This window comes from Variovorax sp. GW821-FHT10C12 (assembly GCF_059415405.1).
In genome coordinates, this window is record NZ_JBWKNE010000011.1 from 1 (window position 1) to 56,092 (window position 56,092).

At 69.5% G+C, this 56,092-nt stretch carries 49 protein-coding genes and 1 pseudogene (1 of these 50 cut by a window edge); 27 read left to right on the forward strand and 23 right to left on the reverse strand.

Features of this window, described 5'->3' with window-relative positions; genetic code table 11:
• Window positions 1-293 precede the first annotated feature (293 nt).
• Both AC07OH_RS29110 and AC07OH_RS29115 read left to right on the forward strand, forming a co-directional pair.
• Window positions 294-2,201 carry an ATP-binding cassette domain-containing protein gene (locus AC07OH_RS29110; protein WP_495303013.1) on the forward strand — a complete coding sequence of 636 codons (1,908 nt, stop codon included), beginning with the start codon at window positions 294-296 and terminating at the stop codon, window positions 2,199-2,201.
• 106 nt (window positions 2,202-2,307) lie between these two features.
• The gene (locus AC07OH_RS29115) at window positions 2,308-4,029 is read left to right on the forward strand and encodes a phospholipase D family protein (RefSeq protein ID WP_495303014.1); all 1,722 of its coding nucleotides are present in this window, start codon (window positions 2,308-2,310) and stop codon (window positions 4,027-4,029) included.
• Window positions 4,030-4,047: 18 nt separating this feature from the next.
• On the opposite strand, the gene AC07OH_RS29120 is transcribed toward AC07OH_RS29115, so the two are convergent.
• The 4 genes from AC07OH_RS29120 to AC07OH_RS29135 form a co-directional block, all read right to left on the reverse strand.
• The gene (locus AC07OH_RS29120) at window positions 4,048-4,974 is read right to left on the reverse strand and encodes a copper chaperone PCu(A)C domain-containing protein (protein WP_495303015.1); all 927 of its coding nucleotides are present in this window, start codon (window positions 4,972-4,974) and stop codon (window positions 4,048-4,050) included.
• Between the two features lie 32 nt (window positions 4,975-5,006).
• Window positions 5,007-7,295: a TonB-dependent receptor gene (locus AC07OH_RS29125; RefSeq protein ID WP_495303016.1), complete on the reverse strand. Its 2,289-nt coding sequence runs from the start codon at window positions 7,293-7,295 to the stop codon at window positions 5,007-5,009.
• Between the two features lie 119 nt (window positions 7,296-7,414).
• Window positions 7,415-7,786, reverse strand: a complete 372-nt coding sequence (locus AC07OH_RS29130; RefSeq protein WP_495303017.1) for a DUF2946 family protein — start codon at window positions 7,784-7,786, stop codon at window positions 7,415-7,417.
• A gap of 11 nt (window positions 7,787-7,797) precedes the next feature.
• Entirely contained in the window at window positions 7,798-9,054 is a 1,257-nt protein-coding gene (locus AC07OH_RS29135; protein ID WP_495303018.1) for a TraB/GumN family protein, read from the reverse strand.
• Window positions 9,055-9,119: 65 nt separating this feature from the next.
• Between AC07OH_RS29135 and AC07OH_RS29140 the strand changes: the two genes are divergently transcribed.
• Window positions 9,120-9,533 carry a VOC family protein gene (locus tag AC07OH_RS29140; protein WP_062482861.1) on the forward strand — a complete coding sequence of 138 codons (414 nt, stop codon included), beginning with the start codon at window positions 9,120-9,122 and terminating at the stop codon, window positions 9,531-9,533.
• Between the two features lie 2 nt (window positions 9,534-9,535).
• On the forward strand, window positions 9,536-10,735 hold the full coding sequence (locus AC07OH_RS29145; RefSeq protein WP_495303099.1) for a toxin-antitoxin system YwqK family antitoxin: 1,200 nt from the start codon (window positions 9,536-9,538) through the stop codon (window positions 10,733-10,735).
• 22 nt (window positions 10,736-10,757) lie between these two features.
• Here AC07OH_RS29145 and AC07OH_RS29150 read toward each other — a convergent pair whose 3' ends face one another.
• From AC07OH_RS29150 to AC07OH_RS29160, 3 genes are read right to left on the reverse strand one after another with little or no spacing between them, the layout of a single operon-like run.
• Window positions 10,758-11,732 carry a Bug family tripartite tricarboxylate transporter substrate binding protein gene (locus AC07OH_RS29150; RefSeq protein ID WP_495303019.1) on the reverse strand — a complete coding sequence of 325 codons (975 nt, stop codon included), beginning with the start codon at window positions 11,730-11,732 and terminating at the stop codon, window positions 10,758-10,760.
• A 4-nt stretch (window positions 11,733-11,736) separates the two neighbouring features.
• A complete protein-coding gene (locus AC07OH_RS29155) occupies window positions 11,737-11,973 on the reverse strand; it encodes a hypothetical protein (RefSeq protein WP_495303020.1) in 237 nt (78 codons plus the stop codon).
• On the reverse strand, window positions 11,970-13,730 hold the full coding sequence (locus AC07OH_RS29160) for an FAD-dependent monooxygenase (RefSeq protein WP_495303021.1): 1,761 nt from the start codon (window positions 13,728-13,730) through the stop codon (window positions 11,970-11,972). The genes AC07OH_RS29155 and AC07OH_RS29160 overlap by 4 nt, the downstream gene beginning before the upstream one ends.
• Before the next feature lie 86 nt (window positions 13,731-13,816).
• On the opposite strand from AC07OH_RS29160, the gene AC07OH_RS29165 reads away from it, so the two are divergent.
• Window positions 13,817-14,614, forward strand: a complete 798-nt coding sequence (locus tag AC07OH_RS29165; protein ID WP_369630286.1) for a helix-turn-helix transcriptional regulator — start codon at window positions 13,817-13,819, stop codon at window positions 14,612-14,614.
• On the opposite strand, the gene AC07OH_RS29170 is transcribed toward AC07OH_RS29165, so the two are convergent.
• The 3 genes from AC07OH_RS29170 to AC07OH_RS29180 all read right to left on the reverse strand — a co-directional run bounded on the left by AC07OH_RS29170 (window position 14,601) and on the right by AC07OH_RS29180 (window position 18,201).
• Window positions 14,601-15,728, reverse strand: coding sequence for a zinc-dependent alcohol dehydrogenase family protein (locus AC07OH_RS29170; RefSeq protein WP_495303022.1), 1,128 nt, complete (start codon window positions 15,726-15,728; stop codon window positions 14,601-14,603). The genes AC07OH_RS29165 and AC07OH_RS29170 overlap by 14 nt on opposite strands.
• Before the next feature lie 27 nt (window positions 15,729-15,755).
• A complete protein-coding gene (locus AC07OH_RS29175) occupies window positions 15,756-16,976 on the reverse strand; it encodes an ABC transporter substrate-binding protein (protein WP_495303100.1) in 1,221 nt (406 codons plus the stop codon).
• A 130-nt stretch (window positions 16,977-17,106) separates the two neighbouring features.
• Window positions 17,107-18,201, reverse strand: a complete 1,095-nt coding sequence (locus AC07OH_RS29180) for a fumarylacetoacetate hydrolase family protein (RefSeq protein ID WP_447747451.1) — start codon at window positions 18,199-18,201, stop codon at window positions 17,107-17,109.
• A gap of 118 nt (window positions 18,202-18,319) precedes the next feature.
• Between AC07OH_RS29180 and AC07OH_RS29185 the strand changes: the two genes are divergently transcribed.
• Window positions 18,320-19,492, forward strand: a complete 1,173-nt coding sequence (locus AC07OH_RS29185) for a DUF3108 domain-containing protein (RefSeq protein WP_495303023.1) — start codon at window positions 18,320-18,322, stop codon at window positions 19,490-19,492.
• Between the two features lie 109 nt (window positions 19,493-19,601).
• A complete protein-coding gene (locus AC07OH_RS29190; RefSeq protein WP_062478455.1) occupies window positions 19,602-19,883 on the forward strand; it encodes a BTH_I0359 family protein in 282 nt (93 codons plus the stop codon).
• A 69-nt stretch (window positions 19,884-19,952) separates the two neighbouring features.
• Here the strand turns inward: AC07OH_RS29190 and AC07OH_RS29195 are convergent, their stop codons facing one another.
• Window positions 19,953-21,008, reverse strand: coding sequence for an AbrB family transcriptional regulator (locus AC07OH_RS29195; RefSeq protein ID WP_495303024.1), 1,056 nt, complete (start codon window positions 21,006-21,008; stop codon window positions 19,953-19,955).
• Window positions 21,009-21,072: 64 nt separating this feature from the next.
• Here AC07OH_RS29195 and AC07OH_RS29200 point away from each other — a divergent pair, with 64 nt between their 5' ends.
• Together AC07OH_RS29200 and AC07OH_RS29205 are read left to right on the forward strand one after the other, a co-directional pair.
• Entirely contained in the window at window positions 21,073-21,900 is an 828-nt protein-coding gene (locus AC07OH_RS29200) for a ChaN family lipoprotein (RefSeq protein ID WP_495303025.1), read from the forward strand.
• A 1-nt stretch (window position 21,901) separates the two neighbouring features.
• Window positions 21,902-22,270: a VOC family protein gene (locus AC07OH_RS29205; RefSeq protein ID WP_495303026.1), complete on the forward strand. Its 369-nt coding sequence runs from the start codon at window positions 21,902-21,904 to the stop codon at window positions 22,268-22,270.
• A gap of 22 nt (window positions 22,271-22,292) precedes the next feature.
• Here AC07OH_RS29205 and aptA read toward each other — a convergent pair whose 3' ends face one another.
• Complete coding sequence (gene aptA, locus AC07OH_RS29210; RefSeq protein ID WP_495303027.1) at window positions 22,293-23,627, reverse strand: omega-aminotransferase AptA; 1,335 nt, start codon at window positions 23,625-23,627, stop codon at window positions 22,293-22,295.
• A 70-nt stretch (window positions 23,628-23,697) separates the two neighbouring features.
• Between aptA and purU the strand changes: the two genes are divergently transcribed.
• From purU to AC07OH_RS29225, 3 genes and pseudogenes are all read left to right on the forward strand, one after another.
• The gene (gene purU / locus AC07OH_RS29215; RefSeq protein WP_495303028.1) at window positions 23,698-24,555 is read left to right on the forward strand and encodes a formyltetrahydrofolate deformylase; all 858 of its coding nucleotides are present in this window, start codon (window positions 23,698-23,700) and stop codon (window positions 24,553-24,555) included.
• A gap of 29 nt (window positions 24,556-24,584) precedes the next feature.
• A pseudogene (locus AC07OH_RS29220) lies at window positions 24,585-25,139 on the forward strand (S1 family peptidase); the annotation flags it as partial.
• A gap of 393 nt (window positions 25,140-25,532) precedes the next feature.
• Window positions 25,533-25,826: a hypothetical protein gene (locus tag AC07OH_RS29225; RefSeq protein ID WP_495303029.1), complete on the forward strand. Its 294-nt coding sequence runs from the start codon at window positions 25,533-25,535 to the stop codon at window positions 25,824-25,826.
• 9 nt (window positions 25,827-25,835) lie between these two features.
• On the opposite strand, the gene AC07OH_RS29230 is transcribed toward AC07OH_RS29225, so the two are convergent.
• The 4 genes from AC07OH_RS29230 to AC07OH_RS29245 form a co-directional block, all read right to left on the reverse strand.
• The gene (locus AC07OH_RS29230; RefSeq protein ID WP_159279682.1) at window positions 25,836-26,210 is read right to left on the reverse strand and encodes a YXWGXW repeat-containing protein; all 375 of its coding nucleotides are present in this window, start codon (window positions 26,208-26,210) and stop codon (window positions 25,836-25,838) included.
• Between the two features lie 112 nt (window positions 26,211-26,322).
• Window positions 26,323-27,585 (reverse strand): GDSL-type esterase/lipase family protein, encoded by a 1,263-nt coding sequence (locus AC07OH_RS29235; protein ID WP_495303030.1) that lies wholly within the window; start codon window positions 27,583-27,585, stop codon window positions 26,323-26,325.
• Window positions 27,586-27,713: 128 nt separating this feature from the next.
• Entirely contained in the window at window positions 27,714-31,010 is a 3,297-nt protein-coding gene (locus AC07OH_RS29240; protein ID WP_495303031.1) for a carboxyl transferase domain-containing protein, read from the reverse strand.
• Window positions 31,011-31,023: 13 nt separating this feature from the next.
• Window positions 31,024-32,667, reverse strand: a complete 1,644-nt coding sequence (locus AC07OH_RS29245; protein WP_495303032.1) for an AMP-binding protein — start codon at window positions 32,665-32,667, stop codon at window positions 31,024-31,026.
• Between the two features lie 85 nt (window positions 32,668-32,752).
• Here AC07OH_RS29245 and AC07OH_RS29250 point away from each other — a divergent pair, with 85 nt between their 5' ends.
• The 3 genes from AC07OH_RS29250 to AC07OH_RS29260 all read left to right on the forward strand — a co-directional run bounded on the left by AC07OH_RS29250 (window position 32,753) and on the right by AC07OH_RS29260 (window position 38,258).
• Window positions 32,753-33,442, forward strand: coding sequence for a TetR/AcrR family transcriptional regulator (locus AC07OH_RS29250; protein WP_489062128.1), 690 nt, complete (start codon window positions 32,753-32,755; stop codon window positions 33,440-33,442).
• A 32-nt stretch (window positions 33,443-33,474) separates the two neighbouring features.
• Window positions 33,475-34,734 carry a branched-chain amino acid ABC transporter substrate-binding protein gene (locus AC07OH_RS29255; protein ID WP_159274664.1) on the forward strand — a complete coding sequence of 420 codons (1,260 nt, stop codon included), beginning with the start codon at window positions 33,475-33,477 and terminating at the stop codon, window positions 34,732-34,734.
• A 305-nt stretch (window positions 34,735-35,039) separates the two neighbouring features.
• Window positions 35,040-38,258, forward strand: coding sequence for a bifunctional cytochrome P450/NADPH--P450 reductase (locus AC07OH_RS29260; protein ID WP_495303033.1), 3,219 nt, complete (start codon window positions 35,040-35,042; stop codon window positions 38,256-38,258).
• A gap of 75 nt (window positions 38,259-38,333) precedes the next feature.
• Here AC07OH_RS29260 and AC07OH_RS29265 read toward each other — a convergent pair whose 3' ends face one another.
• From AC07OH_RS29265 to AC07OH_RS29285, 5 genes are all read right to left on the reverse strand, one after another.
• A complete protein-coding gene (locus AC07OH_RS29265; RefSeq protein WP_095746971.1) occupies window positions 38,334-39,107 on the reverse strand; it encodes an esterase/lipase family protein in 774 nt (257 codons plus the stop codon).
• Between the two features lie 85 nt (window positions 39,108-39,192).
• Window positions 39,193-39,828: a TetR/AcrR family transcriptional regulator gene (locus AC07OH_RS29270; RefSeq protein ID WP_070063831.1), complete on the reverse strand. Its 636-nt coding sequence runs from the start codon at window positions 39,826-39,828 to the stop codon at window positions 39,193-39,195.
• Between the two features lie 30 nt (window positions 39,829-39,858).
• A complete protein-coding gene (locus AC07OH_RS29275) occupies window positions 39,859-40,371 on the reverse strand; it encodes a phasin family protein (protein WP_495303034.1) in 513 nt (170 codons plus the stop codon).
• Window positions 40,372-40,426: 55 nt separating this feature from the next.
• Window positions 40,427-40,978 (reverse strand): hypothetical protein, encoded by a 552-nt coding sequence (locus AC07OH_RS29280; protein WP_495303035.1) that lies wholly within the window; start codon window positions 40,976-40,978, stop codon window positions 40,427-40,429.
• Window positions 40,979-41,123: 145 nt separating this feature from the next.
• Window positions 41,124-42,830 carry a WS/DGAT/MGAT family O-acyltransferase gene (locus AC07OH_RS29285; protein ID WP_495303036.1) on the reverse strand — a complete coding sequence of 569 codons (1,707 nt, stop codon included), beginning with the start codon at window positions 42,828-42,830 and terminating at the stop codon, window positions 41,124-41,126.
• Between the two features lie 235 nt (window positions 42,831-43,065).
• Between AC07OH_RS29285 and AC07OH_RS29290 the strand changes: the two genes are divergently transcribed.
• Window positions 43,066-45,117: a prolyl oligopeptidase family serine peptidase gene (locus AC07OH_RS29290; protein WP_495303037.1), complete on the forward strand. Its 2,052-nt coding sequence runs from the start codon at window positions 43,066-43,068 to the stop codon at window positions 45,115-45,117.
• Window positions 45,114-46,043 carry an arginase gene (gene rocF, locus AC07OH_RS29295; protein WP_495303038.1) on the forward strand — a complete coding sequence of 310 codons (930 nt, stop codon included), beginning with the start codon at window positions 45,114-45,116 and terminating at the stop codon, window positions 46,041-46,043. Before AC07OH_RS29290 ends, rocF begins: the two co-directional genes overlap by 4 nt.
• A gap of 13 nt (window positions 46,044-46,056) precedes the next feature.
• On the opposite strand, the gene AC07OH_RS29300 is transcribed toward rocF, so the two are convergent.
• Both AC07OH_RS29300 and AC07OH_RS29305 read right to left on the reverse strand, forming a co-directional pair.
• On the reverse strand, window positions 46,057-46,743 hold the full coding sequence (locus AC07OH_RS29300) for a DUF2242 domain-containing protein (protein ID WP_495303039.1): 687 nt from the start codon (window positions 46,741-46,743) through the stop codon (window positions 46,057-46,059).
• A 104-nt stretch (window positions 46,744-46,847) separates the two neighbouring features.
• Window positions 46,848-48,122 (reverse strand): Glu/Leu/Phe/Val family dehydrogenase, encoded by a 1,275-nt coding sequence (locus AC07OH_RS29305; protein ID WP_062478443.1) that lies wholly within the window; start codon window positions 48,120-48,122, stop codon window positions 46,848-46,850.
• A gap of 252 nt (window positions 48,123-48,374) precedes the next feature.
• Here AC07OH_RS29305 and AC07OH_RS29310 point away from each other — a divergent pair, with 252 nt between their 5' ends.
• The 10 genes from AC07OH_RS29310 to dapA form a co-directional block, all read left to right on the forward strand.
• On the forward strand, window positions 48,375-48,830 hold the full coding sequence (locus AC07OH_RS29310; RefSeq protein ID WP_095746979.1) for a hypothetical protein: 456 nt from the start codon (window positions 48,375-48,377) through the stop codon (window positions 48,828-48,830).
• Window positions 48,831-48,973: 143 nt separating this feature from the next.
• Window positions 48,974-49,441 (forward strand): Lrp/AsnC ligand binding domain-containing protein, encoded by a 468-nt coding sequence (locus AC07OH_RS29315; protein ID WP_062478450.1) that lies wholly within the window; start codon window positions 48,974-48,976, stop codon window positions 49,439-49,441.
• A gap of 114 nt (window positions 49,442-49,555) precedes the next feature.
• Window positions 49,556-50,245, forward strand: a complete 690-nt coding sequence (locus tag AC07OH_RS29320; RefSeq protein WP_099793338.1) for a GntR family transcriptional regulator — start codon at window positions 49,556-49,558, stop codon at window positions 50,243-50,245.
• Between the two features lie 229 nt (window positions 50,246-50,474).
• Entirely contained in the window at window positions 50,475-51,413 is a 939-nt protein-coding gene (locus AC07OH_RS29325; RefSeq protein WP_495303040.1) for a fumarylacetoacetate hydrolase family protein, read from the forward strand.
• Window positions 51,414-51,477: 64 nt separating this feature from the next.
• Complete coding sequence (locus tag AC07OH_RS29330; RefSeq protein ID WP_489062108.1) at window positions 51,478-52,494, forward strand: ABC transporter substrate-binding protein; 1,017 nt, start codon at window positions 51,478-51,480, stop codon at window positions 52,492-52,494.
• A gap of 17 nt (window positions 52,495-52,511) precedes the next feature.
• Window positions 52,512-53,075 (forward strand): VOC family protein, encoded by a 564-nt coding sequence (locus AC07OH_RS29335; RefSeq protein ID WP_159274676.1) that lies wholly within the window; start codon window positions 52,512-52,514, stop codon window positions 53,073-53,075.
• Between the two features lie 59 nt (window positions 53,076-53,134).
• The gene (locus AC07OH_RS29340; protein ID WP_495303041.1) at window positions 53,135-53,905 is read left to right on the forward strand and encodes an ABC transporter permease; all 771 of its coding nucleotides are present in this window, start codon (window positions 53,135-53,137) and stop codon (window positions 53,903-53,905) included.
• Between the two features lie 56 nt (window positions 53,906-53,961).
• Complete coding sequence (locus AC07OH_RS29345; RefSeq protein ID WP_070063818.1) at window positions 53,962-54,363, forward strand: VOC family protein; 402 nt, start codon at window positions 53,962-53,964, stop codon at window positions 54,361-54,363.
• On the forward strand, window positions 54,360-55,175 hold the full coding sequence (locus AC07OH_RS29350) for an ABC transporter ATP-binding protein (RefSeq protein ID WP_495303042.1): 816 nt from the start codon (window positions 54,360-54,362) through the stop codon (window positions 55,173-55,175). Before AC07OH_RS29345 ends, AC07OH_RS29350 begins: the two co-directional genes overlap by 4 nt.
• Before the next feature lie 43 nt (window positions 55,176-55,218).
• Window positions 55,219-56,092, forward strand: partial view of a 4-hydroxy-tetrahydrodipicolinate synthase gene (gene dapA / locus AC07OH_RS29355; protein ID WP_083259398.1) — the 5' portion only. Its footprint extends 20 nt past the window's final position; the window shows 874 of its 894 coding nt (coding positions 1-874); the start codon lies at window positions 55,219-55,221; its stop codon lies off the right edge, out of view.

Here is a 56,092-nt window from a genome sequence, read left to right on the forward strand (position 1 = left end):
CTTTCTTCACCACTCACAACCAACACCCCTAAGAGCACCAGTCGCTTCGAAAACCAGAGGTATTCAGCAGCGAAGCCCACGAGTATATGACAGATTTCGGCTCGTGCAAGCCAAGCCGAAAGAAACTTGAAGAAGACCTTTGCCGCCCCGCTTGCCGCCCGCTTCAAGCCTCTTCCCTGGTTGCCGACGTCTCTCCCAGGGAACTCCAGCCCCTTCTATATAGAGAGCCATAAAGAAGCCTTCTCCCCCAGCCGCCAGGCGCCGTCACCCGCCCCTCCGATAATCCGTGCCACATGGCACTCATCACACTCCTCGACGCGCAGCTCGCGTTCGGTCACGTCCCGCTGCTGGATCATGCGGACTTTTCTCTTCTCGAATCGGAACGCATCGGCCTGATCGGCCGCAATGGCGCCGGCAAGTCGTCGATGCTCAAGATACTGGGCGGGCTGGAAAAGCCCGACGACGGCACGCTGCAGCTGCAGCAGAACCTGCGCGTGGCCTACGTGGCACAGGAACCCGCGCTCGACATGGATGCGGACGTGTTCACCGCCGCCAGCCAGGGCCTGGGCGAAGTCATTGCCATCCGTGACCTGTATCTCTCCGGCGCGGACGGGCTCGACCTGGACGCCCTGCAGTCCAAGATCGAAGCCTACGACGCCTGGAACTGGGAGCAGCGCGTCGAAGAGACGCTGCACCGCCTCCACCTCGACCCCACCGCGCGCGTCGGCTCGCTCTCGGGCGGCACGCGCAAGCGGGTCGCGCTGGCCCAGGCCCTGGTGGCCGCGCCGGACGTGCTCTTACTGGATGAACCCACCAACCACCTGGACCTCGACTCCATCGAGTGGCTGGAACAGCTGCTGATCGACTTCAAGGGCAGCGTCGTCACCATCACCCACGACCGCAGCTTCCTGAACCGCGTCGCCACCCGCATCGTGGAGCTCGACCGGGGCAAGCTGGGCTCCTACCCCGGCAACTTCGAGCAGTACCTCCTCCAGAAGGAAGAACAGCTCGCCCAGGAAGCGATCATCAGCGCCAAGGCCGACAAGCTGCTGGCGCAGGAAGAAATCTGGATCCGCAAGGGCGTCGAAGCACGCCGCACGCGCAGCCAGAGCCGCATCACGCGGTTGCAGGAACTGCGCGCCAGCCGCGCCGCGCGCCGCGAGGTGCAGGGCAGCGTCAACATGGACGTGGCCTCGGGCCAGTCCAGCGGCAAGATCGTGGCCGAGCTCACCGACGCCACCAAGTCCTTCGGCGAGAAGACCGTGATCCGCGGCTTCAGCGGCACCATCCTGCGCGGAGACAAGATCGGCCTGCTCGGCCCGAACGGTGCCGGCAAGACGACACTGCTCAAGCTGATCCTCGGCGAACTCGAGCCCGACAGCGGCAAGATCCGCCGCGGCACCAACCAGCAGGTGGCGTACTTCGACCAGATGCGCGACAAGCTCGACCTCGACGCCACGCTCGAAGACTTCATCAGCCCCGGCAGCGAGTGGATCGAAATCGGCAGCCAGAAGAAGCACGTCAAGAGCTACCTGTCGGACTTCCTGTTCTCGCCCGCGCGCGCCAACTCCCCCGTGCGCTCGCTCAGCGGCGGCGAACGCAACCGCCTGCTGCTGGCGCGCCTGTTCGCGCGCCCGGCCAACGTGCTGGTGCTCGACGAGCCGACCAACGACCTGGACATCGACACACTCGAGTTGCTCGAAGGCCTGCTGCAGGACTACGACGGCACCGTGTTCCTCGTGAGCCACGACCGCACCTTCCTGGACAACGTGGTGACCAGCACGATCGCCTTCGAAGGCGACGGCCGCTGGCGCGAGTACGAAGGCAGCGTGGAGGACTGGCTGATCCAGTCCAAGCGCGCGCGCGAGATCGCCGAGCAGCGCCTCGCATCGGCGCCACCGCCGCCTCCAGCCGCCGCACCGGCCCCGGCCCCCGCGGCCGCACCCGCCGCCGCCCCCACCGGCGGGCCCCGCAAGAAGCTCTCTTACAAGGAGCAGCGCGAACTCGAAGCCCTGCCCGCGCAGATCGAAGCCCTCGAAGCCGAACAGAAGCGCATCAGCGAAATGCTCGAGCTCGACGGTGGCGCCATCTATGCGAGCGACGCCTCGCGCGCGGTCGAGCTGAGCGAGCGCCACGCCAAGATCGACGACGAGCTGCTCGCCGCGCTGGAGCGCCAGGAAGAACTCGGCGCCGGGCGCTGAGCGTCGCCTTCCTGCGCCGATTGGCCGCCCGTCCCACCCACGGCGGGCGCCAACTCGGCTATACATGCGGCACCGCCTTCCCCAGCCCCCGGAAAGACCCCGCCGCATGCTTTCTTCTTCCTTCCACGCGTTGGTCCGCCGCAGCGTCGCGCTGCTGGCGATCCTGGTGCTCGGCGCCTGCGCGCAGCTGCCGAAGGAGGTGGACCGCCCCGTCTCGACCGCGCTCGCCTCGCCCGACGGCACGGCGCTGGCCACGCTGCTGCAAGAGCGGCGGCAGGCCGACAAGGCGCGCTTCGACTCGGGCTTCGTCTTGCTCGGCGGCCCGCAGGCCGCCTACGGCAGCCGGCTGGCGCTGATCGAGAACGCGCAGAAAACGCTGGACCTGCAGTACTACGCCATCCACGCCGACGCCAGCACCGGCCGGCTGGTGCGCGGGCTGCAGGCGGCGGCCGAGCGCGGCGTGCGGGTGCGCATCCTGCTGGACGACTTCCACACCATCGGCCGCGACGCGCTGGTGCTCGGCCTGGCCTTCATTCCGAACATCGAGATGCGCCTGTTCAATCCGCTCGCGGGCTCGCGCGGCACCGGCTTCAACCGCATGCTCAACGCCATCGGCGAGGTCTCGCGCATCCAGCAGCGCATGCACAACAAGCTGTTCCTGGCCGACAACGTGATGGGCGTGACCGGCGGGCGCAACCTGGGCGACGCCTACTTCGGCAACGCCACCACCGGCAACTTCGTCGACGTCGACGTGCTGGCGGCCGGCCCGATCGTGCAGGACCTCTCGCGCAGCTTCGACAGCTACTGGAACAACGAGCGCGCCTACCCCGTGCAGTCGCTGGTCTCGCGCGAGGAGTTCCAGCACATCCGCGAACGCGCCCGCCGGGTCGACAAGGAACTCGACGACGAAGCGGCCGAAGCCCGCAACCGCTCGAAGCCGGCAGACGACAAGCCCCGCCCCGGCGCGGCGCCCACGGCCGAGCAGCGCGCCCGCGCCTGGGACGAGAAACCGCTCGACCTGCGCAGCGCCGCCTTCGTCTGGGCACCGGCCCTGATGCTGGCCGATGCGCCCGGCAAGATCCCGGCCGACAACGGCCCCGGCGCGATACGCAACCCCGACCTCGTGGTGAGCCGGCCCGACATGCCCTCGCGCAACGCCGCGGCCCTGGCCGACCTGGCCTCCAGCGCCGATACGGTGGTCGAGGGCCTGCTGCAGCTGATCGGCCAGGCGCGCAGCGACCTGCTGATCATCTCGCCCTACTTCGTGCCCGGCCCCGACATGCAGCAGGCCTTTGCCGCGGCGCGTGCGCGGGGCGTGCGCATCCGGGTGCTGACGAATTCACTGGCCTCGAACGACGCCCCCATCGCCCACGTGGGCTACGCGCGCCACCGCAAGGCGCTGCTCGCCGCGGGCGTGGAGCTGTACGAGCTGCGCAGCGAACAGACCAGCTTCGGCAATGTGTTCGGGTCTTCGGGCGGCAGCGGCGTGGGCGGCGAATCGCGCGCGATGCTGCACTCCAAGGTGCTGGTGATGGACGGCCGGCTGCTGGTGGTCGGCTCGATGAACCTGGACCTGCGTTCGCAGTTGCAGAACACCGAGATCGCGCTGCTGATCCGCAGCGGCGAACTCTCGCGCATGGCGGCCGAGCAGATCGAGCGCGGCATGCGCGAACGCTCGTGGCATGTCGAGCTGGTGAAGGGCGCGCTGGTGTGGCAGGCGCCCGAAGGCAGCGGCCTGCAGGACACAGACACCGAGCCCGACGCGAGCGCCACGCTGCGCTTCCTGCTGCGGCTGTTCGGACCCCTGGCGCCGGACCAGTTGCTCTGACGGTCCGGTTCAACCGGCTCAGTGCTTGTGCTGGTGCGCACCGCCCGCTGCGGGCGCAGCAGCAGCGGTGCCTTCCGGCGCACCGACCGGCAGCTTCAGCTCCAACGTCGTCTTCGCGCCCTTGGCGTCCTCGAACTTCAGGGTCATGGGCACGGTCGCGCCCTTGGTCATGGCGCCCTTCAGGTCCATCAGCATCACGTGGTAGCCGCCGGGCTTGAGCTCGACGGTCTTGCCGGCCGGCAGCTCGAGGCCGCCCGCGAGTTCGCGCATGCGCATGGTGTCGCCTTCCATCTTCATCTCGTGCACCTCGGCCACGCCGGCGGCGGGCGTCGAGATGCCGACCAGCTTCGTGCCCGTGGGCGCGGTGAGCTTCATGAAGGCGCCCGTGCCGCTCTGGCCCGGCACCGACTGGCGCACCCAGGCGTCGCGCACGTCGACCGTGGCCACGCCCTGCGCGACCACGTCGAGCTTCGCCGCGGGTGCCTTCAGGCCGGCCGTGGCGCTGCCCGACGCGGGCACTTCGGCCCAGTCGACGCTGCCGACGTCGCAGTCCTGGCGCACCTTGAACCACAGCGGGCCCGGCGTGGCGGGCACCTTGCCGCGCAGCACGAACTCGCCGCGCTCGCTGCCGGGCAGCGCGTTCTGCGGCGTCTCTGCCGTCCAGCGCACTTCACCTTCGGCGCTGCCGGCCTTCGGCGCGTCGAGCTTCCAGCCCTTGCGCGCCTGGGCGTCGGTGAGCACGAAGCCCTTGGGCAGGCGCACCGCGAGGCCGGTCGTGGCCTTGGCGCCTTCGCAGGCGTGGCCGACGCGGAAGGCGGCGTTGTACTCGCTGCCGACGGTGGCGCCGCCCGGGGGCAGGCTCACGTGGGCGCCGGCGGCGCCGGCACCGGCCAGCAGGGCGCAGGCGGCGAGGATGTGGAAAGTGGGGGTCGAAAGCTTCGTCATGGCGTGTGTCCTTGGGTAGGAAAAAGTGAGGGTCAAAGGTCGAACTTGAGTTCGGCCACGAAGGTGCGTTGCGGGTACGGGTGGAAGGCCCAGTAGGTGCGGTTGTTCAGGTTGTCGATGCCGACGGCGGCGCTCCATTGGCGGTCGATGCGGTAGCGGATGCGCGCATCGACCACGAAGAACTTCGAGAAGCCCATGAAGGCCATGCCGTTCGGGTCGCTGTTGTCGAGCGTGCCGTACTGCCGCCCGCTGTAGCGCACGCCGACGGTGTAGCTCCACTTCGCATCGGGCCGGTAGGTGGCGAGCAGCGAGGCGCGCACCTTGGGCACGCGCGGCTGGTCGCGCCCGACGCTGGCCGGGAAGCCGCGGTTGGCGGTGATCTTCGAATCGGTCAGCGTGAGGCTGCCGCCCAGGTCGAGCCCCTGGATGCCCGCGTCGACCGTGTTGATCGCCACCTCCAGCCCGCGCGTGCGGATGGCGTCGACGTTCTGCACGGTGCTCACGAGGTTGGTGAGCGCCTGGGTGTACAGCGCGTCCTTCGTGTGCTCGAAGAACAGCGTGGTGCGCAGCACGCCATCGACGCCCCAGCGCTTGAGGTCGCGCTCGGCGCTCAGCTCGGCGGTCCACGAACGCTCCGGGCGCAGCTCGGGGTTGGTGTTGACGATGCGGTTGCCCTCGATCGAGCCCTGGTAGAGCTCGCTCACAGTGGGCATGCGCACGGCGCGGCCGACCGAGGCCTTGAAGTGCCAGTCGGGCGTGGCCTGCCAGGCGAGCGCGGCCTTGGGCGAGACGAAGCTGTTCTTGCGCGGCGCGAAGTCGAGCAGCCGCGCCGCGTTGCCGAGCTGGCTGCCGTACGCCTCCCAGCGCTCGTGGCGCAGGCCCAGCGTGGTCTTCCAATCCTGCGCGAAGCGCCAGGTGTCCTGCACGTAGAGCGAGCGCAGCCGCGTGTTGCCGTTGAAGGCGGAGAACGGCGACACGGCCGGCCCGCCGATCCAGTCGCGCGTGTTGCCGATGGCGCTGCGCAGCCGCGCGGTGTCCTGCTGGACGCCGAAGTCGACCACGTGCGCTCCCACGCCTTCGGCCGAGCCGGTGGGCCGCCAGGTGCCCGCGGCCTTGAGGGTGTGCCAGCCGGAGCCGCCCATGTCGGTGGTGCGGCCAGGGCCGCCGTAGAAGGCGCCCGGCAGCGCCGTGGTCGGCGTGCGCGAGGTGTCCCTGGCGTAATCGAACAGGCTCGCCGCCACTTCCCAATCGAACACGCCGCCCGTGTGGCTCTTCACCGAGAGGCCGTGCATGTAGTGGGTGAGCGCCGTCTCGGTCGGCGCGAAGGCCGCCGCCGGTGCGTCGAGGGTGTAGGTGCGTCCGCCGAGGTTCACGCGCCCGCCGTACACCGGCTGGCCGAGCGCATCGCGCAGGTAGGTGTCGGTGCTGCCGTGCGTGGTGTTGTGCCAGGCGCCCAGCGTGTAGGTGGCGCGCACGGTGGGCGAGAAGTCGTAGGCCAGCTTGAGCTTGGCCTGCTCCTGGGTGGTGTCGTAGGCGGTGATGCCGCCCAGCAGCCACCACGGCTGGTTCGACGGGTTCAGCCCGAGCACCGCGCCCGTGACGGGCGTGCCCGCGCTGCCCACCGTGCCCGCGCTCACGAGCCGGTTGGCGAACGACAGCGACTGCCCCTTGCTGTGGGTGCGCGAGGCGCCGAGCCACCACGACCAGTCGCCGCTGCGGCTGCCCAGCGACAGGTCGAGCTGCTGGCCGCCCGGCGACGAATGGCTGTTGTACAGGTCGAAGTTCGAGGTGAAGCCGCTGAGCTTGACGTGCGCCTCGAGCTGCGTGGGCATGCGCGTCACGTAGTCGACCACGGCGCCCACCGAGTTGCCCGGGTAGGCGGCCGAGAACGGGCCGTAGAGCACGTCGACACGCTCGATCTCGTCGGGCGACACCATGCCCCAGCGCGGCGCGAAGGTGGCGCCGTTGCCCAGCGGGTTCGACAGCATGATGCCGTCGGCGTAGACCATCGCACGGGCGCTGTTGCCCGTGCCCGAGGCGCGCGTGGCGAGCACCGCGTGGTTGAAGTCGCCGATGTAGCGCTTGCGCACCAGCAGGCTCGGCAGGTACTTGAGCGCGTCTTCGGCGTCGGTCGCGTTGACCGTCTCGGCGATCTGCTCGGCGGTCACGCCTTCGATGGTGGTGGGGATCTGCGTCGGCAGCGAGGTCGGCCGGCCGCCGCTGATGGTGACGGTGCCCAGCGCGCGGCCTGGGGCGGCCGTGGCCTCAGGCGGCGGTGGCTGCTGCTGCGCCCAGACGGGCGCGCTGAGAGGAAATGCCATGGCGATTGCCAGGGCGTGGGAATGCTTTTTCAAGGGGAACCGACTCCACGAACTTCAAGCCAGGAGGACCGACTGTTGACACCCGGGGTGCGCAGACAGACAGCGATGGTATGGATCGCTCAGGCGAAGTTCGGGGGCCCGCGCGCCGGCAGCGGCGCGGCGGTGGCCGCGGCATGGCGCGCGGCGGGAATCGGTTGAAGCACGCGCCCCAGCGGCAGGGGCACATCGAAGGCGGTGGCCACGGGCGGCGGGGGCGGTGCGCCGGTCAGCACGCACAGCGGGCAGTCCATGTGCGTGGCGCCCATGTCCTGCACGCCGTCTTCGGTGTGCACCACCACCTTGATGGTGCCGGCGCCGGAACACACCAGCTCCATCGCCTGCGGATGCACCACCGGCGACGCCACCGCCACGCCCAACGACAGCACGAACCACAGCAGCACCCAGCGGCCGAGACGGCCGATCAGGCGGGGGTGGGGGCGCAGCGTGTGCATGGCGGTCGCGATTATCGGCGCACTTTGCTGTTCGCGGCCTTGGGGGCGGCACGGGGTGCGGCCTTGCCCTTGGGCGCGGCAGCGGCCTTGGACGCCGGCTTGGCCCCGCCCTTCGCGGCGGCCTTCTGGCCCGTGCCCTTGGCTGCCTTCTGCCCCTTCACGTTCTTGCCACCGCGCACCGCCTTGCGGGCTGGCGGCTCGGGCGCCGCGAGCGCCGGCATCGGCAGCGCCTGCTGCGCTTGCGCCTCGGTGAGCACCGGCGTCACGGTGAAGCCGCGCGCCGCCATCAGCGTGGGCAGCCCCTGCGCGCCGACCATGTGCAGCGCGCCGACCGCGGCGAACGCGCTGCGCCCGCCCGCATGCAGGCGCTCGATGCCGTCGGCCAGGCCGGGGTTGCGGTCCTCGAGCAGGCGCTTCATGAGGCGCTGCTCGGCCGGCGTGTTCAGGCACTCGCACCACTCGGGGTAGCGCGCCAGCCGGGCCGCGTCGCTGCGCGCCCAGATGTCGGCCAGCGTCTTGAGCTGGCCGCGCAACCGGCCCGACTCCAGCTCGTCGAGCATGGCGTCGATCTGCTCGGCCTCTTCCGCTTCGGAGCCACCCGTCAGCCAGCGCAGCTGGTCGGCCGCGTTCTCGAGCGCGACGATCGGCTTGTTGCTGTTGCGGGCCGAGACGGCCAGCGTCTCGTCGACGCCGAACTCCGCGTACAGGCCGTCGGCGCGCGCCGCCAGCGCGGTCAGCGCCGTGACCTGCAGGATGGGGGGCAACCGGGCGGTCGAGCCCGGCGGCACACAGGCCTCGGCGTTCTGGCGCTCGAGCCGGCGGGCGCGCTCGCCGCTGAGCACGCGCGCCACCGCGGCCGGGTCGGCCGGCTGGCTCAGGGCGCGCACCGTGGCGTCGTCGCGCGAGTCGAGCTCCAGCGCGAGCGTGTCGCTTTGCGCCAGCGCCTTCTGCACGGTGGGGCCGGGACGCACCCATTCGCCGCGCCCCAGGTGCAGGGTGCCGTAGAGCCACGAGGTGCGGCCGTCGCGCTCGATGCGCCACAGCAGGCCGCGGTCGATGCCGTTGCGCAGGCCGATGCCGGGCTTCTCCAGGCTGGCGATGGCCGAGGGCGGGCAGGCGGCGGCATGTGCGGCCACCGCGATGAAACAACCGCCGACAGCCGCGAAGGCCTGGCGGGTCAGACGTGCAAGAAGGCGCTGGGGCGCCGGCCGGTCGGTGCCGCGCGACAGCAGGCGCAGCGGTGCGACGAGGGCTCGGAGTATCCGCAAGGCGAGCTCCATGATTGAAAGAAAGTCCGGCATTCTCACAGCACCGCTGCCCATAATCCAAAACCATGCAAAGCATCTTTCACCTTGCCTTCCACGTGCGCGACCTGGACGGCGCCCGCCGCTTCTACGGCGACGTGCTCGGCTGCGCCGAAGGCCGCAGCACCGACACCTGGGTCGACTTCGACTTCTTCGGCCACCAGATCTCGCTGCATCTCGGTGAACCCTTCGCCACCACCCGCACCGGCCGCGTCGGCGATGCGATGGTGCCCATGCCGCACTTCGGCATCGTGCTCGCGCTGCCCGACTGGCAGGCACTGGCGGGGCGCCTCGAGGCCGCCGGCACCGAGTTCGTGCTGAAGCCGCAGGTGCGCTTCGAAGGCCAGCCGGGCGAGCAGTGGACGATGTTCTTCTGCGACCCCTTCGGCAACCCGATCGAGGTCAAGGGCTTCCGTTCGCTCGACACGCTTTACGACAAGTGACCCTGCGCCCGCCCGCTCCCGCTTTTCGGGCGCCCCGGGCGGCCGCGTCCCTCCTCGGCCCGGCCGCGATCGCACTGGCGGCGCTGCTGGGTACCCCGACGGTCCACGCGCAGCAGGAGTGCGAGCTCAACGGCCAGCGCGTGAGCCCGGCCGACGGCAACAGCACCGCCGGCAAGACCGGCCTGATGCGCTGCAAGGACCGCGGCACCGGCGAACTCCAGCGCGAGCAGCAGGTACAGAACGGTGTCTTCATGGGCCTGGTGCGCTTCTACGAAAAGGGCAAGCTCGCGCGCGAGCACACCGTCAACGCCAAGGGCAACATGCACGGCCGCGCGCGCGAGTTCGCGCCCGGCGGCCAGGTGCTGCGCGACGCCATGTACGACGACGGCCAGGAGCGCGGCCTGGTGCGCAGCTTCTACCCCGGCGGCCAGTTGCGGCGCGCCACCTTCTACCCCGACCGCGGCACCGAGCGCGCCATGGTCGAGTTCACCGAGCGCGGCCAGATGTCGATGCTGCGCTGCGCCGAGGCGCCCGTGCTGGCGCCGGTGGCCGACGATGCCAAGCTGTGCGGCTTCACGGGCGGGCCGTCGAACGTCGACCTGTTCGACGCGCGCGGCACCCTGCGCTCGAAGCTCTCGTACCAGGCGGGCAAGCGCGTGCGCACGCAGGAGTTCTACGACAACGGCAAGCCGTCGGTGGTCGACGAGACCACCGGCAACCGGCGCGTGGAGCGCAGTTTTTCGTCAGAAGGCGTGAAGCGGCGCGAAACCGTGTGGCTGCTGGTCGGTCGCTCGTCGATCCGCCAGCGCGAGCAGGAGTTTTCCGACCGCGGCTCGCTGGTGCGCGACCAGCGCTGGAACGCTGCGGGCGAGCCCGTGAGCGACGACAGCTTTCACCTCAACGGCCAGCCGCGCAGCAAGGCCGTCTACAGCGGCGCCGGCAGCGAGCGCACGGTCGACGTGACCGAGTTCTACGACAGCGGCCAGCGCGCCGCGCAGGGCCGCTACCTCGCGCCGGGGCGCGGCCGGCAGGTGCCCGTGGGCACGCACCAGCGCTTCAATGAAAAGGGCGAGCTGCTGGCCGAGTCGAGCTTCGACGACAAGGGCCGCGTGACGCGCGAACGCAGCTGGGACGAGAACGGCGAGCTGCAGCGCGACGACGAAGTCTTCGAAGACGGCTCGCGAAAAGCGTTCGCCCGCTAGGACGAACGCCCCCCCGGCGGCATCAGTCCAGCTTGATGCCCGCCTGCTTGATGATCGGGCCCCAGCGCTTCGATTCCGCGCGCGACAACGCCGCGAACTGCGCCGGCGTGCCGGGCATCGCTTCCATGCCGAAGTCGTCGAAGCGCTTTTGCACGGCCGGCGTGCTGAAGGCCTTGTTCAGGTCGCTGTTGAGCTTGTTCACCACGGCGGCGGGCAGGCCGGCCGGGCCGAGGATGCCCTGGAATGCGAACACCTCGGTGTTGGGCACGCCCACTTCGGCCAGCGTCGGCACGTCGGGCAGGCGCTTGCTTCGCGCGCCCGAGCCGATGGCCAGCACGCGCACCTTGTTGCCCTGCATGATCGGCAGGCCCGAGGCCAGGTCCAGGAACATGCACGGCACCTGGCCGCCCATCACGTCGGCCATGGCCGGCGCCGCGCCGCGGTACGGGATGTGGGTGATGAAGGTGCCGGTGCGCGCCTTGAACATTTCCATCGCCAGGTGGTGCGGCGAGCCGTTGCCGGGCGAGGCGTAGTTGACCTTGCCGGGGTTGGCCTTCACGTAGGCCAGGAACTCCTTGAAGGTCTTGGCCGGAAAGTCCGGGTGCACCACCAGCGCGAGCGGGAACTTGCCGATGGCGCCGACGTAGGTGAAGTCTTTCTCGGGGTTGAACGGCAGCTTGGTGAACAGGTGCTCGTTGAAGGCCAGCACGGCGTTGTCGGCCGACAGCACCGTGTAGCCGTCGGGCTTGCTCTTGGCGACCAGGTCGGCGCCGATGTTGGTCGACGCGCCGGGGCGGTTGTCGACCACGATCTGCTGGCCCAGCGTCTGGCGCATGGCCTCGGCCAGCACGCGCGCGATCACGTCGGTGCCGCCGCCTGCGGGGTACGGCACGACCCACTTGATGAGCTGCGCAGGGTAGTCCTGTGCGTGGGCGAAGGGGGCTGCGGCCACGGCGGCGCCGGAGGCGAGCGTGGCGAGAAGGGTGCGGCGATCCATGAGATCAATCTCCTGTTTTTTGTTCGGAAGCGGACAGCGATGGTACGGGCAGCGCGCGCAACGCGTCGGCCAGCGCGGCGTGGCAGCGCGCCTCGTCGCCGACCTGCTCGAACAGCAGCAGCGCGAGCCGCGCGAGGAACAGCGATTCGCGCTCGGCACCGGCCTCGGTGATGGCGCGTGCGCACTCGGCGTACAGGCGGTCGCGGGCGTCGGGGTGGAGCGAGGGGGCGGAGGTCGTCATGCGGGAATGTCCTGTGAAGTGGCGACAGCCGCGCGCGCCAGCGCGGCAGGCAGTGCGCCGGCCGGCAGGCGGTGCCAGCGCGCAGCCACGTGGCCGTCGGGGCGCAGCAGGTAGACGGCGCCATCGTCGGCGCCGAGCGCGGCGAAGACGGCGGGGGATGCCTGCGCATCGGTGCGGTCGTTGCTCCCCAGGTTGCCGATGGTGCGCACCTCGAACGGCAAGGCGCCTTGCCGGGCCTGCGCGATGTCGGCGTCGGGCAGCGGCGCCAGGTCCGGCTGCAGCACCAGCAGCGTGAACACGGGGCCGATCCAGTCGGTCAGATGGCCTTGCGCGAGCGGCTGCTCGGGCAGCGCATCGCCCGGCAGCGGCCCGGCGGGCAACGCATCGCCTGTGCTCGACAACGCCGAACCGGCGTAGCGCACGGCCTGCGTTTGGCGCGGGTTGATGAGCTGCGCGATGCCGCGATGGGCCTCGGACAGCGACAGCGCCGCCTCGCGCAGCAGGTCGAAGCCGCGCGAGGGCGGCGACATGAACTCGGTGCTGCGCATCGCGCTCTCGGCGTTGATGTGAAAGGCCGCGATGCGCTCCTGCGAGTACGAATCCAGCAGCGCCGGGCCCGACAGGCCCTGGGCCACGAAGGCCAGCTTCCAGGCCAGGTTGTCGGCGTCGTCGAAGCCCGAGTTGAGCCCGCGCACACCGAAGATCGGCATGGCGTGCGCCGCGTTGCCCGCGAACACGACGCGGCCGTGGCGGTAGCGCTCGAGCGTCATCGCGCCGGCGCGGTAGACCGAGGTCCACACCGTCTTCCACGGCAGGTGGCCTTCGCCGATGGCGTCGAGGTGGCGCTGCACGAACGCGGCCACGGCCGCGGGCTGCAGCGCGTCTTCGGTGCTCTGGCCGGCGCGCAGCTGGTAGTCGATGCGCCAGATGTCGTCGGGCTGGCGGTGCATCAGCACGGTCGAACCGGGGTTCCACGGCGGGTCGAACCAGGCGCGGCGCTCGGTCGGGTGGCCGCTGTGTAGCTCGATGTCGATGATCACGTAGCGGCCTTCGTAGCCCGTGCCCTCCAACACCAGCCCGAGCGACTTGCGCACGAAGCTCTGGCCGCCGTCGCAGGCCGCGAGCCACTGGCCGCGCAAGCGGTAGGCGCCCTCGGCGTTGCGCACGTCGAGCGTCACGCCCTCGCCGTCCTCGTCCTGCGCGAGCGCGGTGAGCTCGGTGCCCCAGCGGATATCGATGAGCCCCGGCGTCGCGGCGTTGCGGCGCTCGATCTCGTCCAGCAGGTACTGCTCGATGTAGTACTGCTCCAGGTTGATCATCGGCGGCAGCTTCTGTTGCGCGGCCTGCGGCATCTCGAAGCGGAACACCTCGGCCGTCTTGTAGAAGCTGCGCCCCACGCTCCACGGCAGGCCCTTGCCCATGAACGCCGGCAGCGCGCCCAGGCGCTCGACGATCTCCAGGCTGCGGCGCGAGATGCAGGCCGCGCGGCTGCCCACGCAGACCGTGTCGTCGGCCTCGAGCACCACGCAGCGCACGCCGTGGTTGGCGAGCCCCAGCGCGAGCGCCATGCCCACCGGGCCGCCGCCCGCGATCACGACGGGGTGGCGGCCGGGCTCCATGCCGTCGGCGCCGAGCGACGGCAGCCGGGGCGTGAAGCGCGTGTAGTGGAAGGCGCCGACCGAAGGCGGCAGCGCGGTCGCGGAGGGCGGCGGCGGCACGGGGCCGGTGGCGGCGTCGGCGGTACGGGTGGTGGTCATGGAACGGGATTGTCCCGATGCACCGCCCGCGCCAATGTCATAACTTCGTAGGAGGTATTTACCCTGATCTCGCTCTTTCGAAACCCATGAAACGCTGGCGCCTCCACCCTGCCGCCGACGCCCAGCTGTCGGCCGCCGTCGTCGGCGACGTGCTGGCGGGCATCGGCACGCCGCACCTGGCGGCCAGCTGCCTGGCGGCGATGCACCGCGTGATGCCCGTCACCTTCTGCACCGTGTTCGGCGTCGATGCCACCGGCCGCATCGAGACCGTGTCGGCTGCCAGCAGCTACGGCCACACGGCCGAGCGCACCGCCGAGCGCTACGTGGCGCAGCGCTTCGACCGGCTCGACCCCCACATGGCCTGGCTGGCCGCGCGCAAGCTGCCGAAGCGCGCCCAGCTGTGGATGGGCCACCAGCACGGCGACGAGGTGGCCGACCCCGCCTACCGCGCCGCCTGCTACGGCGACGTGGGCATCCGCGAGCGCAGCTCGGTGCTGCTGCTGCGCCCGAGCGGCCAGCGCGTGGCCGTGAGCTTCTACCGCAGCCTGGCGCAGCCCGAGTTCGGCGACACCGACTTCGGCGTCATCGCCGCCCACGCCACGTTGCTGGCCGACGCCGCCAGCGCCCACAGCCGCAGCGCGGCGGCCGTGCACGAAGCGGCCGCGCCCACCCTCGCCTCGCGGCTGCTGACGCTGAGCCTGCGCGAGCGCGAGGTGATCGGCCACCTGATGGCGGGCCGCACGGCGAAGGAAACGGCGCGCGTGCTGGGCGTGGAGCTCAGCACGGTGCGCACGCATCAGTACCGGGCGTTCCGGCGGTTGGGGATTCGGACGCAGAAGGAGTTGCTGCGGGGTGCGATGCCTGCGGCCGTCACGGCATCGTGACGATCTGCCGGATGGCCTCGCCGCGCTGCAGCCGGTCGAAGCCCTCGTTGATCTCCTCGAGCTTCAGCCGCCCGGTGAGCAGCCGGTCCACGGGCAGCTTGCCCTGGCGGTACAGCGCGATGAAGCGCCCCAGGTCGCGCCGCGGCACGCAGCTGCCGAGGTAGCTGCCCTTGAGCGTGCGCTCCTCGGCCACGAGGTGCCAGACCGGCGTGTTCAGCGTCTGGATGGCGGCGGGCAGGCCCACGGTCACGGTGGTGCCGCCGCGGCGCGTGACCTTGTAGGCGAACTCCAGCGCCTTGGCCGAACCCACCATCTCGAGCGCATGGTCGACACCGCCCTCAGTCATGTCGCGCAGCCGCTTGGCCGCATCGGGGTCGCTGGCGTTGACGCTGTCGGTGGCGCCCAGCGCGAGGGCGAAGTCGAGCTTGTCCTGCGCCAGGTCGACCGCGATCACGCGCGCGGCGCCCGCCGCCAGTGCGCCCATGAGCGCAGCCAGCCCCACGCCGCCGAGCCCCACCACGGCCACGGTCTGGCCCGGCCGCACCTGCGAGGTGTTGACCACGGCGCCGACGCCCGTCACCACGGCGCAACCGAACATGGCGGCGATCTCCAGCGGCAGCTCGCGGTCGATCTTGTGCAGCGAGCGGCGCGACACCGTCGCGTACTCGGCAAAGGCCGACACGCCCACGAAGTGGTCCATCGGCTCGCCGCGGTACGACAACCGCCGCGCGCCGCCCAGCAGCGTGCCCGCCACGTTGGCCGCGCCGCCCGGCTCGCACAGCGCGGGCCGGCCCTCGGCGCAGGGCGCGCAATGGCCGCAGCTCGGCACGAACACCAGGATCACATGGTCGCCCGGCGCCAGGTCGGTCACGCCCTCGCCCAGCGCCTCGACCACGCCGGCCGCCTCGTGGCCCAGCACGATGGGCGTGCGGCGCGGCCGGTCGCCGTTGAGGATCGACAGGTCCGAGTGGCACAGCCCCGCGGCCGCGATGCGCACCAGCACCTCGCCGGGGCCGGGCTGCGCCAGCTCGACCTCCTCGATCTCGAGCGGTCGGCTCTGGGCATAGGGCGCAGGGGCGCCGAGGCGCTGCAGGACGGCGGCACGGACTTTCATGGGGTCTCCTTGGGTTCGGTCAGGCGATCAGGACTTCGCTGCAGCAACCAGCGGGCACTTGCTCTTCGACAAGGGCTGGAAGGCCTTGTCGCCGGGGATCGTGGACAGCACCGTGTAGTAGTCCCACGGGTACTTCGACTCGGCGGGCTTCTTCACGCTCACCAGGTACATGTCGTGCACCATGCGGCCGTCGGCGCGGATCGTGCCGCCCTGCGCGAAGAAGTCGTTCACCGGCATCGCCTTCATCTTTGCGGCCACGGTGGCGCCGTCGTCGGTGCCCGCGGCCTGCACCGCCTTCAGGTAGTGCGTGACCGCCGAGTAGGCGCCGGCCTGGATCATCGAAGGCATTTTTTTCATGCGCTCGAAGTAGCGCCGCGCCCAGGCCCGCGACTCGGGCGTGCGGTCCCAGTAGAAGCCGGTGGCGAAGGTCATGCCCTGCGCCTGCGCCAGGCCCAGCGCATGCACGTCGTTGATGAACATCAGCATCGGCACAACGCGCTGCTTGGGCGACACGCCGAACTGCCGCGCGGCCTTGACGGCATTCACCGTGTCGCTGGTGGCATTGGCCAGCGCGATGGTGTCGGCCCCCGAGGCCTGCGCCTGCAGCACGTACGACGAGAAGTCGCTGGCGTTGAGCGGGTGGAACACGCTGCCGATCACCTTGCCCTGCAGCTCGCCGACGAATTCGGTCATGTTGGCGGCCATGGCCTTGCCGAAGGCGTAGTCCACGCCGATCAGGTACCAGGTCTTGCCGCCCTGGCGGCTCACGCCCTGCGCGGCGCCGTTGGCCAGCGCGTAGGTGTCGTAGGTGTAGTGGACCGAGGTCGGCGCGCAGGCTTCGTTGGTGAGCGCCACCGAGGCACCGCCGGTGTTGATCGACAGCTTCTGCCGCTCGCGCGCCAGGTTGACCACCGACAGCGCGACGGCCGAGTTGTTCATGTCGAAGATGGCGTCGACGCCGTCGCGGTCGTACCAGGTGCGCGCCAGCGAGGCGCCGATGTCGGCCTTGTTCTGGTGGTCGCCCCAGACCAGTTCGATGGGCCGTGCGAGCACCTTCCCCCCGAAGTCCTCGATGGCCATGCGCGCGGCCTCGACCGAGCCGCGCCCCGCGGTGTCGGCGTACAGGCCCGACATGTCCGACAGCACGCCCACGCGCACCTTGTCGTCGCTGAGCTTCTGGGCGGCGGCCTGCCCGGCCAGCGCCAACGCCATCCCCGCGCACAGTGCGCGCCCCGCCAGCTTCGGCATGCCCATGGACCTGTCTCCTTGCAGTGAACGGATCGCTGCATCCTAGGCAGCGCCCGCCGCGCAGGGTTGGGCTTTGCGGAACGGGGGCTTCCGGCCAGCCGAACGGGGAGAAACCCCGACAGGGCCTGCGTCAGCCTTCGGCGGCGGGCTCCGGCGCGGTGCCGGTGTCGGTCCCGGCCTGCGGCTTGGTGAGCGACACCGGCGCCTCCACCGGCCGCCCCGCCGTCGACACGATCTCCTGGTCGATCGCGCCGAACAGCGAGCGCCCGTCCAGGCCCTTCATCTCGATGCGGATGGTGTCGCCGAACTTCATGAAGTCGGTGGCGGGCGCGCCGTCCTGGATGGTCTCGATGCAGCGCTTCTCGGCGATGCACGAGTAGCCCTTGGGCCATTCCATGCGGCCGTTCTTCTCGACGCCCTTGTTGCTCACGGTGCCGCTGCCGACGATGCTACCGGCGCGCACGTTGCGGGTCTTGGCGATGTGGGCGATGAGCTGGCCGAAGTGAAAGGTCATCTCGGGGCCGGCGTCGCACAGGCCGACCTTGCGGCCGTTCCAGCTGCTTTGCAGCGCCAGGTGCACGCGCCCGTCCTGCCAGGCCTCGCCGAGCTCGTCGAGCGTGACGGCCACGGGGCTGAAGGCGGTGGCGGGCTTGCTCTGGAAGAAGCCGAAGCCCTTGGCCAGCTCGGCCGGGATGAGGTTGCGCAGGCTCACGTCGTTGGCCAGCATCACGAGGCGGATGCCGTCCAGCGCCTGGTCGGGCGTGGACCCCATCTTCACGTCGCCGGTGACGACGGCGATCTCGGCCTCAAAGTCGATGCCCATGGCTTCGCTGGGCACGATCACGTCGTCGACCGGGCCCAGGAAGTCGTCGCTGCCGCCCTGGTACATGAGGGGGTCGGTGTAGAAGCTCTCGGGCACCTCGGCGTTGCGCGCCTGGCGCACCAGCTCGACGTGGTTCAGGTAGGCCGAACCGTCGGCCCACTGGTAGGCGCGCGGCAGCGGCGCCATGCACTGGGCGGGGTCGAAGGGAAAGGCGTGGCGCGCGCGGCCGTGGTTGAGGGCGTCGTACAGGTCCTGCAGCTGCGGGCTCATGAAGCCCCAGTCGTCCAGCACCTGCTGCAGCCGGCTCGCGATGCCGGTGGCGTAGTGGGCGAGCGTGAGGTCGCGCGAGACGACGACCAACTGGCCGTCGCGCGAGCCGTCCTTCAGGGTGGCGAGTTTCATGGTGCGGGCGTGAGCAAGAAAAAGGGCGCGGCGCCGCGCCCACTAAACTGGTTGAACGGGCGGCAGTGTACCGAGTGGACTTCGTGAACCTCGGCGCCGCAACCCACTCCACACACCCATGTCGACGCACGTCGCGCCCCCACCGCTGTCCCTCGGCCTGCCCGGGCGCCCGTCCTGGCGCGCGCTCGCGGGGCTGACGCTGGCGGTGGCGCTGGCGCACCTGCTGCTGCTTGGGCTGGCACCGATGGCCATCGGGCCGGAGCCCTCGCCGCTGGCCAGCAAGTTCATCACGCGCACGATCGTGATCGCGCCGCCCGCAGCGGAAGCTCCCGCGGCACCGGCCGCCGCGCCGGTCGCGGCCAAGCCGCCGCCACCGGCCAAGCCCCGGCGTCCGCGCGAGGCGTCGGTGCCCCGCCCCAAGCCGGCCCCGGCGCCCGTGCCGGACGCGCCGGCCCAGACACCGCCCCCGGAAACGCCCGACCAGACCGCGCAGGCCGCTACAGATTCAGGAGCGGCAGCCCCCGAGGCGCCAGCCAGCGCCCCGGCCGCCGCCACCGGCACCACGGCCGGTGGCACGCAGGGCGGCACGACCACGGCCGGCAGCGGCGCCTCGGGCACCATCGCCGGCACCCAGGCGCTGCGGATTCCGGGCTCGGTCACGCTCGATTTCGAGGCCACGGGCCAGAAAGGCGCCTCGCCGCAGCGCGGCGTGTTCGGCGAGCTGGTCTGGCTGCAGGACGGCAGCCGCTACGACGGGCGGCTCACGCTCAAGGCGGTGTTCTTCACCCTGCTGAACTGGCACAGCACCGGCAAGATCGGCCCCTCGGGCCTGGAACCCGAGCGCTATTCGGAAAGCCGCAAGGCCGAGGTGGCCTCGCATTTCGCGCGCGACCAGGGGCAGATCATCTTCAGCAACAACGCCCCCAGCGTGCCCCTGCAGCCCGGCGCGCAGGACCGCATGAGCGTCATGATGCAGCTGGGCGGCCTGCTGGCGGCCAGCCCGGGGCGGTACCCGGCCGGCACCCGGATCTCGGTGCAGACCGTGGGCGTGCGCGACGGCGATGTGTGGGTCTTCGAGGTCGGCGACGAGGAGCAGCTGAGCCTGCCGGCCGGCGACTTCACCACGCGCAAGCTCACCCGCACGCCCCGCAAGGAGTTCGACCGGAAACTGGAGCTCTGGCTGGCACCGCAGTACGGCTATCTGCCCGTGCGCATCCGGCAAACCGAGGCAAATGGTGATTTTGCTGACGCCCAATTGCGCAAACCCCTACCCCAGGCGCCCGCCAATTGAGGCAAAAAGGTTCACATATCAACGGCGCGACGACAACTGTTCTTGAAACTGGCGCGTTGATTGCTATCTAACCCCCATGAACGCCATCGACATCCTCACAGGGCCCGCCATGAACATGCTTTACGACTCCGAGTCCTTCGTCGTCGTGCACGTGCAGCCGAACGACGGCGACGAGCCCAGCACGACGCCCAACGGCCCCGTGCTGGAACGCCACGGCTTCGAGATCGTCGACAAGCGGTCGGGCAAGGAGGTGTACCTCGACGGTTCCTGGGCCGAACTGTTCCAGCAGCAGATCGCCGCCTGGCAGCTCAACACGCCCACGCAGGAAGAGGTCGAGGACACGCTCGAAGGCTATGCCGAGCTGGCGCACACGCCGGTGCTGGTGCACTGAGCGGCCTGAGCAGGCCAAACGAAAAAAGCGCCCCGCGGGGCGCTTTTTCTTTGCCTGTCTCCCGAACCCTCAGCGCTCGGTCCAGCGGTACATCGGCCCCACGATCAGCAGCACCGCCACCAGCCGGCACACCTGGAAGGCCGTGACCACCGGCACGCCCAACTGCAGCACCTTGGCCGTGATCGACATCTCGGCGATGCCGCCGGGCGAGGTGCCCAGGATCATCGTGGCCGGGTGCAGCCCTGTCGCCCCCGCCAGCAGCCAGGCCGCGCCGGCGCACAGCACCAGCATGCCGACCGTGCCCAGCGCCACCGAGCCGAGCCAGCGCGGCGCCGTGTGCAGGAACTCGCGGCTGAAGCGCACGCCCAGGCTCACGGCAATCACCAGCTGCGCGGTGTTCGACAGCCAGGTCGGCACCGCTGACAGCGACTGCCCCGCCACAGTGAAGCCCATCGCCACCAGCAGCGGCCCCATGAACCACGGATTCGTGCGGCCCAGCGCCCGCATCACGAGCCCGCCCGCGCCGGTGGCCAACACCAGCAGGGCCAGCCCGGCCGGGTTCACCTCGCGCACGCCGGGCGGGTTGATCTCCAGGCCGTGCAACCCGCTCCACTGCATCGCGAACGGGATCGTCACCGTCACCACCATCAGGCGCAGGCTGTGCGCGGCGGCCACCAGGTCGGTGCGCGCACCGGCCGATTCGGCCAGCAGCGTCATCTCCGAAGCCCCGCCGATGGCGCCTGCGAAGTAAGTCGTGGCTCTCATGGATTTCGCCGGCACATGAGGCATGCGCGCCGCATGCACGCGGTGCAGCCAGCGGCCGAAACCCCAGCCCAGCAGCAGCGCCCAGCCGATGGCCAGCAGGATCGCCCACCACACGCCGGCCACCAGCGTCACCACCTGCGGCGTGAAATACAGGCCCAGCGCCGTGCCGATGGCCCATTGGCCCATGTTGCGCAGCGGCGTGTGGCTCGCGGTCGGCAGGCCCGCGATCGAGGCCAGCGACACCGCGAACAGCGGGCCGATCATCCAGGGCAGCGGGGTGTGCAGCGCGACACAGGCGAGTGCGGCGGCCAGCGCCAGCAGCAGCGTGGCCAGCACGCGGAGGGGAAAACGAAAGGACACGGGCAGAGAAAGCAGCGGAAAAGGACGACAGCCCGGTGCAGGGCGCCGGGCATAGTATGGCGGGATGCCTCCTCGCCCTTCCCGTGCTTCCCGGTTCCTCGCGCCCCTGGTCGCCGCCGCCCTGCTCGCCGGCTGCGCCGCGCTGTCCGCCGAGGCGCCCGTCGCGCGCCGCGTGGCGGCCCTGCTGCCGGCCGATGCCCTGCTGCTCGGCGAACAGCACGACGCCCCCGAACACCACGCGCTCGAACGCGAGACCGTGCAGGCCCTGGCCGAGCGCGGCCAGCTCGCCGCCCTGGCGCTCGAGATGGCCGAAGAGGGACGCAGCAGCGCCCGCCTGCCCACCGATGCGACCGACGCGCAGGTGCAGGCCGCCCTCGGCTGGAACGACAAGGCCTGGCCCTGGACGCGCTACGGCCCGTCCGTGATGGCCGCCGTGCGCGCCGGCGTGCCGGTGGTCGGCGCCAACCTGCCGCGTGCGCGCATGAAGGACGCGATGGCCGACGTCTCGCTCGACGTGCAGCTCAACGGCGAGGCCTACGCCATGCAGCAGGAGGCCGTGCGCGAGGGCCACTGCAAGCTGCTGCCCGAATCGCAGATCGGCCCGATGACGCGCATCCAGGTCGGGCGCGACCGCGCCATGGCGCAGGCACTGGTGAAGGCGCGGCAGCCGGGCAAGACGGTGGTGTTGATCGCTGGCGCGGGCCACGTCACCAAGGTGCTTGGCGTGCCGCAGCACCTGCCGACCGACGTGTCGGTGAAGACCGTCCACCTGCAGGCCGGCGGTTCGACTGAAGACGACACCGCCGCCTACGACGCCACCTGGCGCACGCCGGCGCTGCCCGAGAAGGACTACTGCGCCGAACTCAGGCAACCGCCCGCCAAGCGGCCCTGAGATGAACCCCGTCTCCTACTTCGAGATCCCGGTCCAGGACATGGAGCGCGCCCTGCGCTTCTACGGTGCGGTCTTCGGCTGCGCCTTCGAACGCGCGACCGTCCATGGCAACGACATGGCGTTCTTTCCGCATGCCGAAGGTGGTCGCGGTGCGAGCGGCGCCCTGGCCAAGGGCGACAGCTATCTTCCGGGGAAATCCGGCGCACGCCTGTACTTCAGCGTGCCCGACATTCAGGCCACGCTGGCCAAGGCCGTCGAGGCCGGCGGCACCGTGCTGTTCCCGGAAACCGAGGCGGGGAGCTTCGGTCGTGTTGCGGAGATCGAAGACCTGGAAGGCAACTGCATCGCGCTGCACACCGCAGCGCGATGAACCGGCTAGCGGCCGCCGCCCTTCAGGCGTGCTTCCTGATCGAATCCGCCAGCGTGTTGACCAGCGTGTCGATGTGCTGCTTCTCGACGATGTAGGGCGGCGCGATCACCAGCACGTCGCCCGCAGCGCGCACCAGCGCGCCCTTGTGGAAGCAGTCGAGGAACACCTCGTACGCCCGCTTGCCCGGTGAACCGGCAATCGGCGCCAGCTCCACCGCCGCCGCCAGGCCCAGGCTGCGGATGCCGATCACGTTCGGCAGGCCCTTGAAGGTGCTGTGGAAGGCATCGCCCAGCACCTTGCCCATTTCGCCGGCGCGCGCGAACAGGTTTTCTTCCTTGTAGAGATCGAGCGTGGCCACCGCCGCCGCGCAGGCCACCGGGTGGCCCGAGTAGGTGTAGCCGTGGAAGAACTCGACCACGTGCTCGGGCGCGTCGGTCTTCATCATCGCGTCGTAGAGCTTGTCGCGGCAGATCACGCCGCCCAGCGGAATCACGCCGTTGGTCACGCACTTGGCGAAGTTCAGCATGTCGGGCACCACGCCGAAGAAGTCGGACGCGAAGTTGGTGCCCATGCGCCCGAAGCCGGTGATCACCTCGTCGAAGATCAGCAGGATGCCGTGCTTGTCGCAAATCTCGCGCAGACGCTTCAGGTAGCCCTGCGGCCCCAGGTACCAGCCGGCCGAACCGGCCACCGGCTCCACGATGATCGCGGCGATGTTGCTCGGGTCGTGCAGCGGCAGGATGCGCGTCTCAAGTTCGACCAGCGGGTCTTCGGCCCACACCGGCTCCTGGTTGTGGATGTAGGCATGGTTCACCGGGTCGTGAATGAAGCGCATGTGGTCCACGCGCGGCAGGAAGGCCGAGCCGAACACCTTGCGGTTGCCCGGAATGCCGCCCACCGACATGCCGCCGAAGCCCACGCCGTGGTAGCCCTTCTCGCGGCCGATGAACACGTTGCGGTGGCCTTCGCCGCGCGCGCGGTGGTAGGCCAGCGCCACCTTCATCGAGGTGTCGGCGGCCTCGGAGCCCGAGTTGCAGAACAGCACCTTGTTCAGGTCGCCCGGGGCCAGCGCGGCGATCATCTCGGCCGCCTTGAAGGCCTTGTCGTTGCTGACCTGGAAGGCGGTGGCGTAGTCCAGCGTGTCCAGCTGCTTCTTGATCGCCTCGTTGATTGGCTTGCGGTTATGGCCCGCGCCCACGCACCACAGCGAGGAGATGCCGTCGACCACCTTCTTGCCGTCGTGCGTGGTGAACGTCATGCCGTCGGCCGCCACGAAAACCCGCGGGTCCTTCTTGAAATGGCGGTTGGGCGTGAAGGGCAACCACTGGTTGTCCATGTTGAAGTCCTGGAAGGCCATGTCTCGCTCCTGCGGTTATGTATGGAGGGAAAATCGCGATTCTGGCACCCCTGCCACAATCCTGCCCCTGATGACGACCACTACGCCTGCCTACATCCTGAACCTCTCCTGTCCCGACCGGACGGGCATCGTGCACGCCGTGTCGGGCTTCCTGCTCGAGCGCGGCGCCAACATCGAAGAGGCCGCCCAATACAACGACCACGGCACCGGCCTGTTCTTCATGCGCGTGCGCTTCGCCTGCGGCGAGCACAGCGAAGCCGTGCTGCGCGAGGAGCTGAAGGCCTTCGCCACCGGCTTCGGCATGAGCCTGCAACTGCACGCCGCCGCCGACCCGATGAAGACCGTGATCCTGGTCAGCAAGGAAGGCCACTGCCTGAACGACCTGCTGTTCCGCTGGAAGAGCGGCCTGCTGTCGATCGACGTGCGCGCCATCATCTCGAACCACCGCGACTTCTACCAGCTGGCCGCCAGCTACAACGTGCCCTTCCACCACATCCCGGTGACGGCCGCGACAAAGGCGCAGGCCGAGGCCAGGCAGCTGGAAATCATCGAGGCCGAAGGCGCCGAACTCGTGGTGCTCGCGCGCTACATGCAGATCCTGAGCAACGACCTGTGCAAGAGCCTGGCCGGCCGCGCGATCAACATCCACCACTCGTTCCTGCCCAGCTTCAAGGGTGCCAAGCCCTACTACCAGGCGCACGACCGCGGCGTGAAGCTGATCGGTGCCACCGCCCACTACGTGACGGCCGACCTCGACGAAGGCCCGATCATCGAGCAGGACGTGGCCCGCGCCGACCACACCGACACGGTCGAAGACCTCACGGCCCGTGGCCGCGACACCGAAAGCCAGGTGCTGGCCCGCGCCGTGAAGTGGCACAGCGAGCACCGCGTGCTGCTGAACGGCCACCGCACGGTCGTGTTCCGCTAACCCTCAACCCTCCTCATCGCCGCTCCCAGATGCGCCTGCAGCTTCCGCTTTTCGCCCTCGCTGCCGCTCTGGCAGCGCCCGCCACCTTCGCCCAGGACGCACGCGCCGGCAGCGCCCCGCTGGCGCCCGACGCGCTGTTCGCGCGCGTCTCGCCCAGCGTCTGGGTGGTGCAGGCCAGCGACGCCCAGGGCAAGGTCCTGGCCACCGGCAGCGCGGTGGCCACCGGCCCGGGCACGGCCGTCACCAGCTGCAAGCTGCTGGCCAAGGCCAGCGCCGTGGCGCTGCGCCGCGACAACGTGAGCTACGGCGCCGCGCTGGAGCACCCGGACGTCGAACGCGACCTGTGCCAGCTGCGCATCGCGAACCTCGTGTCGCCGACCCTGGGTGTCGTGCCCGCGGGGGCACTGCAGGTCGGGATGCCGCTGTACGTCATCGGCGCGCCACGCGGGCGCGAGCTGACGCTCGGCATTTCCATGCTCGGCGGCGTGCGCCGCAACGCCGCGGGCGCGCTCGAGTCGCTGCAGCTGGCCACGCCGACCGAGGCAGGCCTGGCCGGTGCCGGCCTGTTCGATGCGCAAGGTCGCCTGGTGGGCCTCGTCGCGGGCTCGGCCCCGGCAACCCTCGCCCTGCCGGCCGCGTGGATCGCAGAGCTGCCGACGCGCGGCCAACGCGCCATCGAGCGCCTCGCCGCCCAGCCGGCTCCGCCGTCGCTGCAGCGCCCGAGCCTCGTGGAGTACCAGCTGCACGACCGGCTCACCAACACGCACCGCAAGGTGATCTACCGTGCGGACACGGCCACCACCACCGACGATCGCCTCAGTTTCAACAACGGCGGTTGGATCGAGAAGCCGGGCGGCGAGGTGATCGGCGTCACGACGGCCGTGGCCGGCGAGTTCGACAGCGTCATGCCGCCGGGCGGCTGGGCCCGGCCGAGCCTGGAGCCCGATGCGGCCTGGGCCTCCGAGTACGACGCCACCATGGGCGGCACGCGGATCAAGATGGACCTGCGCGCCACCGTGGTGGACGACGCCGCCACGCTGCCGTTCGACGGCCGCGAGCTCAAGGTGGTGAAGATCGACTACCGCGGCCACACCCAGCGCTTCGCGAACGCGGGTGCCTGGAGTGGCAACCAGTACGGGACCTACCGCGCCAGCGTGTGGTTCTCGCAGGAGCTGGGCCGCGTCGTCCGCTTCGAGGTGCAGACGCGCGGCGGTGCGAGCGGCGGCGCGTTCCAGGTCAGCGAAGTGCTCGAGCTGGTGAGCATCCGCTAGCTCTATCGATCAATTGCGGTACGGGTTGTCCGGACGCCGGTCCTGGCGGTTCGGCACGCCGTCGCCGTCGCGGTCCCAGCGGCCGCGGTTGTATTCCCAGCGGCCATTGTTCTCGCGCCATTCCGGCGCGCGGTAGGCATAGCCCGGGCGGGCACGCACGTACATGCCGCGCACCCACACATGGCGACCGCCACGCCACTCATAGTGACCCGGCGACCACACATAGCCGCGACGCGGCGGCGGCATGCGCTCGTAGCGCGGCGGGGGCGGCGGCCCCTGGATGGTGATCACCGCCTGCGCCTGCGCGGCCGTGGGAACGGCCAGGGCGCCCACCGACAGCAGCGAAGCGGCACCGATGGAAAGAGCGACTGCGAGTGTTTTCATGAGAAAGCCCCATGGTTGTTGGAGGAGCCTTCATGCTGCCGGGACCGTGTGAAGCGCCTGTAAGCGCTGCGCGAAATCTTGTGTAGAGCTGTTGCGCTGCCGCAGACGCGCTTTATTCCTGCAATTCGCGCAGGTCGATGGCCGCGGCCATGGCCGCGTGGCCGGCGCGGTTGGGATGCAGGTGATCGCCGCTGTCGAATGTCGGATTCAGCTGACGCGGCGCAGCGGGGTCGCGCAGCACGGCATCGAAGTCGATCACGCCGTCCACGTCCTGGCGGCTGCGCACCCAGCGGTTCACGGCCTCGCGCATGGCCTCGTTGGCGTCGGTGGCGTAGGGCGTGTTGCCGAAAGGCGGCACGGTGCCCAGAAGCACCTTCACGCCTTTGGCGCGCGCCTGCTTCACGAGTTGCCCGAGCCCGTCGGTGATGCGCTCGACCGTGGGCACGTCATGCGGTGCGACCTCAGCGGCCGGCAGCATCGCGAACACGCTGCGACCGATGTCGTTCGTGCCGAGCAACACGATGACGTGCGTCACGCTGCTCTGGCCCAGTGCATCGCGTGCAAAGCGCGACAGGCCGTTGGGACCGATGCCGTCCACCAGCAGCCGGTTACCGCCGATGCCGGTGTTGATCACCGACACCGCATGCGCGGCCTGCGGGCTGTCGCGCAGCCGCGTCGCGAGCATCTCAGGGTAGGAGCCGTTGCCCGACTCACCGCCCCCTGCGGTGATCGAATCGCCGAACGCGACCACAGTGCGCATCGGCCGTGTCGTGAGCACGTCGAGCCCGGTCACGATGTGGTTCATCGGCAGCGGCGTCGCCTTCGGCAACCGGGGCGCCGTGACGGCGTTGCCGGCTGTCACCCAACCCGTGTCCGCAGACAGCAGGTAGGCCGTGGAGAACGGTGTCGCACGGTCGAAAAAGAGGCTGACCGCCACCGACTGCCCGGCCTCGACCGCCAAGGACACGCCGTCGCTCCAGGCCTCTGCGCCCGGCGCCACGGTGACGGTGGCGCGCCCGCCAAAACGCAAGGTGCGCATCGAGGCGGGCGAGACCGCGTTCGCACCGGTGCCCAGCGCCACAGTGGCGGCAGCGATGCGCAGCGGCTCCTTGCCGAAGCGGTTGGACACGCGCACACGCACGCGCTCGCCGTCGAGCGTCGGTTGCAGCAACTGGCGCAGGGTCTGGCCCTGGAACACATGTGCGACCGGCCCGCCCATGGACGCGGTGCGCGGGTTCGCGGCCAGCTCGCGGAAGTCGAGCGGCGCCACAGCCCAACTCGCGACCCAACGCGCCTCGGCCGGCTGGCGCACAGGCTTGTCGGCCCACACCGCCTGCACACCCGCGAGCAGCATCGCAAGGCCGATAACGGCCATCCAGTGTGCGGGGGAGTTGGAGGCGTCGCGCAGACGGGCGCGCCAACGGGCGAAAAGATTCATGCAAGCAAAGCGCCCCAGTGTACGGAGCCGCCTTGCCCGCGCAGGTGACGAGGTCTAAGCCTGCGTTACCAAGTGTCGACGTAGGCCGAGACCGCCTCGGCCGGCCGCGTGGCCGACGCCAGCCCGCGCACCAGCCAGCTGCGCGTGTCGGCCGGGTCGATCACGGCATCGATCTCCAGCGTCTGCGCCATGTGGATCGCCTCGCCGTTCGCGTACTGCTGCGCCACCAGCTGCTTGAACAGCGCGTCACGCTCGGCGCCCTCGGGCACGGCCGCGAGTTCCTTGCGAAAGCCCAGTCGCACCGCGCCTTCGAGGCCCATCGCACCAAACTCGCCGGTGGGCCAGGCCACGGTGAACACGGGCGCATCGAAGCCGCCGGCGGTCATGGCCTGCGCGCCCAGGCCGTAGCCCTTGCGCAGCACCACCGCGAAGAAAGGCACGCGCAGGTGCGAGGCCACCATGAACATGCGGCACACGTGGCGCACCTGCGCCTGCGCCTCGACCTCGGGCCCGACCATGAAGCCGGGCGTGTCGCACAACGACACGATCGGTAACCCGTGGGCATTGCACAGTTGCATGAAGCGAGCGGATTTGTCGGCCGCCTCCACGTCGATCGCGCCGCCCAGGTGGTGCGGGTTGTTCGCCATCAGGCCGACCGGCTTGCCCTCGATGCGTGCCAGCGCCGTGACGATGCCTGCGCCGAAGCCCGCGCGCAGTTCGAGCAGCGAGCCGGTGTCGGCCACGCCGCGCATCGCGGCGCGCACGTCGTACACGCGCAGGCGGTTCTCGGGCACCACATGGCGCAGCGTGCGCGGATCGGCGCACTGCCAGTCGGTGGTTGCCCCCTGAAAGTACGACAGGTACTGCTTCGCAGCCGCCACGGCTGCAGCTTCGTCTTCCACTAGGATGTCGATCACGCCGTTGCGCGACTGCACGCTGCTCGGCCCGATCTGCTCGGGCGCGAAGGTGCCCAGGCCGCCGCCTTCGATCATCGCGGGGCCGCTCATGCCGATGTTGCTGCCCTTGGTGGCAATGATCACGTCGGCGCAGCCCAGCAGCGCCGCGTTGCCCGCGAAGCAGCGCCCGTGCACGATGCCGACGACAGGCACCTTGCCCGACAGCGCCGCGAACTGGCTGAAGGTGTGGTTGTTCAGGCCCGCGACGATCGGCATGTCGGTGTCGCCCGGCCGCCCGCCCCCGCCCTCGGCGAACAGCACCACCGGCAGCTTGAGCTGGTGCGCCACCGCGAGCAGCCGGTCGGTCTTGTGGTGGTTGCGCATGCCCTGCGTGCCGGCCAGCACGGTGTAGTCGTACGCGAGCACGGCGCAGCGCGACTTCTCGGGCCCGAACTGCTTCGCGTTGACGCTGCCCAGCCCCGTCACCATGCCGTCGGCCGGCGTGTTGGCGATGAGGTCTTCGAGCGTGCGACGGCGCGTCTGCGCGGCGATGGCGAGCGCGCCGTACTCGATGAAGTTGCCCGGGTCGCCGGCCGTGTCGCACAGGTCGGCGATGTTCTCGCGCGCGGTGCGCCCGCCCTGCGCATGCCGCTTGTCGACGGCCGCCTTGCGGTTCGCGTCGAGCGTGGGCGCATGGCGGTCGATGACCTTCTGCAGGTCGGGGCGGATCGCATCGAGGTCGTGCGCGACGCGCGCCTGCGCCTCGACACCCTGCGCATCGACGGCCTCCAGCCGCACCAGCGACTGGCCTTCGACGAGGTAGTCGCCGGGCGCGGCCAGCAGCGCCAGCACGCGGCCGGCCACGGGCGCGTGCAGCAGGTGCTCCATCTTCATGGCCTCGAGCACGCCCAGCTGCGCGCCGGCAGGCAGCACGTCGCCCACCGCGACCTCGAACTGCACCAGCTTCGCAGGCATGGGCGCCTTGACCGTGAGGCCGTCGTCTTCGTCCTCCTCCTGCGCCGGTGCGCTCGCGGCTGCGGGCGCGGTGACCTTCTTCGTGTGCTTCTCGAACGCCTTCGCGTCGGCGAGCAGATCGCCCAGGTGCGCTTCCACGAAGCGCGTGTGCACCGCCTGCGTCGCGAACTCGGGCCGCGCGGCAATGGCGCACAGCAGCGGCAGGTTGGTGGCGATGCCGTCGATGTGGCATTCGTCGAGCGCGCGCAGCGAACGACGCAGCGCGCCCGCGAAACGCGGCGACGGCGAATGCACGATGAGCTTGGCCAGCAGCGTGTCGTAGTGCGGCGAGGGTGCGAGGCCCGTGTAGCCATGCGTGTCGACGCGCACGCCGGGGCCGGCCGGCAGGTCGAAGCGCGCGAGCGTGCCGCCCGCGGGGCGCGCGTTGCCTTGCGCATCGAGCGTCTCGGCGTTGATGCGCCACTGCACCGCGAAGCCGCGCTGCGGCGCTGTGCGATCAACCTCTACACCAAGTGCGCTCAAGGTGTCGCCCGAGGCGACCGCGATCTGCAGCTGCACGAGGTCCAGCCCCGTCACCGCTTCGGTCACCGTGTGCTCGACCTGCAGGCGCGGGTTCGCCTCGATGAAGACAAAAGGCAGGGTGGTCGAAGCGGCATCGACCAGGAATTCAAAGGTGCCGAGGCCGCGATAGCCCACGGCCTTGGCCATGCGCAGCGCGGCCTGCGTGACCTGCGCGCGCAGCGGCTCGGGCAGCGAGGGGCTCGGCGCGATCTCGACCAGCTTCTGGAAGCGGCGCTGCAGCGTGCACTCGCGCTCGCCGAGGCTGGCCACGGCGCTGCCGTCGCCGAGCACCTGCACCTCGATGTGCCGCGCGTTGCGCATCAGGCGCTCGACGTACACGCCCTCGATGCCGAACGCCGCCTTGGCTTCGGACATGCAGCGCGCATGCGCCTCGGGCAGCTCGTCGGCCGTGAGCACCGCGCGCATGCCGCGCCCACCGCCGCCGCCGATGGCTTTCACCATCACGCCCGCGCCCTGCGCGTGCTGTTCGGCGAAGAAGGCCTGGGCCTGCGCGAGCGTCACCGCGCCGGCGCTGCCGGGCATCACGGGCACGTCGCACTGCGCGGCCAGTTCGCGGGCGCGGGCCTTGTCGCCGAACAGGCCCAGCTGCCCGGGCGTGGGGCCGATGAAGACCAGGCCCGCGTCGGCGCAGGCCTGTGCGAAGTCGGCGCGCTCGCTGAGGAAGCCGTAGCCGGGATGCACCGCATCGCAGCCTTGCGCCTTCGCCACCGCGATCAACGCGGCCACGTCGAGGTAGGCCGAAGGGCCGGTCGCGTCGAGCGCCACCGCCACGTCGGCCAGCTGCACATGCAGCGCGGCGGCATCGTCGCGCGCATGCACCGCCACGCTGGCAATGCCCAGGTCGCGCAGCGCACGCACCAGGCGCACGGCGATCTCGCCGCGGTTGGCAATCAGAACTTTGGAAAACACGCGAGGAAGCCTTTCAGGTCTTGTCTTTGAGCAGGCGGCGCAGCACCTTGCCTGCGCCCGTGGTGGGCAATGCATCGATGAAGCTCACGGCGCGCGGCGCCTTGTAGCTCGCCATGTTCTCGCGCGCCCAGGCCACGAGCGCGTCGGCCTCGAGCGCGGCGCCGGGCTTGCGCACGATGAAGGCCTTCACGACCTCGCCCTTCTCGGGGTCGGGTTGCGCGATGACCGCCGCCTGCGCCACCGCCGGGTGCTTGATGAGGATGGTCTCGACCTCTTCGGGGAACACGCTGTAGCCCGAGACCTTGATCATTTCCTTGAAGCGGCCGATGAAGGTGAGGTAGCCGTCGGCGTCGAGCTTGCCCATGTCGCCCGTGTGCACCCAGCCGTTGCGCAGGGTGGCGGCCGTGGCCTCGGGCTTGTTCCAGTAGCCCTTGAACGAGCCGGCGCTGGTGAGCACGATCTCGCCGACCTCGCCCGTGGGCATGTCGGCCTGGGTGTCGGTGTCGATGATGCGGATGGTCACGCCCGGCACCGGCACACCCTGCGTGCCCCAGCGCGGCGCCACGTGCGGCGTGTAGGTGTCGCAGGTGTGGGTTTCGCTCAGGCCGTAGGCGGCCTCGAACGAGCTGCAGTGGTTGGCGTGCGAACGCCACTGCGCGGCCAGCGGTTCGGTGAAGGCGATGCCGAAGCTGGTGACCGGGTTCATCTTCAGGCTCGACAGGTCGAAGCGGGCGATGTCGGGCACCTGCATGCACGCCACGTTCATCGGCGCGATGCTGTACCACCAGCTCACCTTGTAGGCGGCAATGGCCTGCAGCACGGCGCGCGGATCGAAGCGGTGCATCAGCACCGAGGCGGCGCCGCTGAGCACGGGCACGTTGACGCCCATCAGCATGCCGGCGATGTGGTACAGCGGCGCGATCGACAGCAGCACGTCGTCCGGCCCCACGCCGTTGCAGTCGGCCGCGGCGCGCGTCTTGAAGAGCGCATTGCCGTAGCTGAGCATCGCGCCCTTGGGCAGCCCGGTGGTGCCCGACGTGTAGGTCATGAGCGCGATGTCGTCCATGTCGATGGCGACGGGCTGCGGCGTGGCGCCGCTGCGCATCACGGCGAGGAAGTCTTCGCAGCCGTCGGGCACGGTGCGTTCGGCCGTGCGCTCGGCGGCCAGTTCGGCCGGCAGGTCGATCGTGGGCTCGGCGGGCAGCAGGTCGGCGTAGTGCACCACGAACACATGCGCGAGCGCGCTTTCGGCCTGCACCTTGCGCACCACCGGCACCAGCGGCGCGGCCGCGACGATCACGCGCGCCTTCAGGTCGTTGACCTGGTAGGCCAGCTCGTGCTCCTTGTTGAGCGGTCCGCTCGGGCAGACGATGGCGCCGATCTTCTGGATGCCGAAGTGCGCCACCAGGTACTGCGGGCAGTTGTTGAGGAACAGCACCACGGGTTCGCCCTTGGCCACGCCCAGGGCCTGCAGGCGCGCGGCGAAGGCGTCGCTCGCGCGGTCGAGCTCGGCCCAGCTCAGGGCCTGGCCGTACCAGAGGCAGGCGGTGGCGTCGCCGCGCGTGCGTGCGTGGTCGCGCAGGTAGGCATGCAGGGGCTGCTGCACGCGCGGCGGCAGCTCTTTCAGACGTGCGGGGGTGGCGGGCGTTGTCTCCATGGCGTCACTTTCTCAGGGTTATCGATAGCCGCCTGCACAGGGCCGGCGCTTGCCAATGCGGCATCGTGCACGAACAATCCTACCCATGGGTATAACTTCCGCGACACCGAACAAACCCTCTGCCACGCACACGGCACTGGCGGCACAGCCGCACCTGCCGCAGGGCACGGGCCGCCAGCGCGCGGCCACGCAGGGCACCGACCTGCAGCGCGAGCGCATCCTGCAGGCGGCGGCGCAGCTGTTTGCCGCGCAGGGCTACGCCAACACGACCATGGCGCAGATCGTGCGCGAGCTGGGCGTGACCAAGCCCTTCGTGTACTACTACTTCCGCGACAAGCAGGAGATCTTCGAGACGCTGTCGTGGCGCCCCGCGGTCGACTGCTTCACCGCGCTCGACTTCGCCGCCGCCGACCCGCGCCGCGCGAGCGAGAAGGTGATGGAAGGCATCGAGCGGCTGATCCGCGCCACCATCTCGCACCACCCGGTGGCCTTCTTCGCCTACCGCGAGCCGCAGGTGTACCGCCCCGAGTACCTCGAAGCGCAGAAGAAGCTCGCGCACCACTTCTACGACCTGCTGTGCCCGCTGCTCGAAGAAGCCCGGCGCGACGGCGACCTCGACTTCGACGAGACCAAGATCACCGCGCTCGCGGCCTGCAGCCTGCCGGGCTTTCTCTACAGCTGGTACCGCCCCAACGGGCGCCTCTCGCCCGACGAGGTGGTGGCACAGCTCACGAAGCTGGCCAGCCGCGTGATCGGGCTGCGCGCGACGCACTGATTCCGTCTTTCACACACCCTCCGGAGACACCCATGAAGCTCACGCATGCGCCCCTGGCGCGGATCGCCCTTGCCTCTCTGTTTGCCATCGCCGGCACCGCAGCGCAGGCGCAGCAGCCGACCTACAAGATCGCCTACATCGATCCGCTGTCGGGGCCGTTCGCCAACGTGGGCGAGCTGATGCTGATGCACACGCAGTACGCCATCGAGGACATCAACGCCAAGGGCGGCGTGCTCGGCGGCATGAAGCTGCAGCTGCTGCAGTTCGACAGCAAGCTCTCGGCGCAGGAAAGCCAGAGCGCGCTGCAGGCAGCGATCGACCAGGGCGCCAAGGCGATCGTCACGGGCGGCTCGGGCTCGTCGGTGGTGACGGCGCTGGTGCTGGCCGTGGCGCGCTGGAACCAGCGCAACCCGGGCAAGGAACTGATCGTGCTGAACCACTCCTCGATCGACCCCGAGATGACCGGCAAGGGCTGCAGCTTCTGGCACTTCCAGACCGAGGCCAACACGGCGATGAAGATGAAGGCGCTGGCCAACTACATCAAGAAGACACCGGACGTGAAGAAGGTCTACCTGCTGAACCAGGACTATGCCCACGGCAAGCAGTGGGCCAGCTACGGCCGCCAGCTGGTGGGCCTGGCGCGCCCCGACATCCAGTTCGTCGGCGAGACGCTGCACCCCATCGGCCGCGTGAAAGACTTCGCGCCCTACATCGCCAACATCAAGCAAAGCGGCGCCGACTCGGTCATCACCGGCAACTGGGGCCAGGACATGACGCTGCTGCAGAAGGCCGCGGGCGACGCGGGCTACAACCTGCGCTACTTCAACCACAGCGCGGGCTCGGTGCCGGGCACCGTCACCGCCGTGTCGCAGGCCAAGACCGGGCAGCTCACCTGGGTGGCCGAATGGCACCCGGGCCAGGCCGACACGCCGAAGGTCGACGCGCTGGCCAAGGCCTACAAGGCCAAGACGGGCAAGGACTTCCTCGCGCCGCGCATCGACCTGACGCCACGCCTGCTGGCCGCCGCCATCGCCAAGGCCGGCAGCGCCGACACGGTGAAGGTGGCACGCGCCCTCGAAGACCTGAGCTTCGACTCGGTGGTGGGCCCGGTGCGCATGCGCGGCGAAGACCACCAGCTGCTGCTGCCGCAGGTGGTGAACACCATCGCGCCGGTGGACGGCAAGGCAGTGAAGACGGGCTGGGAAGGCACCAACTACGGCTTCCGCACCGATGCGGTCTATACCGGGAACGAGCTGGCGCAGGGCACCGACTGCAAGATGGTCCGGCCCTGAGTGCTTTCGGGGTACGTACCCAGGACACGCGGCTGGTGCTCGCCGATCAACGTGCACTGTGAATGACGATCACGCTGATGGGGTGCCTTGCGCAGCGAAATCAAGGGGGAGCCCGAAGGGCGGAGGACATTCGCGGAGCAAGGTGCCCCGTCGGCGTGATCGCGCCCTGAACTGACTCTGTAAACGGCCCCGGCGCCTCCTAAGGGAAACCCCGTCCTGCCCACCCCCTGTGCCATCGGGATACTCCGGATTCGCATCCCGGACATCCGAAGCGGGTCCATACCGAAGGCACAACAAGGTACACCATGGCAGGAAAGAACTCGCTCCATCCGATCCCCCATCCGGCGAAGAAACCCTTCGTCGGCAATCTGCTGTCCATCGGCTCCGATTCGCCGGTGCTCGACATGTGGAAGATCGCGCAGGACCTCGGCGGCATCTACTGGCTCGACATGCCGGGCATGCCGGTGATCGTGGTGTCGTCGCCCGCGCTGGTCGACGAGCTGTGCGAAGAAAAGCGCTTCGACAAGAGCACGCGCGGTGCGCTGCGCCGGCTGCGCGCCGCGTCGCACGGTCTCTTCACGTCCGACACGCACGAGGAGACGTGGTCGAAGCCGCACAACATCCTCCTGGCCAACTTCAGCCAGCGCGCGATGCAGGCCTACCACCCGATGATGCTGGACATCGCGGGGCAGCTGGTCACCAAGTGGGAGCGCCTCAATTTCGATGAAGAGGTGGACGTGGTGCGCGACATGACCGCGCTCACGCTGGACACCATCGGCCTGTGCGGCTTCGGCTACCGCTTCAACTCGTTCTACCGCGAGGGCTTCCATCCTTTCGTCGATGCGATGGTGCGCACGCTGGAGACGGTGCAGAACCGGCGCGGCATTCCGCTCGAGGAGCTGATGCTCAAGAAGGAGCTGGCGCAGCAGCGCAAGGACATCCGCTACATGCACAAGATGGTGGAAGACATCATCGAGGAGCGGCGCGCGAGCGGCGCCGACATCGCCACCAAGCCCGACCTGCTGAGCTACATGATCGCGGGCGTGGACAAGAAGAGCGGCGAGAAACTCACCGACAAGATGATCCGCGACGAGTGCATCGAATTCCTCATCGCGGGCCACGAGACCACCAGCGGCCTGCTGTCGTTCGCCATCTACTTCCTGCTGAACAACCCCGAGGCGATGGCCAAGGCGCAGGCCGAGGTCGACAGCGTGTTCGGCGGCGACACCACGCAAAAGCCCACCTACGCGCAGGTCAACCGGCTGCAGTACGTGATGCAGGTGCTGAAGGAATCGCTGCGCCTGTACCCGACCGCGCCCGCGATCTCGATGCGCGCGAAGGAAGACACGAAGATCGGCGGCCAGTACACGATCAAGAAGAACAACATGGTCATCATGCATGCGCTGGCGCTGCACCGTGACAAGGGCATCTGGGGCGAGGACGCCGACCAGTTCAACCCCGACCACTTCAGCCGCGAGGCCGAGCGCGAGCGGCCCGTGAACGCCTTCAAGCCCTTCGGCAACGGCCAGCGCGCCTGCATCGGGCGGCAGTTCGCCCTGCAGGAGGCGGTGCTCACGCTGGGCATGATCCTGCAGCGCTTCAACCTCGTCGATCACACGGGCTACAAGCTCAAGATCAAGGAAGCGCTGACGATCAAGCCCGAGAACTTCAAGATCAAGGCGCTGCTGCGCGACCCGGCCTCGCGCCCGCGCGGCAACGCAGAGGCGACGACCGCGCCCGCCATGCCGACGAAGCCCGCCGCGCGCAAGCCGCAGGCGGCGCGCCACGGCACCTCGCTGCTGGTGCTGCAGGGCTCCAACCTCGGCACCGCCGAAGACCTGGCGCGCCAGCTGGCCGAGGCCGGCGAGCTGCGCGGCTTCTCGACCCAGCTGGCCTCGCTCGACGACTACGCCGAGCGGCTGCCGGCCAGCGGCGCGGTGGCGATCGTCTGCGCCTCGTACAACGGCGTGGCGCCCGACAACGCAGCGGAGTTCCACCGCTGGCTCGACAAGGCCGACGATTCGCTCAACGGCGTGCGCTTCAGCGTCTTCGGCTGCGGCAACACCGACTGGGCCGCCACCTACCAGGCGGTGCCGCGCCGCATCGATGAGCGGCTCGAAGCACTGGGCGCCGACCGCGTGCACGAGCGCGGCGAAGGCGATGCGCGCGAGGACATGGACGGCGCCTTCCAGGACTGGAGCGACGCGCTGTGGCCCGCGCTGGTGAAGACCTTCGACATCAAGAACGGCGCCGACACGCCGGCCGAGGCCGAGCCGCTGTACACGCTCGAAGAGCTGCCGCCGCCGCAGAAGAACGCACTGGTCGATGCGCTGGGCGCCGTGCCGCTGCGCGTGATCGAGAACCGCGAGCTGCAAAGCGCCGGCGCCAACGGCGAGGCCGGGCGCTCCACGCGCCACGTCGAGCTGATGCTGCCCGAGGGCGTGAACTACGTGCCCGGCGACCACCTGAGCGTGGTGCCGCGCAACAGCCCCGCGCAGGTCGAGCGCGCGATGGCGCGCTTCGGCTTCGACCGCTCGGCGCACGTGCGCCTGTCGGCCGTGCCGGGCCGCAAGGCCGCGCTGCCGGTCGACCAGGTGATCGCAGTCGATCGCCTGCTGGGCGACTACGTCGAGCTGCAGGACGTGGCCACGCGCAAGCAGATCGCCACGCTCGCGGCGCACACCGAGTGCCCGTTCACCAAGCCGAAGCTGCAGGCGCTGTCGGGCAGCGACGAGGCCTCGCAGGCCGCGTACAAGGCCGAGGTGCTGCACAAGCGCAAGTCGCTGCTGGAGCTGCTCGAAGAGCACCGCGCCTGCCAGGTGCCGTTCGCGGTGTTCCTGGAAATGCTGTCGCCGCTGTCGCCGCGCTACTACTCGATCTCCTCGTCGCCGACGATGACGCCGGGGCGCTGCAGCGTGACGGTGGGCGTGGTGAGCGCGCCCGCGCTGTCGGGCAACGGCACCTTCGAGGGCGTGTGCTCCAACTTCCTGGCGCGCGCCGAGGCTGGCGACACGGTGCACGGCGTGATCCGCGAGACCACCGCCGAGGGCTTCCGGCTGCCGGAGGACGCGAACCGCCCGCTCATCATGATCGGCCCGGGCACCGGCCTGGCGCCGTTCCGCGGCTTCCTGCAGGCACGCGCGGCGCAGGTCGAACGCGGCGACGCGCTGGGCGAGGCGATGCTGTTCTTCGGCTGCCGCCATCCCGAGCAGGACTTCATCTACGCCGAAGAGCTGCAGGCCTGGTCGCACCGCGGCCTGATGAAGCTGCACACGGCCTTCTCGCGCGCCGGCGACCGCAAGGTCTACGTGCAGGACCTGATCCGCGAACAGGGCGCGGCCGTATGGAAGCTGCTCGAAGCGGGCGCCGTGGTGTACGTGTGCGGCGACGGTTCGCGCATGGAACCCGACGTGCGGCGCACGCTCAGCGACCTCGCGCGCGAGCACGGGCAGGACAGCGCGGCGTGGATGGACCAGATGATTGCCGAGCAGCGCTATGTGCTCGACGTGTGGGCCGGGGCCTGAAGAACCAAGCCTGGAGCCTCAAAGAAGAAGACCGGCATTCGCCGGTCTTTTTTATTTGGAGGTGATCGCCTCAGCTCAGACGTTGCGGTCCGGGTCCGGGTACACCAGCGGCCCGAGCATGCCGCGGTTGAACGGCTTCCACTCGCCCTCGGGCTGCGCCAGCCGGTCGGCCACCGCATAGAGCACGGCCGGGTGCGCGCCGAGCCCCAGGTGGCTCGCGACGACCTCGATGTTCTCGGACTGCGGACCGGTCTTCTCGAGGCTGCAGCGCCACGCCACGACACCGTCGGTGCGGCTGAAGATCGAGGTCGTGGGCACGGGCGGCGTGGGTTCAACGAACTTCATGCGGCGCGGATCATGCGAGCTCTGGCCGCTCACGCCTTCGTACACGCGCCAGGCATTGGTGGCGCGCGGGCTGCCCGAGAACGGACTGCCCAGCGTGATCACGTTGCGGATGAGGTCCTTCTGCGCCGAGGCCAAGAGCCGCGCGTACACGCCGCCCAGGCTCCAGCCGATCACGCTGACCTTCTGGCCGCTCTTGTCGGCCAGGGTCTTGAGCAGGTCGACCATGCCGTCCTCGACGCCGGCGCGCGGGCCCAGGTTGCGGCCCTGGCCCCAGCCGTGCGCGTCGTAGCCGCGGCTGCACAGGTAGCGGCGCAGCAGCAGCGTGGACATGTCGCTGGCCACGAGACCCGGCAGCACGAGCACGGGGTGCCCGTCGCCGCGCGGCGCGAGCTGCAGCAGCGGCCACATGGCGAGGCCGGCGCCGGTTTCCCAGAGGGCGCGCGCTTCGGCCAGCAAGAGCAGGCGCGACGGCGGTGCGATGGGTTCGTGGGTGGCGGTGGTCATGATGGCGGCTTCCTTTCTGTTTCTTTCTTCTGTAGGACGACGATGGGGGTGCGAAGTTGCATTCCCCGTCGGACGACGACTTCATTTATCCGAGGTATTTGCCCCTCAGGTAATCAAGATAAGCCCTCGATTCGCTGGAAACATACGGAGAAACCAGCGTGAGTGTGTAGAAAGCCGCCAAACCGGGGTCGGCTTGCGCCAGGGCGTCGCGTCCCGGCACCAGCCGTTCGAACGAGAGCCAGCAGGTGGTGGTGAAGACCATCTGCAGCGCCAGGATGCGCGCCTGCTCGGCGCTGGTCTCGATCACGCCCGAGGCCACCAGCCCTTCGCACAGCGTCTGGGCCGCCAGCAGGTTCTGCGCGGTCATGGCCTGGGCGCGCTGCCCCAGGGCCGGGTACTCGCTGGCCAGGAAGGCCATGTCGCGGTAGATGAAGCGGTATTCGTCGATGGCCTCGAAGCGCAGGTGCAGTGCGAGCCACAGGTCGTCGATGGCGGCAATGGACGCCGACGAGCCGTTGAGCACCTCGAGCCGCTGCTCGAAGCGCCGGAACAGCCATTCGACGATCAGCTGCTTGGCCTTGAAGTGGTAGTGCAGGTTGCCCGGGCTCATGCCGAGTTCGGCCGCGATCTTGTGCGTGGACACGGCCGGAAGACCTTCCGCGTTGAACAGCGCAAGGCTGGTCTGCAGGATGCGATCGCGCGTGGTGTTGGAGCTGGCCACAAGCGGCGTGTTGCGTGCGTTGCGTGCCGCTCAGCGCTTGCCGCCGGAGCCGCCTGAACTGGCGCGTGGGCCGGACGGTTTCTCGAGTGTCGCGAGGCGTTCGCGCAACTGCGCCACCTCGTCGCGCAGGGCCTGCACCTCGTCGGCGCTGGGCATGCCCAGGCGTTGCAGGGCGGTGGCGACACGCTGGTCGAACACGTCCTCGAACTTGCGGATGCCGAAGGTGTCCAGGCTGGGGAAGCCGCGCGTCAGCGCCGCCTTGGCACCGGCCACGTCGGCCTTGCCGTGCCCGATGCCGAGCAGGCCTTCGATCACGTTGGCCTGGCGCTTGGCGACGTCGTTGCGCACGTTGTCCAGCGCCTTGAGGCCGGCGCGCAGCAGCGCTTCGGCCTTGTTGGTGCCGGCCGCAGCTGTGTCTGCGGGCGGTGCTTTCGCAGCCGGCGCCGCCTTGCGGGGCGCGGCTTTCTTCTTCGCCGCCGGAGCCTTCTTCGCAGGCGTCGCCCTCTTCTTCAACTTGGCAGTGTCATCGGGACGGGTCGCCATGCGGTGGTGCTCCAGGGGCGGTAGAAATGAAAAGGGCGCGGTCAGCGCCCCGGGATCAGGCCGCCTTGCGGGCAGCGCGACGAACCGGCTTCTTGGCCGCAGCGACCTTGGCCTTCACGGTGCGCACGGGGGCGGCTTCTTCGGTGCGGCTCACACGGGCTTCGATCTGCTTGGTGCCGGCGACGATGCGGTCGGCGATCTGCACCGACACGGTGGCGAAGGGCTGGTTCACGGCCGACAGGGCGTTCAGCACGGTGGTGGCAGCGGGCGATTCGATCTGGGCGACGCGGTTGGCGACGGTTTCGATGCCGCTGGTGGTGCCGGCAGCGACGCGGTCCATCGCGTTCACGAGGCGGCTGGTGTCGATGTCCAGGCGGTTGGACAGGAAACCATGCACCTTCTCTTGCGCGCCGATCAGGTTGGCCTTGATCTGCTCGCTCACCATCGGGATCTGGCGGTTGCCCAGGAATTCGCTGTAGCGCGAAGCGGCACCGCCCAGCAGGCGTTGCACGCCGGTGCGGTAGGCACCGACCAGGGTCTTGCCGGCGTCGTTGTACTGGCCGACGACGTGGATGGCGGCGGAAGCGATGTTGGTTTGCGTGGACATGTGAGATTTCCTTGAAGTTGAGTGGCTCGCGGGGAATCGCGATGGGCCAATCATCTTCCGCAGGGCCTAGGCCTGGAAAACTAGAACGGTCGGAAAACTAGTCCAACTGCCCCAATTTTTTGCCCAGGCCGGGCCCGCCCGTCGATCATGCCGCAGCGGCGCGGGGCGATGCGGCGGCCTTGCGGGCCGCGGGCCGGGGCGCGGCCTTCTTCGCTGCAGCCTTCTTCGCAGGGGCTTTTTTCGCTGCCGCCTTGACCGGCGCGGCCTTGGCAGGAGCCTTCTGCGCCGTCTTCTTGGCGGCGACGGCCTTCACCGGGACCTTCTTGCGCGCCGCCGGCTTGCGGGCCGGCGCGGCGGCCTGGGCCTCTTCGTCGGCTTCCGGCGCGGGGGCGGCCACGGGCTTGGGCGGTGTGGCCGGCGCGCCGGAGACGGCCGGGTGCTTCTGCGTCAGCTCCATCAGCAGCTTGTGCTCGGCGAGCAGGTAGTCGCCGATCTCGGTGATGTCGGGCACGGCGCGGCGGCAGGCGATCAGGCCGTAGTCCATGCGGCCGTTGTAGCTTTGCACGGTGACGTTGAGCGCGGTGCCGTGGCTGGCGATCGACACCGGGTAGTAGCAGGTGACCAGCGCCCCCGCGAAGTACATCGGGAACGGCGCGCCCGCCACGTTCGAGACGGCCACGTTGGCCGCCGGTGGCAGCAGGTTGACGATGCCCGAGCGTCCCACCATCGACGCGATGCCCGACACCAGCCAGGGCGCGGCGAAGGTCGGGAAGTCGTCCAGGATCACGGCCTTGAAGCGGTTCATCGTCGACTTGGAGGAGTTCGACGAGGCGTTGATCGCCTTCAGCCGCTGCAGCGGATCGGTGATGTCGGTGGCCAGGCTCACGAGGATCATGCTGGCCTGGTTGTTGGCCGTCTGGTCGCCGGCCTCGCGCAGGCTCACGGGCACGCCGGCCACCAGTGGCTTGGCCGGCAGCTCGTTGTTGTCGGCCAGGTAGTGGCGCAGCGCGCCGGCCACGGTGGCCAGCACCACGTCGTTGAGCGACACGCCGAAGTGCTTGGCGATGTACTTGGTTTCGGCCAGCGAGATGGTGCGGCCCGCGAAGGTGCGCTGGTTGGTGATCGACACGTTCAGCGAGGTGCGCGGCGCGAAGAGGTTGAACTTCTTCGGCGCGGTGGCGGCCGCCTTGTCGGCCGCCTTCTCGTCGGGCTGGGCCAGCCCGCCGATGGCGCGCGCGATGGCCGGCGCCATCTTGAAGAGCTTCACGTACTGCTGCGCCGTGTTGCGCAGCGCCGCCGTGGCGAGCTCGGCCATGCCCAGCTGGTAGCCGTTGCTGCGCGGGCGCGCACGCGGCGGCTTGATCACGCGGCCGGTGGCCTCGAGGTCGAAGATGGCCTTGCCCAGCTCGACGCCGGCCTGCCCGTCGATGCCCGCGTGGTGCACCTTGGTGTACAGCGCCACCTGGCCGCTCTTGAGGCCGTCGATGATGAAGAACTCCCACATCGGCCGGCTGCGGTCCATCAGCGTGGAGTGCAGCCGTGCCACGTACTGCTGCAGCTGGCGGTTGGTGCCGGGCTTGGGCAGCGTGATGTGGCGCACGTGGTAGTCGAGGTCGATGTCGTCGTCCTCGACCCACACCGGATTGGTCATGTCGAAGGGCATCAGCGCGAGCTTGCGCGTGAACACATCGGCCAGGTGGATGCGGCTGGCCATGAAGGCCTTGGCGTCTTCGTAGAAGTCGCCCTTGTAGCCCTTGGGCAGGTCCAGCACGTTGAGCGAACCCACGTGCATCGGCATCTCGGGGGTTTCCAGGTGCAGGAAGGTGGCATCAAGACCGCTCAGGTGTTTCATGTGTGGTTCTCCTCGTTGGGGCATGCGCCGTCCGGCAGGATACCGTGGGCATCGCGTTCGTGGGCCTTCGCTTCTTCAGTGTTTCCACCGGGGGAAGGCACGCGCGAGACAGGGGTTTGCCCCAAGGATGGCCGGGGCGCGCATCCACATGTAATGAAAAAATCGACGCGCCTCGAATGCAGCAACAACTGCTCACAGGCCGCCGCATTCACGGGGGCTTCGTACACTGTGCCGCATGACCTCTGCGCACAACGACGACCCCCATCTCTGGCTCGAAGACATCGACGGCGAAGCCGCTCTGGACTGGGCTCGCCAGCAGAATGCACACGCCGTTCACACCTATGCGCAGTCGCCGACCTTCCAGGCGATCGAGCAGGGCCTGCTCGAGGTGCTCGACTCGGACGCGCGCATTCCGATGGTCAGCAAGATCGGTGCGCTGTACTACAACTTCTGGCGCGACAAGGCGCACCCCAAGGGCCTGTGGCGCCGCACCACGCTCGATGAGTACCGCACGCCCGAGCCTGCGTGGGAGACCGTGCTCGACCTCGACGCGCTGGCCGCGCAGGACGGAGAGAACTGGGTCTGGCACGGCGCCGACTGCCTGGAGCCCGCGTACGAGCGTTGCCTGATCTCGCTGTCGCGCGGCGGCGCCGATGCCGACGTGGTGCGCGAGTTCGACCTCGTGAGCATGACGTTCGTCGAAGGCGGCTTCGCGCTGCCCGAGGCGAAGAACCACGTCACCTGGAAAGACATCGACCACCTGTACGTGGGCACCGATTTCGGCCCCGGCTCCATGACCAGCTCGAGCTACCCGCGCCTGGTGAAGCAATGGCAACGCGGCACGCCGCTGGCCGAGGCCGTCACCGTGTACGAAGGCGCTCACGAGGACATGTCGGTGAGCGCCTGGAGCGACCACACGCCCGGCTTCGAGCGCGACTTCGTCTCGCGCCAGATCGACTTCTATGACAGCGAGACCTGGCTGCGCGCCCCCGACGGCACGCTGGCCAAGATCGACGTGCCCGACGACGCCAACACCGGCGTCACGCGCGAGTGGCTGCTGATCGAGCCGCGTGAAGACTGGACCGTGGCCGGCCGCACCTACACCGCCGGCTCGCTGCTGGCCGCGCGCTTCGACGACTACATGGCCGGCGCGCGCGAGCTCACGCTGCTGTTCGAGCCCGACGACACCACCGCGCTGGACGACTACTCGTGGACGCGCCACCACCTCATCCTCAACGTGATGCACGACGTGGTGAACCGGCTGGAGGTGCTCACGCCGCCCGCGGACGGCCTGGGCGAGTGGGCCCGCGACAGCCTGGGCGGCGCGCCCGCGCTCTCGTGCGTGGCGGCCGGCGGCATCGACGAGACCGAGAGCGACGATTACTTCCTGACCGTGAGCGGCTTCCTGCAACCGACCACGCTGTACATCGGCACCCTCGGCCAGGGCGAACCCCAGCCGCTGAAGCACAGCCCCGGCTTCTTCGACGCCTCGCGCTTTCGCGTGAGCCAGCATTTCGCGACCTCGGCGGACGGCACGCGCGTGCCCTACTTCGAGATCGCCGCGAAAGACCTCGTGGCCGACGGCGCGAACCCCACGCTGCAGTACGCCTACGGCGGCTTCGAGATCTCGCTGGAGCCGAGCTACAGCGGCGGCATCGGCCGCGCCTGGCTCGAACGCGGCGGCGTGTACGTGGTGGCGAACATCCGCGGCGGCGGCGAGTACGGCCCGCGCTGGCACCAGGCCGCGCTGCAGGAGAACCGCCTGCGCACCTGCGAAGACTTCGCGGCCGTGTCGCGGGACCTGTTCGCGCGCGGCATCACCTCGCCCGCGCACCTGGGCGCCATGGGCGGCAGCAACGGCGGCCTGCTCATGGGCAACATGCTCACGCTGTACCCGCAGCTGTACGGCGCCATCGTGAGCGAGGTGGCGCTGCTCGACATGAAGCGCTACACGCAGCTGTCGGCCGGCGCCTCGTGGATCGCGGAGTACGGCGACCCGGAACTGCCCGACGAATGGGAATTCATCCAGACCTTCTCGCCCTACGAGAACGCCAAGGCCGACACGCCCTACCCGCCCGCCCTTTTCACCACCTCCACGCGCGACGACCGCGTGGGGCCCGTGCATGCGCGCAAGATGCACGCGAAGCTGGTCGCGCAAGGGCACGACAGCAGCTTCTACGAGAACATGGAAGGCGGCCACAGCGCCGCCGCGGACAACAAGGCGTCCGCCTTCATGGATGCGCTCGGCTACGCCTACCTCTGGCACCACATCGGGAGACCGACATGAACAGCAGCAGCACCGGGACCACCACCCTCGAACTGATCGGCGCGCCGACCGACATCGGCGCCAGCGTGCGCGGCGCGGGCATGGGGCCCGACGCGCTGCGCGTGGCCGGCCTGGCCGAGGCGCTGGCGGGCCAGGGCTTCGCGGTGCTCGACCGCGGCAACCTCGCGGGCCCGGCCACGCCGTGGGCACCGCCGGCCAACGGGCTTCGCCACCTCCCCGAGGTGATCGCGTGGAACCGCTCGGTCTACGCCGCCGTCGACACCGCGCTGGGCGCCGGCCATGTGCCGGTGATGCTGGGCGGCGACCACTGCCTGGCAATCGGCTCCATCAGCGCCGTGGCCTGGCATGCGCGCCAACGCGGCAAGAAGCTGCGCGTGCTGTGGCTGGACGCGCACTCCGACGTCAACACCGAGACCACGAGCCCCAGCGGCAACCTGCACGGCATGCCGGTGTCGTGCCTGCTGGGCCACGGGCCGGCGGACCTCACGGGCTGGAGCGGCGAGCCCGCGGCGCTGGCGCACGACGCCATCCGCTTCATCGGCATCCGCAGCGTGGACGATGACGAGAAGCAAGCGATTCGCACGCTCGACCTGACCGTGTTCGACATGCGCCACATCGACGAGAACGGCATGCGCACCACCATGACCGAGGCGCTTCAAGATGTGGACGAGGACACCCACCTGCACGTGAGCTTCGACCTGGACTGCCTCGACCCGGCCGATGCGCCCGGCGTGGGCACGGGCGTGCGCGGCGGACCGACCTACCGCGAGATGCAGCTGTGCATGGAAATGATCGCCGACACCGGCCGGCTGGGCTCGGTCGACGTGGTGGAACTCAACCCCGCGCTCGACGTGCGCAACCAGACGGCCGAGGTGGCGGTGGAGCTGATCGAGAGCCTGTTCGGCAAGTCGACGCTGGTGCGCTGAGCGCGAAGCCTGTTCAGCCGCGGTTGGGCGACGGCGATACCGGGAAGGTCGTTGCAGCGGGGCGCGCCGTCGGCTTCGGTGCCTCGTCCGCGGGTGTGACATCGGCCGGCATGTCGGGGCCGCCGCCCTGCAGGAAGCGCTCGACCAGCGTGAAGAAGCGGTCGTAGAAACGTTCGTCGCTGAGCGTCTCGCTCGCCACCTTGACCATCGCCTCGTTGCTGCCGCCGAAGGGCAGCGAAAGCGAGCCGATGGCGCCCACGCCCAGGCTGGCCGAGTTGCTGCCCTTCTTCAGGCCGTAGCGGTCCTGCAGCGCGGTCGCGAAGGCCACGGTGCTGCGTCCGGCCGAGGCGCTGCCAGTACCCATTTCTCGCGCGCAGACCACGCGGAACTCGACCTCGACGTGCGTCTCGGCCGCGGGCTGGAAGCTCTTGCGCGCGGTCACCAGGTCGGCGTTGGCGGCCGTGACCATGTAGCCCTGGCTCAGCAGCGCGCGGCGCGCCGCCTCGCAGGTCTGGGCCTCGCTGGCGGCGTAGTTGCGCGTGTGGGTGGTGGTCGAGTCGAAGTCTTCGGGCTCGTAGGTCTGGCGCGTGCCCAAGGTGCCGCAGCCGGCCAGCACGAGCACCGACAGCAGGCTCGGGAACAGAAACGCCGGCACGCGGGCCGGCGAAGAGAAGAAAGCAGCAGAAGTGGTGGGGGGCATGGCAGGGCGGGAAGGACACCGGATGCTAACCAACCGGTGGCTTCGCTTCGAGCCCCCGGCAGGCCGGGGGTTCCCGAAAGGCCCTGCAAGCCCCGGAGATCGCGTCAGGGGTACAGGCCGCGTTCCTGGCGCGCCATCAGGATGCGCTCGCAGGCGACCGCGTAGGTGGCGGTGCGCAGCGGGATCTTGTGCTTGTCGGCCGTGTCCCAGATCTGGTTGAGCGCGTTCATCATGATGCGGTCGAGGCGCACGTTGATCTCGTCCTCGTCCCAGAAGAAGGACGAGAAGTCCTGCACCCATTCGAAGTACGAGACCGTCACGCCGCCGGCGTTGCAGATCACGTCGGGCACGACCAGCACGCCGCGCTCGGCCAGGATGTCGTCCGCCTCGGGCACCGTCGGACCGTTGGCGCCTTCGAGCACCAGCTTGGCGGTGGTCTTCTTGGCGCGTTCGGCCGTGAGCTGGCCTTCGAGGGCGGCAGGGATCAGGATGTCGCAGGCCACGTCCCAGAAGTCTTCGTTCGGCACGATGTCGCCGCCGGCCTTGAAGCCGACCACGCCGTCGGTGCGCGAGATGGGCACCAGCTGGGTCAGATCGAGGCCGTTGGTGTTCACGATGGTGCCGGTGTGGTCCTGCACCGCGACGATCTTGGCGCCCGCCTCGACGAAGAGTTCGGCCGCGACCGAGCCCACGTTGCCGAAGCCCTGCACCGCGATGCGCGCGCCGCGCAGGTCCATGCCCAGGCGGCGGGCCGCTTCACGGCCGGTGACGAACACGCCGCGGCCGGTGGCCTTCACGCGGCCCAGCGAACCGCCCAGGTGCAGCGGCTTGCCGGTGACCACGCCGGTGGCGGTGCCGCCGACGTTCATCGAGTAGGTGTCCATCATCCACGCCATGATCTGCGCGTTGGTGTTCACGTCAGGCGCGGGGATGTCGGTGTGCGGGCCGATGATGATGCCGATCTCGCTGGTGTAGCGGCGCGTGACCTTCTCGAGCTCCTGCAGCGACAGCTTCTTCGGGTCGACGCGGATGCCGCCCTTGGCACCGCCGTACGGCAGGTTCACGGCGGCGGTCTTGATGGTCATCCAGGCCGACAGCGCCATCACTTCTTCCAGCGTGACGTCGGGGTGGAAGCGCACGCCGCCCTTGCCCGGGCCGCGGCTCATGTTGTGCTGCACGCGGTAGCCCTCGAAGTGGGCGATGGTGCCGTTGTCCATCTCGATCGGCACGTCGACGATCAGCGCACGCTTGGGGCGCTTGAGGGTTTCGACCCAGCGCGCCAGCGGGCCGAGGTACGGCACGACACGATCGACCTGCGACAGGTAGGTGCCCCAGGGGCTGTTGGCCGTCGGATTGACGAAGGAGAGTTTCTCGTTCATGGAAGATTCCCTTGGTTGGAATGGATGGGCGCAACGATATGCCGACTGCGGGCCGCGCGCCATGGCTTATGCATGCCGCGATGGCGGTTATGCAAGAGAAGTTGGAAGGCCCCTTGCGGTCCCTCTCGGCGCGGCCCGATGCAGGTGGATACGCACATGACAAAACCGTCATCCAGACGTTATCGGTCGCGTGGATGCGCTTCGTACAGTTGTTCTCACCAACCAAGCAACCACCTCAAGGAGTGAACGAACATGAAGCTGTCTTCCACCACCCGCCTGCTGAACACCGCCGCCGTCGCCGCCCTGCTGGGCCTCGTGGCCGCGCCGAGCTTTGCCGGCAACTACGCCGAAGGCGACCCGCGTCCCGCGCCCTTCGCGTCGTCGACGACGCGCGCCGCCGTGACGGCCGACGCCCAGCAGTGGCTGAAGACTGCGCCCACCCAGGGCTACAACGAGAACATGGGCCAGGAGCCGGTCGTGGTCTCGGCCAACAGCCGCGCCGCCGTGGCCGCCGACACGCAGCTGTGGATCCGCTCGGGCCTGGCCGCCCAGCAGTCGGGCGAAGCCGGCGCCGACACGTCGCGCCCCGGCTACCGCGAAGCCCAGGCCGCCTACACCAAGCTGCGCGAAGGCCCGGCCTACGGCGCGCTGGTCGACCAGCTCTCGGGCCGCCAGGCTGCCGCACCGGGCTCGACCACGGTGCGCTGAATGCGGTGACCCACGGCTTTCGGTAGTCCAAATGACTGCGAAAGGGTAGTCCAACGGCATTTCCTTGGTTCTATCTCCTATGGCCGTGGCAAATAGGCCGCATTTCTTGCAGTCGATCGGTGCGTGCGCCGGATAATCCTCGAATGCTTGATCTGGACCGCATCGATCTGCGCCTGCTGAAGATCCTTCAGGAAGACGGCCGCATCACCAACCTCAAGCTGGCGGAGGCGGTCGCGCTGTCCCCCACCGCCGTGCTGGCGCGCGTGCAGCGCCTCACGCGCGACGGCTTCATCCTGGGCTACGAGGCCCGGCTCGACCCCTACAAGCTGGGGCGCGGCTTCACCGTGTTCGTCGAGGTCCTGCTCGACCGCACCACCGCCAACGTGTTCGACCAGTTCAAGGCCGCCGTGCAGGTGCGCGACGAGATCATGGAATGCCACATGGTCGCCGGCGGCTTCGACTACCTCCTCAAGACCCGCATGGCCGACATGGCCGCCTACCGCGAGTTCGCCGGCACCGTGCTGTGGCAGCTGCCCGGGGTGCGCGAGACGCGGACCTATGCGGTGATGGAAGAGGTCAAGAGCAGCGCGCGCCTGCCGCTGGGGGTCTGAGGCGCACGCCCGCCCGGGGCGTTTGGGCCGGCGTTATTGCATGCGACAATTAAATTTTGTCGACAATATGTCGTCCCGCGCCACGTGGGCGGCATGCCCCCGAAGAAGCAAACCATGGAAAACGAGCCTGGAAAAACGCTGTCCCAGACCATCTCGGACCGCCTGGCCGAGGAAATCGTGCTGCGCCGTTTCCAACCGGGCGAGCGCCTGGACGAACAGACGATCGCGACGCGCTTCGGCGTCTCGCGCAGCCCGGTGCGCGATGCGCTGCGGCAGCTGGCCTCGACCCGGCTGATCGAGCACCTGCCGCGCCGGGGCTTCTCGGTGGCGACGATGGCGCCCGCCGATCTGGACGGCCTCTTCGAAGCCTCCGGCGAACTGGAAGCCCTGTGCGCCAAGCTGTGCGCGCTGCGCGCCGCGCCGTCGGAGCGCAAGCGCATCGAGTTCGTTCATCAGCAAGCCGGGCGCGCCGCGGCCGAGGGCGACGCGAAAGCGTACGCCGCGCTGAACGAGGAATTCCACGCGCTGATCTACGCCGGCGCCCGCAACAAGACGCTGCAGGACCTCGCGCTGAGCCTGCGCCAGCGCCTGGCGCCCTTCCGCTCGCAAGGCTTCTTCACGACGGAAAACCGCCTGCAGCATTCCCATGTCGAGCACGAAGCCCTCGTTGCCGCCCTGCTGGCGCACGACGGTGACGCCGCCGCCGCCGCCATGCACAGCCATGCGGCCAACTCGGCGATGAACGTGCTGCAGCACTTCGACGGCAGCGCCTCTCGCACCCCGTCGTCCAGCGCCGCCGCCTGACGCGGCCGCCGCGCCCTCTCCCTCCCTCCCGTTTCCGCTGCCCGCCCCGGCCCGCCGTTCCCGGCCCAGGCCGGCCGCGGCGTGCGTCTGCACGCCCGTTTCAGTCACGCCGCGACAAGCCCTTGACGTTCGTGAACACCAAAACATAAAATTGCACACAATTCGCAGACACTGAATGCAAAACACCTGTCGCGGATTCCAACCCACCTACAAAAGAGGAGTCAATCGAATGTCCTGGATCGCGCTCGCCACTTACCGCCGCGCCGGCGGGCTTGCCCCCGCCCTGGTGCTGGACGACCAGCTGTACGACCTGGAGGCGGCCCGCTCGGCCGGCCTGCCGCCGCTGCCCGAGGCCTGGGTGACGCAAGGCGTCGAAGCCATGCTGCGCGACTGGGCGAACGCGCAGGCCTGGCTGCGCGACGCCACGCCCATCGCCGCCGCGCTGGCCGCCTCGGGCGCGATCCGGCCGGTGGCCGACGGCGCCGCGGCCGTGGCTGCGCCCTTCGTGCCGAACCGCATCTTCTGCGCCGCCTCGAACTACGCCTCGCACGCCAACGAAATGGGCACCGTGCTGGCGGCCAAGTCACAGAGCAAGCCGTACATGTTCCTGAAGCTCTCGAACACGGTGATCGGCAACGGCGAGACGATCCAGATGCCGCCCGAAACCAGCAAGCTCGACTGGGAGGTCGAACTCGCCGCCGTGATCGGCAAGCGCTGCCGCCGCATCTCGGTCGAGGACGCGCTGGACGCCGTGGCCTGCTACACGATCGTCAACGACATCTCGGCGCGCGACCTCAACATCCGCGGCGACTACCCGTTCAAGCACGACTGGTTCCAGGGCAAGTGCCACGACACCTTCGCCCCCATCGGCCCGTGGCTGGTGCCCGCCTGGCAGATCCCCGACCCGCAGGCCGTGCAGATGCGCCTGGACGTGAACGACGAGCCGATGCAGCAGGACAGCACGGCCAACATGATCTGGACGGTGCGCGAGCAGATCGCCTACCTGTCGACCATCGTCACGCTCGAGCCGGGCGACGTGATCGCCACCGGCACGCCCACCGGCGTGGGCATGGGTCGGGGTATCTACCTGAAGCCGGGCGACCGGCTGGTGGCGAGCATCGAGGGCATCGGACGGCTGGCCAATCAAGTGCAGGCAGAGCGCGTCTGAGCGTCGCCGCGGCGGGGCCACGGCCCCGTTCTTTCGCATCACAACAAGGTATGGAGACAAAGACATGCAACCCACCCGCAGAGGATTCGCCGCGATCGCGCGAGCGCTGACCGGCCTCGCCTGCAGCGCGCTGCTGGCCGGCGCGCCCCCCGCGTTCGCCCAGGAGAAGGTCACCTACAACATGGCCTGGCTGCCGCAGGGCAGCTCGGTGGGCGTGATCGTCGCGCAGGCGCAGGGCTACTTCCGCGAGCTGGGCCTGGACACCGCCATCGTGCGCGGCTACGGCGGCAACCGCACCGCCAACGAGCTGGACCAGGGCCAGTTCGAGTTCGGCTATGTCGACCCGATCAGCCTGGTGCTCAACCGCGCCAACGGCGGCAAGATCCGCATGATCGGCGCCATCAACACGCGCTGGCCTGCGGGCATCTGCTTCGACACCAAGCGCCACCAGCCCAAGACGCCGGCCGACATGAAGGGCCTGCGCCTGGGCGGCGGCTCGGCCTCGCCGGTGCACAACGTCGTGCCCGCCTGGCTGGAGCTGAACCGCCAGCCCAAGGACAGCATCCGCCTGCTGCGCATGGACCCCGCCGTGGTCGACGCCTCGCTGATCGAAGGCAAGGTCGACCTGGCCGAGTGCTGGCGTGGCAGCAACCGCGCCGTCACCCAGAAGCAGGCCCAGGCCGCGGGCGTGACGCTGGGCTGGATCGAGTACAGCGACTTCGGACTGGACGCCTACGGCAGCGGCTTCGCGGCCAGCGAAGACCTGATCAGGAAGCGCCCCGAGGTGGTGAAGAAGTTCCTGCGCGCGTCGTACCGCGGCTACGAATTCGCCATGGCCAACCCCGAGCAGGCGGCCGATCTCATGGTGAAGATGTTTCCCACCACCGACCGCGCCGTGGCGCTGGCGCAGATCAAGGACATGAACGACCTGCTGGTCGACCCGGCAGCCAAGGCCAAGGGGCTGGGCCACCTGCGCGATGACCGCATGCGCGCCACCGTGCAGTTCGTCGACAAGGCCTTCGGCCTGGGCGGCAAGGTGAAGCCGCAGGACGCGTACAGCAACGACCTGCTCGCACCATGAGCGCGGGAGCAACACCGATGGTTCAACGCCCCCGTCCCCAGCGCCTGGGGCACGTCGTGCTCAACGTGCGCGACCTGAAGGCCTCCGTGCGCTTCTATACCGAGATCGTCGGGCTGGAAGTGTCCGACCACATCGAGGACCAGATGGCTTTCCTGCGCTGCGGGAACGACCACCACGACCTGGCGCTGGCGCAGATCGCGCCCGGCGATCCGCAGCATGCGGCCACCTACGTGCCGGGACGGCCCGGGCTGGAGCACTTCGCCTACCAGCTCGGCTCGCTGGCCGAGATCGAGGACGCCGCGCGCTACCTGCAGGCGCAGGGCATCGACATCGTGCGCGGCATCGGCAAGCACGGGCCCGGCGAGAACCTGTTCCTCGTGTTCAAGGACCCCGACGGCAACTACTGCGAGTTCTACGCGGAGATGGTGCAGATCACGCCCGCGCAACCCTACACGCCCCGTGTCTGGAAGAACGACCTCGCGGCCTTCGACCAATGGCACTTCGACCGGTTCGTGGTGCCGCCGCCCGAGTGGGGGCCGCGCACGGCCCGGGACGAAGACAGCGACGACCCGAAGCGCTGAACGCCCACCACGCGACAAGACAAGACACGACACATAAAAAAGATCCGGAGACAAGACACATGCACCTCGCCCCTTCCTCGCGCGCCGAATCGTGGCGCCGCTTCACCGACCCCGCCCTGCTGTTCCTCGCACTGGGCCTGCTGTGGGAAAAATCGGTCGACGTGTTCGGCATCAAGCGCTACCTGCTGCCGCCGCTGTCGCAGGTGCTCGACAGCCTGTGGACGAACCGCATGGCACTGCTCGTGCAATCGTGGGTCACGACGCAGGAGGTGCTGGCCGGCTTCGCGCTGGCGGCCATCGGCGGCGTGCTGCTCGGGCTCGCGATCCACGCCATCCCGGTGGTGCGGCGCGCGCTGTACCCGCTCATCGTGGTGTTCCAGGGCCTGCCCAAGATCGCGCTGGCGCCGCTCATGGTGATCTGGTTCGGCTACGGCGACACCTCGAAGGTGCTGATGGCCTTTCTCTTCGCCTTCTTCCCGGTGGTGATCGCCACCATGGGCGGGCTGGCGGGCACGCCGGCGCACCTGGTGGAGCACTTCCGCGCCATCCGCGCTTCGTCGTGGACCACCTTCCGCCGCCTCTACGTGCCTTCGGCCCTGCCGTCGATCATGGACGGGCTGCGCTCGGCCATGCCGCTGGCCGTGATCGGCGCGATCGTGGGCGAGTTCGTCGGCTCCGAGCGCGGGCTCGGCCACCTCATCCTCGAGGCCAATGCCAACGCGCGCACCGACTACCTGTTCGCCGCGCTGGTGGTGATCTCGGTGGTCGCCGGCCTGCTGTACCTGCTGGTCGAGCTGGCCGCCAAGCGCATCTGGTGGCGCGGGCTCTGAGCCCCTTCCTTTTCTCTTTCGCCTTTTCCAAAGATTTCAACTCAGGAGACATCCCCATGGCCAAACTGCGTCACATCGCCCTCGCCGTTCCCGATCCCCAGAAGGCGGCCAAGTTCTACAGCGAGGTCTTCGACCTCACCATCGTCGAGCCCACGCACTCGCCCATCGCCGACGGCGTGTACCTCACGGACGGCACCATCTGCCTGGCGCTGCTGAACTACAAGACCGACGAGGCGGCAGGCCTTGAAAAGGGCAAGGACTGGATCGGCACGCACCACTTCGGCTTCTGGGTCGACGACCTGGACGCGCAGCGCAAGGCCATCGAGGACCACGGCGGCACCTTCTTCATGGACCTGCCGCACGACAAGAAGAGCCTGTACTACGAGATGAAATTCCGCGACCTCGACGGCGTGGTCTTCGACATCTCCGAAGGCGGCTGGGTGGGGGCTCGCAAGTGAAGCCTGGGACCGTGGCCACCGGCGAGCCGCCGGTGCGCGCCCCCGGAGCCATCGACACAGCGATCGGCGTCAGCCGCGTCGCCAAGACCTTCGACGCGCGCCACAGCGTGCGCGCGCTGGAGCAGGTCGACTTCACGGTGCAGCGCGGCGAGTTCGTCTCGATCCTCGGACCGAGCGGCTGCGGCAAGAGCACCCTGCTGCGCATCGTGGCCGGGCTGATCCAGCCCGACGCGGGCGGCGAGGTGCGTGTGCTGGGCCACCTGCAGACGCGGATGTCCGACGATGTGGGCGTGGTGTTCCAGACCCACAACATGCTGCCGTGGGAGACCGTGGAAGCCAACATCCGCCTCGCGGCCGAGGTGCGCAAGCTGCCGAAGAAGGACATCGACGAACGCGTGGAAGCGCTGCTGCCGATCCTCAAGCTGGAGAAGTTCCGCCGCAACTACCCGCACGAACTCTCGGGCGGCATGCGCCAGCGCGCGGCGCTGGGGCAGATCCTCGTGATGCGGCCCCAGGTGCTGTTGCTCGATGAGCCCTTCGGCGCGCTCGACGCGCTCACGCGCGACCAGCTCAACGTCGAGCTGCTGCGCCTGTGGCAGGAGATGCGCCAGACGGTGATCCTCATCACCCACAGCATCTCGGAAGCCGTCTTTCTCTCGGACCGCGTGCTCGTGATGTCCGAGCGGCCGGGGCGCATCGTCGAGGACATCCGCATCGACCTGCCGCGCCCGCGCGACCCGCGCACCACCAAGGAAGCGGCCGCCTTCGGCCACTACGTGGTGCAGCTGGGCCACCTGATGGGCGTCGACTGACGCCGCCCGTCGCCCCCTCTTCGTTCTTCTTCCGGAGCTCTCTTTGAACCTCTCGAAATTCCACGGCGTGGTGCCCGCCATGGCCACGCCTTTCACCGCCGACCACCGGCTCGACGAAGCCCGCGTCGGCGAGCTGATCGACAGCTACATCCGCGCCGGCGTGCACGGCATTTCCGTCGCCGGCAGCCAGGGCGAGTTCTTTGCCCTGGAGCGCGACGAGCACATCCGCCTGCTGGAGCTGTCGATGCGCGCCATCGACGGCCGCGTGCCGCTGTACGCCGGCACCGGTGGCGCCACCACGCGCGACGCCATCGCGCTCACGCAGGCCGCCGAAGCCCTGGGCGCCGACCTCGCGCTGGTGATCACGCCGTACTTCGTGCAGCCCACGCAGGACGAGCTGGTGGCCCACTACACCGCCGTGGCGCGCGCGACGAAGCTGCCGGTGATGCTCTACAACAACCCACCGCGCACCGCCGTCAACGTGCTGCCCGCCACGCTCGCGCGCTGCATGCAGGCGGCCGACAACATCGTGGGCATGAAGGACTCGGGCGGCGACCTCACGCAGTCCATCGAGTACCTGCTGACCGCGCCGCGCCCCGCGCTGCTGTTCTCGGGCCGCGACACCATCGCGCTGTCGATGATGTTCCACGGCGCGCAGGGCACCATCTCGCCCGCCGCCAACGTGTTCCCCGAGCTCATGGTGCGCATGTACGACGCGCTGCGCGCCGGCCGCCACGACGAGGCGCTGCGCGTGTCGAACATCTTCGCGCCGCTGCGCGCGGCCTGGGCCTGGGGCTCGTTCCCGGTCGTCATCAAGGAAGCGATGACGCTCGCGGGCCGCAGCGCCGGGCCGACGCGCCCGCCGGTCGCGGCGCTGCCGGAGAAGGTGCGCGCCGACCTGCGGGCCGTGGTCGAGC

Excerpts from the sequence above, each read along its gene's own strand:
- AC07OH_RS29205 (WP_495303026.1), top strand. The coding sequence starts at position 21,902 with ATGAACCCCGTCTCCTACTTCGAGATCCCGGTCCAGGACATGGAGCGC.
- AC07OH_RS29290 (WP_495303037.1), top strand. The coding sequence starts at position 43,066 with ATGACCTCTGCGCACAACGACGACCCCCATCTCTGGCTCGAAGACATC.
- AC07OH_RS29175 (WP_495303100.1), bottom strand. The coding sequence starts at position 16,976 with ATGCCGAAGCTGGCGGGGCGCGCACTGTGCGCGGGGATGGCGTTGGCG.
- AC07OH_RS29125 (WP_495303016.1), bottom strand. The coding sequence starts at position 7,295 with ATGGCATTTCCTCTCAGCGCGCCCGTCTGGGCGCAGCAGCAGCCACCG.
- AC07OH_RS29140 (WP_062482861.1), top strand. The coding sequence starts at position 9,120 with ATGCAAAGCATCTTTCACCTTGCCTTCCACGTGCGCGACCTGGACGGC.
- AC07OH_RS29300 (WP_495303039.1), bottom strand. The coding sequence starts at position 46,743 with ATGCCCCCCACCACTTCTGCTGCTTTCTTCTCTTCGCCGGCCCGCGTG.
- AC07OH_RS29265 (WP_095746971.1), bottom strand. The coding sequence starts at position 39,107 with ATGACCACCGCCACCCACGAACCCATCGCACCGCCGTCGCGCCTGCTC.
- AC07OH_RS29200 (WP_495303025.1), top strand. The coding sequence starts at position 21,073 with ATGCCTCCTCGCCCTTCCCGTGCTTCCCGGTTCCTCGCGCCCCTGGTC.
- AC07OH_RS29345 (WP_070063818.1), top strand. The coding sequence starts at position 53,962 with ATGGCCAAACTGCGTCACATCGCCCTCGCCGTTCCCGATCCCCAGAAG.
- AC07OH_RS29245 (WP_495303032.1), bottom strand. The coding sequence starts at position 32,667 with ATGGAGACAACGCCCGCCACCCCCGCACGTCTGAAAGAGCTGCCGCCG.
- AC07OH_RS29115 (WP_495303014.1), top strand. The coding sequence starts at position 2,308 with ATGCTTTCTTCTTCCTTCCACGCGTTGGTCCGCCGCAGCGTCGCGCTG.
- AC07OH_RS29150 (WP_495303019.1), bottom strand. The coding sequence starts at position 11,732 with ATGGATCGCCGCACCCTTCTCGCCACGCTCGCCTCCGGCGCCGCCGTG.
- AC07OH_RS29190 (WP_062478455.1), top strand. The coding sequence starts at position 19,602 with ATGAACATGCTTTACGACTCCGAGTCCTTCGTCGTCGTGCACGTGCAG.
- AC07OH_RS29330 (WP_489062108.1), top strand. The coding sequence starts at position 51,478 with ATGCAACCCACCCGCAGAGGATTCGCCGCGATCGCGCGAGCGCTGACC.
- AC07OH_RS29165 (WP_369630286.1), top strand. The coding sequence starts at position 13,817 with ATGAAACGCTGGCGCCTCCACCCTGCCGCCGACGCCCAGCTGTCGGCC.
- AC07OH_RS29260 (WP_495303033.1), top strand. The coding sequence starts at position 35,040 with ATGGCAGGAAAGAACTCGCTCCATCCGATCCCCCATCCGGCGAAGAAA.
- AC07OH_RS29315 (WP_062478450.1), top strand. The coding sequence starts at position 48,974 with ATGCTTGATCTGGACCGCATCGATCTGCGCCTGCTGAAGATCCTTCAG.
- AC07OH_RS29110 (WP_495303013.1), top strand. The coding sequence starts at position 294 with ATGGCACTCATCACACTCCTCGACGCGCAGCTCGCGTTCGGTCACGTC.
- AC07OH_RS29130 (WP_495303017.1), bottom strand. The coding sequence starts at position 7,786 with ATGCACACGCTGCGCCCCCACCCCCGCCTGATCGGCCGTCTCGGCCGC.
- AC07OH_RS29340 (WP_495303041.1), top strand. The coding sequence starts at position 53,135 with ATGCACCTCGCCCCTTCCTCGCGCGCCGAATCGTGGCGCCGCTTCACC.
- AC07OH_RS29235 (WP_495303030.1), bottom strand. The coding sequence starts at position 27,585 with ATGGCCGTTATCGGCCTTGCGATGCTGCTCGCGGGTGTGCAGGCGGTG.
- AC07OH_RS29180 (WP_447747451.1), bottom strand. The coding sequence starts at position 18,201 with ATGAAACTCGCCACCCTGAAGGACGGCTCGCGCGACGGCCAGTTGGTC.
- purU (WP_495303028.1), top strand. The coding sequence starts at position 23,698 with ATGACGACCACTACGCCTGCCTACATCCTGAACCTCTCCTGTCCCGAC.
- AC07OH_RS29120 (WP_495303015.1), bottom strand. The coding sequence starts at position 4,974 with ATGACGAAGCTTTCGACCCCCACTTTCCACATCCTCGCCGCCTGCGCC.
- AC07OH_RS29325 (WP_495303040.1), top strand. The coding sequence starts at position 50,475 with ATGTCCTGGATCGCGCTCGCCACTTACCGCCGCGCCGGCGGGCTTGCC.
- AC07OH_RS29310 (WP_095746979.1), top strand. The coding sequence starts at position 48,375 with ATGAAGCTGTCTTCCACCACCCGCCTGCTGAACACCGCCGCCGTCGCC.
- rocF (WP_495303038.1), top strand. The coding sequence starts at position 45,114 with ATGAACAGCAGCAGCACCGGGACCACCACCCTCGAACTGATCGGCGCG.
- AC07OH_RS29255 (WP_159274664.1), top strand. The coding sequence starts at position 33,475 with ATGAAGCTCACGCATGCGCCCCTGGCGCGGATCGCCCTTGCCTCTCTG.
- AC07OH_RS29305 (WP_062478443.1), bottom strand. The coding sequence starts at position 48,122 with ATGAACGAGAAACTCTCCTTCGTCAATCCGACGGCCAACAGCCCCTGG.
- AC07OH_RS29335 (WP_159274676.1), top strand. The coding sequence starts at position 52,512 with ATGGTTCAACGCCCCCGTCCCCAGCGCCTGGGGCACGTCGTGCTCAAC.
- AC07OH_RS29170 (WP_495303022.1), bottom strand. The coding sequence starts at position 15,728 with ATGAAAGTCCGTGCCGCCGTCCTGCAGCGCCTCGGCGCCCCTGCGCCC.
- AC07OH_RS29230 (WP_159279682.1), bottom strand. The coding sequence starts at position 26,210 with ATGAAAACACTCGCAGTCGCTCTTTCCATCGGTGCCGCTTCGCTGCTG.
- AC07OH_RS29250 (WP_489062128.1), top strand. The coding sequence starts at position 32,753 with ATGGGTATAACTTCCGCGACACCGAACAAACCCTCTGCCACGCACACG.
- AC07OH_RS29320 (WP_099793338.1), top strand. The coding sequence starts at position 49,556 with ATGGAAAACGAGCCTGGAAAAACGCTGTCCCAGACCATCTCGGACCGC.
- AC07OH_RS29155 (WP_495303020.1), bottom strand. The coding sequence starts at position 11,973 with ATGACGACCTCCGCCCCCTCGCTCCACCCCGACGCCCGCGACCGCCTG.
- AC07OH_RS29280 (WP_495303035.1), bottom strand. The coding sequence starts at position 40,978 with ATGTCCACGCAAACCAACATCGCTTCCGCCGCCATCCACGTCGTCGGC.
- AC07OH_RS29160 (WP_495303021.1), bottom strand. The coding sequence starts at position 13,730 with ATGACCACCACCCGTACCGCCGACGCCGCCACCGGCCCCGTGCCGCCG.
- aptA (WP_495303027.1), bottom strand. The coding sequence starts at position 23,627 with ATGGCCTTCCAGGACTTCAACATGGACAACCAGTGGTTGCCCTTCACG.
- AC07OH_RS29185 (WP_495303023.1), top strand. The coding sequence starts at position 18,320 with ATGTCGACGCACGTCGCGCCCCCACCGCTGTCCCTCGGCCTGCCCGGG.
- AC07OH_RS29275 (WP_495303034.1), bottom strand. The coding sequence starts at position 40,371 with ATGGCGACCCGTCCCGATGACACTGCCAAGTTGAAGAAGAGGGCGACG.
- AC07OH_RS29225 (WP_495303029.1), top strand. The coding sequence starts at position 25,533 with ATGGGCGGCACGCGGATCAAGATGGACCTGCGCGCCACCGTGGTGGAC.
- AC07OH_RS29285 (WP_495303036.1), bottom strand. The coding sequence starts at position 42,830 with ATGAAACACCTGAGCGGTCTTGATGCCACCTTCCTGCACCTGGAAACC.